At 50.3% G+C, this 57,671-nt stretch carries 41 protein-coding genes (2 of these 41 cut by a window edge); 32 read left to right on the top strand and 9 right to left on the bottom strand.

Annotated features, from left to right (window positions below; genetic code table 11):
* A protein-coding gene (locus ACN0YR_RS13680) for a PQQ-binding-like beta-propeller repeat protein (protein ID WP_417849796.1) crosses the window boundary here: on the top strand, positions 1–3,719 show its 3' portion. 883 nt of this gene lie to the left of the window's left edge; the window shows 3,719 of its 4,602 coding nt (coding positions 884–4,602); its start codon lies beyond the left edge, outside the window; the stop codon is at positions 3,717–3,719.
* The gene (locus ACN0YR_RS13675; RefSeq protein ID WP_417849795.1) at positions 3,716–4,942 is read left to right on the top strand and encodes an amidohydrolase family protein; all 1,227 of its coding nucleotides are present in this window, start codon (positions 3,716–3,718) and stop codon (positions 4,940–4,942) included. Before ACN0YR_RS13680 ends, ACN0YR_RS13675 begins: the two co-directional genes overlap by 4 nt.
* A gap of 76 nt (positions 4,943–5,018) precedes the next feature.
* Here ACN0YR_RS13675 and ribD read toward each other — a convergent pair whose 3' ends face one another.
* Together ribD and ACN0YR_RS13665 are read right to left on the bottom strand one after the other, a co-directional pair.
* Positions 5,019–6,134, bottom strand: coding sequence for a bifunctional diaminohydroxyphosphoribosylaminopyrimidine deaminase/5-amino-6-(5-phosphoribosylamino)uracil reductase RibD (ribD, locus tag ACN0YR_RS13670; protein WP_417849794.1), 1,116 nt, complete (start codon positions 6,132–6,134; stop codon positions 5,019–5,021).
* A 335-nt stretch (positions 6,135–6,469) separates the two neighbouring features.
* Positions 6,470–8,608, bottom strand: coding sequence for a hypothetical protein (locus ACN0YR_RS13665; RefSeq protein ID WP_417849793.1), 2,139 nt, complete (start codon positions 8,606–8,608; stop codon positions 6,470–6,472).
* 713 nt (positions 8,609–9,321) lie between these two features.
* Here ACN0YR_RS13665 and ACN0YR_RS13660 point away from each other — a divergent pair.
* Entirely contained in the window at positions 9,322–9,861 is a 540-nt protein-coding gene (locus tag ACN0YR_RS13660) for a hypothetical protein (RefSeq protein ID WP_417849792.1), read from the top strand.
* A gap of 240 nt (positions 9,862–10,101) precedes the next feature.
* Here the strand turns inward: ACN0YR_RS13660 and ACN0YR_RS13655 are convergent, their stop codons facing one another.
* From ACN0YR_RS13655 to ACN0YR_RS13645, 3 genes are all read right to left on the bottom strand, one after another.
* Positions 10,102–11,106, bottom strand: a complete 1,005-nt coding sequence (locus ACN0YR_RS13655; protein WP_417849791.1) for a mevalonate kinase — start codon at positions 11,104–11,106, stop codon at positions 10,102–10,104.
* On the bottom strand, positions 11,106–12,011 hold the full coding sequence (locus ACN0YR_RS13650; RefSeq protein ID WP_417849790.1) for a UTP--glucose-1-phosphate uridylyltransferase: 906 nt from the start codon (positions 12,009–12,011) through the stop codon (positions 11,106–11,108). The genes ACN0YR_RS13655 and ACN0YR_RS13650 overlap by 1 nt, the downstream gene beginning before the upstream one ends.
* Before the next feature lie 377 nt (positions 12,012–12,388).
* Positions 12,389–13,873, bottom strand: coding sequence for a leucyl aminopeptidase (locus tag ACN0YR_RS13645; protein ID WP_417849789.1), 1,485 nt, complete (start codon positions 13,871–13,873; stop codon positions 12,389–12,391).
* A gap of 293 nt (positions 13,874–14,166) precedes the next feature.
* On the opposite strand from ACN0YR_RS13645, the gene ACN0YR_RS13640 reads away from it, so the two are divergent.
* Positions 14,167–15,492, top strand: a complete 1,326-nt coding sequence (locus ACN0YR_RS13640; protein WP_417849788.1) for a DUF1501 domain-containing protein — start codon at positions 14,167–14,169, stop codon at positions 15,490–15,492.
* 324 nt (positions 15,493–15,816) lie between these two features.
* Here the strand turns inward: ACN0YR_RS13640 and ACN0YR_RS13635 are convergent, their stop codons facing one another.
* On the bottom strand, positions 15,817–17,022 hold the full coding sequence (locus ACN0YR_RS13635) for a M14-type cytosolic carboxypeptidase (RefSeq protein WP_417849787.1): 1,206 nt from the start codon (positions 17,020–17,022) through the stop codon (positions 15,817–15,819).
* Positions 17,023–17,362: 340 nt separating this feature from the next.
* On the opposite strand from ACN0YR_RS13635, the gene ACN0YR_RS13630 reads away from it, so the two are divergent.
* The 3 genes from ACN0YR_RS13630 (at position 17,363) to ACN0YR_RS13620 (ending at position 22,985) form a co-directional block, all read left to right on the top strand.
* The gene (locus ACN0YR_RS13630) at positions 17,363–19,969 is read left to right on the top strand and encodes a PSD1 and planctomycete cytochrome C domain-containing protein (RefSeq protein ID WP_417849786.1); all 2,607 of its coding nucleotides are present in this window, start codon (positions 17,363–17,365) and stop codon (positions 19,967–19,969) included.
* A gap of 17 nt (positions 19,970–19,986) precedes the next feature.
* Positions 19,987–21,435 (top strand): DUF1501 domain-containing protein, encoded by a 1,449-nt coding sequence (locus tag ACN0YR_RS13625; protein ID WP_417849785.1) that lies wholly within the window; start codon positions 19,987–19,989, stop codon positions 21,433–21,435.
* A 239-nt stretch (positions 21,436–21,674) separates the two neighbouring features.
* Positions 21,675–22,985 (top strand): Gfo/Idh/MocA family protein, encoded by a 1,311-nt coding sequence (locus tag ACN0YR_RS13620; protein WP_417849784.1) that lies wholly within the window; start codon positions 21,675–21,677, stop codon positions 22,983–22,985.
* A gap of 195 nt (positions 22,986–23,180) precedes the next feature.
* Here the strand turns inward: ACN0YR_RS13620 and ACN0YR_RS13615 are convergent, their stop codons facing one another.
* Positions 23,181–23,837 carry a hypothetical protein gene (locus tag ACN0YR_RS13615; protein ID WP_417849783.1) on the bottom strand — a complete coding sequence of 219 codons (657 nt, stop codon included), beginning with the start codon at positions 23,835–23,837 and terminating at the stop codon, positions 23,181–23,183.
* A gap of 188 nt (positions 23,838–24,025) precedes the next feature.
* Between ACN0YR_RS13615 and ACN0YR_RS13610 the strand changes: the two genes are divergently transcribed.
* The 7 genes from ACN0YR_RS13610 (at position 24,026) to ACN0YR_RS13580 (ending at position 31,071) form a co-directional block, all read left to right on the top strand.
* Positions 24,026–24,643, top strand: coding sequence for an A24 family peptidase (locus ACN0YR_RS13610; protein ID WP_417849782.1), 618 nt, complete (start codon positions 24,026–24,028; stop codon positions 24,641–24,643).
* Positions 24,640–25,047, top strand: a complete 408-nt coding sequence (locus ACN0YR_RS13605) for a TadE/TadG family type IV pilus assembly protein (RefSeq protein ID WP_417849781.1) — start codon at positions 24,640–24,642, stop codon at positions 25,045–25,047. Before ACN0YR_RS13610 ends, ACN0YR_RS13605 begins: the two co-directional genes overlap by 4 nt.
* A gap of 40 nt (positions 25,048–25,087) precedes the next feature.
* Complete coding sequence (gene cpaB / locus ACN0YR_RS13600) at positions 25,088–26,122, top strand: Flp pilus assembly protein CpaB (RefSeq protein ID WP_417849780.1); 1,035 nt, start codon at positions 25,088–25,090, stop codon at positions 26,120–26,122.
* Between the two features lie 127 nt (positions 26,123–26,249).
* Entirely contained in the window at positions 26,250–27,425 is a 1,176-nt protein-coding gene (locus ACN0YR_RS13595) for a pilus assembly protein TadG-related protein (RefSeq protein ID WP_417849779.1), read from the top strand.
* A gap of 35 nt (positions 27,426–27,460) precedes the next feature.
* Positions 27,461–28,786 carry a CpaF family protein gene (locus ACN0YR_RS13590; RefSeq protein WP_417849778.1) on the top strand — a complete coding sequence of 442 codons (1,326 nt, stop codon included), beginning with the start codon at positions 27,461–27,463 and terminating at the stop codon, positions 28,784–28,786.
* A 68-nt stretch (positions 28,787–28,854) separates the two neighbouring features.
* The gene (locus ACN0YR_RS13585) at positions 28,855–29,703 is read left to right on the top strand and encodes a type II secretion system F family protein (protein WP_417849777.1); all 849 of its coding nucleotides are present in this window, start codon (positions 28,855–28,857) and stop codon (positions 29,701–29,703) included.
* A 156-nt stretch (positions 29,704–29,859) separates the two neighbouring features.
* The gene (locus ACN0YR_RS13580) at positions 29,860–31,071 is read left to right on the top strand and encodes a type II secretion system F family protein (protein WP_417849776.1); all 1,212 of its coding nucleotides are present in this window, start codon (positions 29,860–29,862) and stop codon (positions 31,069–31,071) included.
* Between the two features lie 141 nt (positions 31,072–31,212).
* Here the strand turns inward: ACN0YR_RS13580 and ACN0YR_RS13575 are convergent, their stop codons facing one another.
* Positions 31,213–32,280: an NAD(P)/FAD-dependent oxidoreductase gene (locus ACN0YR_RS13575; RefSeq protein ID WP_417849775.1), complete on the bottom strand. Its 1,068-nt coding sequence runs from the start codon at positions 32,278–32,280 to the stop codon at positions 31,213–31,215.
* A 436-nt stretch (positions 32,281–32,716) separates the two neighbouring features.
* Between ACN0YR_RS13575 and ACN0YR_RS13570 the strand changes: the two genes are divergently transcribed.
* The 3 genes from ACN0YR_RS13570 (at position 32,717) to ACN0YR_RS13560 (ending at position 36,053) form a co-directional block, all read left to right on the top strand.
* Complete coding sequence (locus ACN0YR_RS13570) at positions 32,717–33,973, top strand: tetratricopeptide repeat protein (protein ID WP_417849774.1); 1,257 nt, start codon at positions 32,717–32,719, stop codon at positions 33,971–33,973.
* A 417-nt stretch (positions 33,974–34,390) separates the two neighbouring features.
* The gene (gene ispE / locus ACN0YR_RS13565; RefSeq protein WP_417849773.1) at positions 34,391–35,287 is read left to right on the top strand and encodes a 4-(cytidine 5'-diphospho)-2-C-methyl-D-erythritol kinase; all 897 of its coding nucleotides are present in this window, start codon (positions 34,391–34,393) and stop codon (positions 35,285–35,287) included.
* 202 nt (positions 35,288–35,489) lie between these two features.
* The gene (locus tag ACN0YR_RS13560) at positions 35,490–36,053 is read left to right on the top strand and encodes a septation protein SpoVG family protein (RefSeq protein WP_417849772.1); all 564 of its coding nucleotides are present in this window, start codon (positions 35,490–35,492) and stop codon (positions 36,051–36,053) included.
* A 145-nt stretch (positions 36,054–36,198) separates the two neighbouring features.
* Here the strand turns inward: ACN0YR_RS13560 and ACN0YR_RS13555 are convergent, their stop codons facing one another.
* Positions 36,199–37,026: a ParA family protein gene (locus tag ACN0YR_RS13555; protein ID WP_417849771.1), complete on the bottom strand. Its 828-nt coding sequence runs from the start codon at positions 37,024–37,026 to the stop codon at positions 36,199–36,201.
* 454 nt (positions 37,027–37,480) lie between these two features.
* On the opposite strand from ACN0YR_RS13555, the gene ligA reads away from it, so the two are divergent.
* The 15 genes from ligA to ACN0YR_RS13480 form a co-directional block, all read left to right on the top strand.
* A complete protein-coding gene (gene ligA, locus ACN0YR_RS13550; protein ID WP_417849770.1) occupies positions 37,481–39,511 on the top strand; it encodes an NAD-dependent DNA ligase LigA in 2,031 nt (676 codons plus the stop codon).
* Between the two features lie 313 nt (positions 39,512–39,824).
* Positions 39,825–40,580 (top strand): ATP-binding cassette domain-containing protein, encoded by a 756-nt coding sequence (locus ACN0YR_RS13545; protein WP_417849769.1) that lies wholly within the window; start codon positions 39,825–39,827, stop codon positions 40,578–40,580.
* Between the two features lie 215 nt (positions 40,581–40,795).
* On the top strand, positions 40,796–43,186 hold the full coding sequence (locus ACN0YR_RS13540) for an ABC transporter permease subunit/CPBP intramembrane protease (RefSeq protein WP_417849768.1): 2,391 nt from the start codon (positions 40,796–40,798) through the stop codon (positions 43,184–43,186).
* Positions 43,187–43,316: 130 nt separating this feature from the next.
* Positions 43,317–44,528 carry a hypothetical protein gene (locus tag ACN0YR_RS13535; RefSeq protein ID WP_417849767.1) on the top strand — a complete coding sequence of 404 codons (1,212 nt, stop codon included), beginning with the start codon at positions 43,317–43,319 and terminating at the stop codon, positions 44,526–44,528.
* Positions 44,529–45,186: 658 nt separating this feature from the next.
* Positions 45,187–46,395 carry an ATP-binding protein gene (locus ACN0YR_RS13530; RefSeq protein WP_417849766.1) on the top strand — a complete coding sequence of 403 codons (1,209 nt, stop codon included), beginning with the start codon at positions 45,187–45,189 and terminating at the stop codon, positions 46,393–46,395.
* On the top strand, positions 46,388–47,788 hold the full coding sequence (locus ACN0YR_RS13525) for a sigma-54-dependent transcriptional regulator (RefSeq protein ID WP_417849765.1): 1,401 nt from the start codon (positions 46,388–46,390) through the stop codon (positions 47,786–47,788). The genes ACN0YR_RS13530 and ACN0YR_RS13525 overlap by 8 nt, the downstream gene beginning before the upstream one ends.
* Positions 47,789–47,895: 107 nt before the next feature.
* Positions 47,896–48,258 (top strand): hypothetical protein, encoded by a 363-nt coding sequence (locus ACN0YR_RS13520; protein ID WP_417849764.1) that lies wholly within the window; start codon positions 47,896–47,898, stop codon positions 48,256–48,258.
* 443 nt (positions 48,259–48,701) lie between these two features.
* Positions 48,702–49,118, top strand: a complete 417-nt coding sequence (gene rnk / locus ACN0YR_RS13515) for a nucleoside diphosphate kinase regulator (protein WP_417849763.1) — start codon at positions 48,702–48,704, stop codon at positions 49,116–49,118.
* Between the two features lie 75 nt (positions 49,119–49,193).
* Positions 49,194–49,556, top strand: a complete 363-nt coding sequence (locus tag ACN0YR_RS13510) for an HPF/RaiA family ribosome-associated protein (RefSeq protein WP_417849762.1) — start codon at positions 49,194–49,196, stop codon at positions 49,554–49,556.
* A gap of 563 nt (positions 49,557–50,119) precedes the next feature.
* Entirely contained in the window at positions 50,120–51,046 is a 927-nt protein-coding gene (locus tag ACN0YR_RS13505) for a universal stress protein (protein ID WP_417849761.1), read from the top strand.
* A 323-nt stretch (positions 51,047–51,369) separates the two neighbouring features.
* The gene (locus ACN0YR_RS13500; protein WP_417849760.1) at positions 51,370–52,059 is read left to right on the top strand and encodes a hypothetical protein; all 690 of its coding nucleotides are present in this window, start codon (positions 51,370–51,372) and stop codon (positions 52,057–52,059) included.
* A gap of 261 nt (positions 52,060–52,320) precedes the next feature.
* Positions 52,321–54,057: an HAD hydrolase family protein gene (locus ACN0YR_RS13495; protein ID WP_417849759.1), complete on the top strand. Its 1,737-nt coding sequence runs from the start codon at positions 52,321–52,323 to the stop codon at positions 54,055–54,057.
* Positions 54,058–54,697: 640 nt separating this feature from the next.
* Complete coding sequence (gene dps / locus ACN0YR_RS13490; RefSeq protein WP_145203219.1) at positions 54,698–55,198, top strand: DNA starvation/stationary phase protection protein Dps; 501 nt, start codon at positions 54,698–54,700, stop codon at positions 55,196–55,198.
* A 217-nt stretch (positions 55,199–55,415) separates the two neighbouring features.
* A complete protein-coding gene (locus tag ACN0YR_RS13485; RefSeq protein ID WP_417849758.1) occupies positions 55,416–56,363 on the top strand; it encodes a heme-binding protein in 948 nt (315 codons plus the stop codon).
* A 141-nt stretch (positions 56,364–56,504) separates the two neighbouring features.
* A protein-coding gene (locus tag ACN0YR_RS13480; protein ID WP_417849757.1) for an RNA polymerase sigma factor crosses the window boundary here: on the top strand, positions 56,505–57,671 show its 5' portion. It continues 105 nt past the right edge of the window; 1,167 of the gene's 1,272 nt are visible here — the first part of the coding sequence; the start codon lies at positions 56,505–56,507; its stop codon lies off the right edge, out of view.

Raw genomic sequence — 57,671 nt, 5'->3', positions numbered from 1 at the left:
GTTACGACGTTGAACATCAAGTCAAAAAATTGTTTTCTGATCTGAAAGAAACGAATCGTGCGATCGTGAGCACAAGTCAAGCCGTTTTGAGCGGCAACATTATTGCCTACAGGACGCTCCGGGCTTTGGAAGTTCGCAATCTTCAAACGGGTGAACTTCTCTGGGAAAACAGAGCGGCGTCAAATATTGAAACGCAGTTTTCGCAATCCGCCTCGGATGATGAGATTGAGTTACGCTATCGTGGACGGGTTCCTGAACATCATCCAGTGACCAGTCTGATGTTGCGAGATGCGATCTCACGAAGTCTAACGACTGATGGGAGGCATCTCTTTGCCATCGAAGGACATGAAGTGATCTCAAGCACTTCGCGGGGGTATGCGTGGCAAAGACGTACAACTCAGAAGGATCCAGAGGATGAGAAATTCAGTACGAATGAAATTGTCGCATACGATTTCAAGACTGGACGCGTACGATGGCGGCTGGGCGGGAAACTGATCGAAGATCCTTTCTCGCGACCACTTGCAGGAACATTTTTCTTTGGACCGCCAGTCAGCGACGGTTCAGACCTGTTTGTCATTGGGGAGCGTGACGGCCTGATCTCATTGTTTTCGCTCAATCCTCAGACTGGCGAGGTCCTCTGGAGCCAGGAGCTTGCGACCCCGTCGAGAAGCCTCGTCGACGATCAGGTGCGACGTTTTTGGCCCTGTTACCCTTCGATTCAAGATGGGATCATCGTTTGCCCGACAACTTGTGGCTGGCTGGTCGCTGTGGATCGTTCAAGCCATCAACTCCTTTGGGCATCTCGGTTCTCGACACGTTCAGATAAACGGCAACGTTCTCGTGGTGGGTTCGCTGTCCAATCTGTTCAGAACTTAAATCATCGCTGGATGACTGCTCCACCCGTCATCGTTGGGAATTCCGTCCTCGTTACTCCTCACGAACTTCCAAATGAATATGGAAGCGGGGAGCTGGCATCGATTTGTTTTGACCTCCGGACTGGTGAAGAACTCTGGAGGCAAGCCAAAGGAGACGGCCTCTATCTTGCTGGTGTCGACGGGGAGAATGCAATTTTCGTAGGCGGGACATCTGTCATCGCGAGAAACATTGAAGAGTCCGGGAGGCTGGTTTGGAAAACACAATTTTCGGTCACCTCCAGTAGACCCTCGGGACGGAGCATCATCCTTGATCGACATCTCTTCATCCCCGTCGAAGGTGATCAACTTGTCGAGATCAGCTTGGAAAAGGGAGAGTTAGTTTCTACGAAAAAACTGGCGTCATCTGAGATTCAATTGGGACACCTCTATTACGGAGAGGATCAGCTAATCTCGCTGTCTGCGTTTGATCTTTCCGCGTTCCCGGTGCGAAAGCTTTCAGACGAAGAGCAAATGGAACTCGAACGGACTTTCGTCTCCGAAGTCGTCGCGATCGAGTTTCTCCTCTCCAACAATAAATACGTGGAAGCGCGACATGCCATTCAGGAGTTGCGCTCTCTTCGACTCTTTCAGGAAGTCTCTGCACAACAACAAATTGTGGTTGACCAACTTGAATGGGACTCGATCGAACAAATTATTCTGAATCACGAGGATCTCGCTGAGGAAACTCTTTTGGAGATGCAAACACTTGCCAACACTCCTACAGAGTTAATGCGTTACAAACGTTTGGCAGCTGATTATCAGCTGAAAATGGGAGAATGGAAGACTGCACTGCAACTGTATCTTTCATTGCTCGATCATGCCGAGATCCTCAATCACTACGTCCAGACTGGGACTCGCAAAGTCCGTTACGATGTGTGGGCTGGAGGGCGTATCCAGGACTTACTTGAGGCGAGGACGGACGAGCAAAGGGCTGAGGCTGTCCAGCAAATTGCTTCGCAAATTTCGTCTATTGAAGGCTCTCTCGGTCGCAGCCGAACGGCGCGCGTCTTCCACTTTCTTTCGCTGGGTCAACAACTTGAGCTCGAGCTTGCGCTGGATGCCAGAAAGAACTCCCGGATTTCGGAGTCACTCATCCGACTTCAACGTGTCACAAACTCTCCCGCTCCAGAGCTTGCCAGTGTTGGCTGGTCCGAGATGGCAGACATTTTGACTGAGTTGAAATCGTTCTCGGATGCAAAATCTTGCTGGGAACAGGTTCTGAATCGACCGGATGTTCCACTTAGCGCTGCCGGGACAAGTCACGCGGTCGCGGTCGAGCGACTTGCTCAGCTGAAAGCTCATTCATCTCAGCCAAGCCGGTCGACTTCATGGGGTGACGAATGGGAAACCGTTCGCACGGGGACTCAAGGTCGAGAGGACAACCTTGCTGTGATTGAACCTGTTGGTCAGGGTTTTGAGTTTGTGAATCAGTTCCGCTGGTTATTTCAAAACCAGCATCAACGGCTGCGGATTGAAAATGCTCACTCAGGCGAGTTCGTTGGATCGTTCCCGCTTCGCTCGATGTCGAACAGTTCACATCGTTCGAATGTCGGTCTGCGATACGCTGGATCGATGAGTTATGCCGTTCACCGTGGTGCCATTCACGCCTTACACTTTCCTGATCAGCAAGTCGCCTGGACTTACACACCGAGCGTCAGTGGGTTGGCCATGAGCCGTCTGCGGTCGCCTTCGCAACGTGTCACAAACCTCTTGTCAAATGTCAGTACCTTTCGTGGTACGAGCAATCTGAACTCCTACACGACCCCGACTGGAATTTTGCTGACAGCGAACGAATATTGCGCACTTGCGATCGACGAGGAAATTCATGCTCTGGACGCCTTGACTGGTGAACTTCTCTGGACGGAAGAAGACGCCTCAAGACGGGCGATTGTGGAACCATACGCGGATCGATTCATTCTTACCGCGGACGCAAAATCACACTTTGTTCGAATGCTCGATGGGAAGCAGTCAACTCAACCACTTCCGGACAACTTCCCCGTTCAGTGCTTACAGATCGATGGAACAGAGTCTGTACAGCTGATTCGAAGTGACGATGAGAAACGCTGGGATCTTCAACGAGGTGCGATCGAAGATGCTAATCCGAAGTGGAGCATCGAGATTCCCTCTGATGTCTCGATGATTCAGTTCGATGAGCAGGCTCTCGGTTACCTGACGCCTGAGGGTGAACTTTCGCTGATTGACCTGCGAGATGGGACAAAAAAACTGATCGGAGAAATTCCCGCAAAGTTGATGAAAATTCAGAAGCGAGTCTATTCCTATTCTGATGATGAGTTCATTTTTCTCATTGTCTCTCATGGGACTGCGAAGTCGACTTATGTGAATTTGCCCTCTTTAAAAGCTGCTGGGACGTTGCTGACCTTCTCGAAAGAAGGGGGACTATTGTGGTCTCAATCAACCCAAGAGCTGAGCGAGTTCTTTGATTCGCAGGCTGAAAAAGAGAATCCTCCCGACAAGGAAGAAGAGGAACAGGAGAACGAAAACAGCACTGTTTGGGGAATGAACTTGATTGTCAAAGAAATTCGACAGTCCCCTGTGCTGATCTTTATCAGTAGTCGACCAGAGAACCGGGACAAAGTCTATTTTCGCAGACTCACAATGATCGGTTTCGACAAGCGAACCGGAAAGCGAGTCTTTGACTGGAGTCGCATCTCGAATTCTGGAGGTTTCTCGTACCTGCATGTGAACACTCACGATCGTTACATCGACATGCGAACCTACAACGAACGGCTCAAAATTCAGCCAGTCCAACCCGTAGATCGACTCGCAGATGGGGCTGGAAAGTGAGACGCTACCGAGCCCGCTGGCTCTTTCCGGGAGATGGGCCACCGATTCAGAATGCAACAATCGAAGTCTGCAACAACGACATTATCAATCTGTCTGATGAAGATTCCGATGCAGTTGACCTTGGGAATGTTGCCCTCATTCCGGGGTTGATCAATGCACATACGCACCTTGAGTTCTCATCCATATCAGCGCCGCTTCAACCCCTGAAAGACTTCACAAGTTGGATTCCCTCAGTCATTGCCTGGAGGCAGGAGCACCCCGACGGAGTTTCAGCAGCGATTCAGAAAGGTCTCGACGAAACCATTCATTCCGGAGTCACCACTGCCGCTGAAATTGCCACGACAGACTGGCGAAGCGATAGTGGAGTTTCATCGAGTCCGCTAAACGTGCTGATGTTTCGAGAGTACCTTGGTCTCTCAGATGAAGCGGTCGATTTTCAGCTAAGCAGCGCTCGCGAATTCTTACAGCAGCCGGGCTCAGAGCAGATCAAGATCGGGCTGAGTCCGCACTCTCCGTATTCGCTGCACCCTGATCTCTTCGAGGGCCTCTGCCAGCTTGCGGAACAGCATCAGGTTCCGTTGGCGATGCACCTGGCAGAGTCACCAGAAGAGTTGGAGTTACTGGAAACCGGAGGCGGAAAGCTGGCAGCGATGCTACAACAGCTGGGCGTTGCCCGCCCTGAACTCTTTAAAGAAACTCGAAGCCCGCTCGATTATTTACATCGACTCGATTGCGGCGTTCCTGTACTGGTTGTTCATGGAAACTATCTTGGTCGACGAGAGATCGAATTTCTACAGTCTCGGCCAAATATGGCTGTCGTGTATTGCCCACGAACGCAGGCAGCGATGCAGTCTATCGATCATCCCTGGAAGGAGCTTCTGGCGGTCGGTATCAACGTTGCTCTTGGAACGGATAGTCGTGCTTCAAATCCAGATCTTTCAATCTGGAAAGAACTCCAATTTCTGCAGAGGCGCCATCAAGAGATTCCCGCCAGCGAGCTTCTGAAACTGGCTACAATCAATGGAGCGCACGCACTGCAATTGGACAGAGTTGGCTTACTGAAGCAGGGGCACATCGCTGATTTGTGCGTTGTTTCGCTTCAAGGAGCTTCTCTTGAGGATCCGGAATCGAGTCTTTTCGACTCAGGGAATCAACCTGCAGGAGTCATGAAGCACGGAGAATGGGTGGTCACTCCACAAGCATTGAAAATTCTTGAGCAATAGAGCAGCTTTAGAATTGCTGTTCGCCTCGAGGCAGAACCTGCAAACCAATTCAAAAGATGCACCAGTTTTGTTCAGATCAATGAACACGTCCGTGGATGTAAAGATCTCCATCAAGAACTTCGATGTTGTGTTGTCGGAGTTGGACCGCGTTTTCCATCGACTCTAACCCGAATCCCCCGAATGGCGAGAGGGCGTTCGCTCCTCCGATGAGTTTGGGGGCAATGAAACAATGAACTTCGTCGACCTGCTGAGCGTCGAGGAATGCACCCAGAACGCCACTGCCAGCTTCGATTAAAACATTGGTCAGTTGTCGCCGTCCAAGTTCTTCAAGAAGACTTATGATGTCCAGTAAACCCGTTTCAAGGGTTCGTTGAATCTGGATCACTTCGACACCATATTTTTTCAGATCAGCGACTCTGGCTGGGTTGGCTTGATCACTGACAAACAATAAGACCGGGGATTCATGTGCTGTCTTCACTAGGTTGGAGTCCAGTGGAAGTCGAGCTTGCGAATCTAAGATGACTCGCAACGGAACTCGTCTTCCAGCGGGTCTCGCGGTGAGTAAAGGGTCGTCGGCGAGGACTGTTCCAATTCCTGAAAGAATCGCATCCATTCGTCCACGAAGTTGATGGACGATTGCTCGTGATTTCTTATTCGAAATCCATTTTGAGGACCCCGTGTGTGTCGCAATTTTTCCGTCTAAAGTCATCGCCCACTTCGCATGAACAAATGGAAGATTCTGCGTGAACAGTTTGCGAAATGGAGCAATTAAGTTTTGAGCTTCTGCTTCACAGACACCAACATCAACCTGAATTCCGGCCTCTCGAAGTTTCGTGATTCCAGTTCCGGCGACATGTGGAGCAGGGTCAACGGTCCCGATCACCACACGAGAAACACCTGCAGCGATCAGCGCATCTGCACAGGGAGGAGTTTTCCCAAGATGGGAGCAAGGTTCGAGCGTGACATAGATTGTCGCTCCTCTTGCTTGTGTTCCGGCAGCTTGCAGAGCCACGACTTCCGCATGCGGACCACCGAATTCTGCGTGGAAGCCCTCTGCAATGAACTTGCCATCTGCAGTCGTGATGACAGACCCAACTGCGGGGTTCGGTTCCACAGATCCTATCGCGGAGCGAGCAAGTTCAAGTGCTCGCTCCATGAAGGATTCGTCGTTCAATACCGGTTGCGAACTCATTCCGAAAGATCCGAACCTGAAGGAGAGTCGTCAGCGATCCTTGAGCGCGGCCAGTGAGGCCGCAACTCGTCAGGAAGGCCAATTCAGATGATCTCTTTGCTCTCACAATATCTGAAACGTTGAGCAGGTTGCTCTACTTTGTGCTCATGCCGAACACAGGTCTTCATTCGATAAAATCTCTGAAACTGATCCTGAAACCTGAGTTGGCACTCTCAAACCCTATGGAGAGTGTGCATTGCACAAGTTTCCGGACCGGTTCTAAGTAGCCTGGATATTAAATCCTTATTCGCATCCCATGATGAACAGAAAATCCGTGACTGTTCATCAACGATTCTTTAATCAGGCAGCCAGAGTTTCTTTTCGCCAGACTCTGATTCCTGGGGTTGAGCCGTCCACCCTGCCCCTCCATCTCCAGAGGTCTGCGGAGTGATAATTGCGTTCTCCCAAGGTGGATCGATTTCCAATGTTTGAACGAACTGTTCCAGTCGCTCGCGAACGACCGGGAGCTTTGCTCCGTAGTAGTTCCAAAGTTCAAGCAACAGATGATTGAGTTCGGGATCGTTGAGGTAACGTGAACGGAACTGCAGCTCTCGCATTTTCCACATCAGCTGAGCTTCGAATGGTCCCCCTTGGGACTTTGTTTGCTCGAATCCAAGCTGAATCCATTCCAGTGCTTCGTCTTCTTTTAAAGAACGGCTGCAAATGTCTGCGAGATTTGCGTAAGCCTGTTGCGTTTCTTGTTCGTTTTCCTTGACCAGGTGAGGTCGATTTTTGAGAAACTCAGTTAGAGTTCGATAACCGAATCCACAGTGCTTCACGACCAAAGCACGCTGCATTACAAGATCAAACAGTTTGTCCGACATCCCTTCGAAAGAAATGTCTTGAAGTTGAGTGACCGTCAGCGTGTTGAGATCCAAGTCATCTGATGGCTGGATCGGCGTCGGATGCGGGATGTTCAACTTGTCGCGAAGTTCTGCCTGATCGAGGATGATATCGCGACGATCCAGGAAGGAATCGAAAACTCGAACTGATGCGGCGAGCGCAACTTTTAAGTCTTCGTCCTTGCTGGCTTCCAGCGGTGTCTTTCCGTTTAAGGCTTTCTGAGGAGAGTTTGCCCAGGTCTCATGAATGCATCTATCGATGAACTCTTTTCGGAGCTTCTGCCGAATCTCAGACGGAGTCTTCGGAGGGAAGAACGCCGATTCTGTGAGTACTAAATCGTCTTCGGCATACCAGGAGATAATGTCGGAATCTTCGAGCTCTTCTTCATCCTTCTTCGCGGGGCTGACAAGCTCTCCAGCAGCCGCCTCGAAGATTTGGATCGATTGATCCAGACGTTTTCCTTCAATGGCTGTTACATGAGCCGCTGCCGGTGTCGAAGGATCGGCCTGATCCACCAGCATCAGTCGGCCGATGGAACGTGGAGCGGATTCTAGCGAAAGCTCTTCAAGTTCTTTTTCAGTGGGAAGGTTTCGGTCGAGAATATCATACGAGGCTGAAATCCCGGTCTGCTCTTCCATTACAGGGACGCGACAGAGTTGGTCGTCGTTGTCGAGCCGAGTCAGCAATTTCGAGAGTGACTCTGTTTCATAGCTGACCATACGTGAAGGGATCGAGTTCTCTTTCTGTCGCCGGTCTAGCAATTGAGCCAGCGCTTCCAGATCGACTGCCTGATCAAAATTCTCGTACAATCCGGCAGCTTTGTGAAACGCCTTGGCTGCGTTCAGTTCATCGCCATCCCAGGCCCGCATCAGTCCGATGGTGTGCCACAATTGTGGGCTTGCGGGATCGACTTCCGCGATCTTGTCGAGAATGTCTGCCGCTTCGGAAAAGCATCCATGAATGTAGAGTCGCTGCGATTTTTTCTGCTGCGCTTCCATCTCTTGAGGAGCTTCATAAGTCGGCAATGGGTGACCGCCTCGAAGTGGATACGGCACAGTCGTGTCGGCATCAAGTTCGAGCATCGCCATCAAGGTGCGCTGGCGATCTTCTTCAGACCCCAGTCGCAATACAATTGCCATGTGCTGCCGGGCAGCCATGTCACACTCGATCTCAAGGAAATGGGAGACCAGCTTTCCAGCAAGAATCGCAACCAATTGATGTTCATCAGCCATGCTCTTCAAGAAGGCACGATGAATCACCTTTTTGCTTTTCTCCATGGTGTCGGACTGAACCACAGCCAACGCCAGCATCGCATTCGCGAGCGGATGTTCAGGGTTTTTACGCAAAAACGGAATCAGGCCATCACGAGCTTCTTCAAAAGCCTCTCGGTTGAATAAGGCCATTGCTCGCTGCGTGACTAACCAACCATTGTCAGGATGCTCTTTAAGCACCTTGTCGATGAGTTGGATCGCCATGTGTGGCTGGTTGTTTTCTTGGAGCCGTTCGATTTTCGCCATTTCCGGGAGAATCGCCTGGCAGCAGAATTTGACTTTCTTTCCACTGCCGCACGGGCAGGGTGCATAAGAATCCATGAGTAATGTTTCTCCTATGGATGACTTTGATCCACGGTGATTTTTGAATGGCAGTCATCACCGTTTCTCGACGTCAAAATTTTTTCACAGCCTTCAATTTTCTTCGCAATCTTCAGTTGTTCACACTTTTCAATAATATCGCTGTTTCCAGTGAGGCCCGGTTTCGCACGATTGCTCTCGTCCAATTCACCTGAATTGGACTCTCAAGCACCGAGAAGGCTCAGCATGGATTTATTTCTGGAGATGTTCTTTCTGCGCGAGTCGGTCTGAATTTCCCCGGTCTCTGTGCAGTCTCTTCGTAGTTTTTATCAACATCGCTCCTACAAACTCTAATCAAACCACTGACGAATTCCTAGCGCGGTCTCTCTGTGAGCAGCCAATTTCGGGTATCCAACAGATGCGTCTCCCTGCACAGCAACTGTATTCAGGCCATGGATTTAGGGTTTTTGGGCATCTGTCAATCACCCACCGGAACAGCTCCTGCATTCTCAGAAACTCTTGCTGTGGCTTAGAGAGTCGGCAACCTGAGCTGACGAAAAGTTTTTGCCATCAAACCAGAAAACGATGCGAGGACGGTTTTTCTCAGGCTTTGAGAGGCCATTTTGAGTTTCTTGGCCAGTTTGCTTTTCCGTCTGTCTGTTTAGAACGCGAACACCAATTTGGAAAATGCTATAGTTTTGCGTGAAAATCAGTTCTCCGATTGAGAAGTTGCAATGTTAGCTGACGACGTTCAATCTCACTTTCCAGCTGGCGTCACTTTGCCTGAGCCGATACGTGCTCTTTGCGAATTTCTGGAAGCAAATGGATACCCGCTGAGTGGTTGCTTTGAAATAAGCACCATCGGTGGTAGCGACTTGCAGGCCTGGTTCCCAAATGACACTACGATGCAGAATCGATTTGCCGTCTTTGGGCGTGGTTCTACCGGTTCGGTGTATGCGATCTGGCTTCAAGATCATGGGGATGCTGACGCCTCTCCTGTTGTTGTCCTTGGCTCCGAGGGGGAACTACTCGTCCTCGCAACTGACACAATGCAATTTTGTCGGCTGCTGGGCTGCGGATACGACGAACTTGAGTGGGACAATCTTTCCCAACCTTCATCCGGGTGGGACGACACAAAACCGCTTCGTGAGTGGCTGGCTTCCCGCTTTGACATCGACTTTCCGACGACCGGCAAGCAGATCGTCGATGTAGCTCGAGATCGCTATCCTGATTTCTCCGGGTTCGTTCAGTCGTGGTGGGACGCCAACGCCTGACTCAGGAAAGTGGATCGCTTTCACATACAGAATAGAGAGGCAGCCCTGAATGTGGGGAGTCTTTCGTTATCGCCCGTTTGATGCGTCACGTTTTACAGCATCTTTCAAATTGGTTGGCAGGTTCTGCCTCACAATCTTCCGTCTCGCGATAGGCTGTCTGTGAAGTCATGAAAGTGACTTGCAGGGACACGACAAGCATTGAAATGCTCGAGTTGTCTCATTGATTGTGTCATTGGCAGGTCAGATCATCGGTTTGATGACCTTGCAGTGTATCTTTTCGAGAGCGGTTTTGAGTTGTTGGTACATCGTCTCGTCTTTGTAAGTTCCGACGATCGCTCCTCCTGAACCAGCGAATTTTGCACTGGCACCAACGGCGCGGGCTGCTTCAATCATGTTGATGTGTGACTGAGAGATCGAGCAGATGCTTGCGCGAATGTTGAAGTTTTGGTCAATCGCTTGATGAAGAACCTCAGCTTGGCCTGTCTCAATCGCAGATCGTGCGGTGTCGGTCAGGAGAGCAAGTTCCTTCATGGCATTCACGACATCCGGGTCACCAGAATTGTATCTGGCGCGAAGCGGATTGTGGACAACATAGGTCGGCTCGCCAACTTCTATACTGTAGGCGATGTAAACAGGAGGGAGCATACTCGAGTCGAGGCGTTCGTATTTGCCACATTCCATTCCATCTTCAATGGACATGGAAGACTCTGCGAAGTCCATCGCGACCAAGCCTTCATAAATCTGAACAACTCTGTCTTGCAGGCCGGCGGGGATTCCGAGTTCGATCGTTTCCACACTGAGAGCGAGCGATGGCTGCACATGTAGCGGAACACTCACATGGTAGAAGTCCATGAGTGATCTCAACGTTGCGACAATGATAGCGCTCGAACCAGCCATCCCGACCGCTCTGGGGATTGAGGTCGAGTAACGAATGGAAAAATTTCGATCGTGCAGCGTGATGTTTTTCGCTTTGCAGTATTCGTAGAAGCGCTTGATCGTCGCCTTGATCAGACGGACTCCTCCGTAATATCCATGCAATTCGACATCTTCAGCGAGTTCGCCGATGGACTGGAAACTACTCTGGTCATTGTCTGACCAGACGATCTCAACTTTCGGCCAATCGTACAGAGTGACCTCAGCGAAGAACTGCTTGATTGTCATCGCAATGGTTTTTCCGTGGTATCCGTCAGAAGGATTTCCTACGAAACCTGCGCGAGCATAGGCTCGTCGGCGAATGATTTCCATTATTCTACCTCTGACTTCAAGCTGAGCTTCTCCCGGAGATAGATCTCCAATCCTTCACCATACTGAGGATCGGAAAGTGCAAAATCCACGAATGCCTGGAAGTAGCTTCCGAAGTTTCCGATATCGAATCGGGGCTCATCTTTTGGCAGGCGGATCCCGATTCCTTTTCCACCTTTCTTGAGAACCTGCTGCATCGCATCGGTCAGTTGAATCTCTCCCCCTTTTCCACGTTCTGTTTTTTGCAGTTCCTCAAAAATTGCGGGGCTGAAGACATACCGGGCAGCGACGGCGAGATTACTTGGGGCTTCATCGACAGCAGGTTTTTCGATGAGACTTTCAAGTTCGAAGACGTCTCCGGTAATCGCTCCTTTGGGTTTTGCGATACCGTAGTTAACAACGTCTTTGGGGTTATCAAGTTCCTCAAAGCAGACGATGACATCAGCTTTGGTTTTTTCGTATTCATTGATCATCCGTTCCACGATATGGGATTTGGCGTGCATTCCGATGATGGAATCTCCCAGTGCCACAACGAACGGTTGCTTGCCGACGAACGGTTCGCCAATCAACACGGCGTGCCCCAGTCCAAGTTGCTCGCGTTGGCGAGTGTACGCGTACTGCACTTGGCTTCGTTCGAAGGCGAGTTCTGCGAGCTGTTCTTCCTTTCCGGTTTGCCGGAGATGGCTGGTCAGTTGCTGATTGACATCAAAGAAATCTTCGATGGATGATTTCCCGTAGCCAGTCACGAACAGAATGCGTTTGATCCCCGATTCACGAAGTTCTTCGACAACATACTGAACGACCGGGCGTCGTCCGACTGGAAGCATCTCTTTGGGTTGGCTCTTCGTTGCTGGTAAAAGTCGAGTGCCTAACCCAGCGACTGGGACAACGGCAAGATCGAGAGCCATGAATTTTCTCCTGAAACGGTGAATTGCGATCAGATCAGCGAGTCGTGACCTGCTAAATAGTGACTTTGAGAACAGACCCAAAACCAGGATTTGGCTTCTCTAGAGCCGTTTGCTCTACCGTTCGCCCGTGAAGAACGCATTTCTCCAGGAAAAATGCAGTTCGCCACGAGGCAGAACCTGCAAACCAATTCGAAAGATGCTCTAAAAGAGAATGGATTCCGCCTCGCTGATGCTTCTGAATAGGTTCTGAATGTCGATCTTGATCGATTTGGGAGATCAAGAAAAGAGGAACCATCGAAAGAAATAGCCCCGAAAGCGACATCTTGGGACATCTCTGCGATCACTGCGAAGATCATCAACAGATTCTGATCAAAAAACTATAAATTTGCCTCCGCAAGCCGCACAAGCGCTCGAACCATGACCCCTGTCCCTCCGGCATCCCGTTGAGCGGAGCTTGATTCGACATACGACGGACCAGCGATATCGAGGTGGACCCACGGGGTCTCTCCAACAAATTGTTCGAGAAACTTGGCTGCGGTGATTGCTCCTCCCCAGCGGCTGCCGATGTTTTTGCAGTCCGCAAATTCGGATTTCAGCTGTTCAGCGAAGTAGTCATACATTGGCATTTGCCAGATGTCTTCTCCCTGCTCGCGGGCAGATTTGAGGACCGAATCGCACCAGGGTTGATCGTTTGAAAATGCACCAACGATGTCGTTTCCCAATGCGATGACACAGGCTCCGGTGAGTGTTGCCAGGTCCACGAGCTTGTCGACTTTATCGTCGACCGCAAAGGCCAGTGCATCGGCCAGAACAAGTCGGCCTTCGGCGTCGGTGTTATGGATTTCGATCGTCTTGCCGTTGCGAGCAGTCAGGACACTTCCCAGTTTGTATGCAGCTCCGCCGGTCATGTTTTCGACCAGCCCCATGTAACCGACTACGTTGACCGGCAGCTTCAGTTTTGCAATCGCGAGGACTGCACCAAGCACGGTTGCCGCTCCAGCCATGTCTGACTTCATCGTGATCATGCCCGCTGACGTTTTCAGCGAAAGCCCACCACTGTCGAAGGTCACCCCTTTTCCAACAAGCCCTAATGTGGGAGCCTCTTTACCTCCCCCGTTGTACTTCAAAACAACCATACGCGGGGGACGTTCACTCCCTTGAGAGACAGCCAGCATCGCTCCCATCTTTTCGTCTTTCAGCATCTCCTCGTCAAAGATTTCGCCACGAATTCCCAAGTCAGCGGCTTCGTCCGCAGCTCGTTGTGCAAAAGTGTCAGGATAAATGTCGTCAGGGTGGCGATTGACCAGCTCGCGTGTCAGGTTGACGGCCTCACCGAGAATGACTCCTCGTCGGACCGCAGCTTTGTTTTCCTTGTTCGCTTCGATCTCTGTGATGAGAACTTCTTTGAACGGGTAGCGGCTTTTCTCATCCTGATACAGTCCCTGCCCTGAGCAGCTGACAGTGACGGTGTCAGAGAGGAATTCGAGTGCGACAGGTTCTCCGAGGGCAGTAACGATAACCTCTGGCGTACAGAGTCCGAGACTCTGTTTTTCTTTGGTGGCAATTTTTCGAATCGCTGTGGAATAGGCTTTTCGTAACTCCTGAAGCGACTGCTTCTCTGCCGGTCCGAGACCGACGATCAGCAGGCGATCTGCTTCGAGCCCCGGAGCGTCTCCTAATATTGAAATCTCACCTGCTTTCCCGGTGAGATCTTCCCGTTCACGCATCCGTGACAGGCTGCCTCCTAAGGCTTCGTCGAGACGTTGTAGGCTGGGGCTGAATTCGTCATTTTCGGAGATCCCTGCGACAAGCCAGTTGACTTTGACTTCAGTGGAAGAGGTTGTTGTGATGGAAAATTTCATGTGATGAACCCGCGCGGTAGATATGAGAAAATAAAGAAGCAAGAAAGATGACGTAAACGGTTTTTCAGATTAAGGCTCCGATCGTATCAACTCACTCGGCAATCTCTCCACCCCAACCGTTGCAATCCTTACAGACAAAAGGTTGTTGATCTGTTGCAGCGAGTCTTGCCGATGGCATAAGATACCGAGCGAGACTTTCGTGCAAACATTTTGAGTCTCCACGGACTTGCCTACTTCTCCTACATTCATTGCTTCAACTCAGCCCTCCCTGAAGCAAAATGGAGTTCCTGCCCATGTTGAGTTTCCTGCCATCAGTCAATCGAAATTGTGAATCCATCTCCCGCCGGCACGCTTTACAGATCGGGAGTCTGGCTGGATTGGGATTGTCGCTTCCGAATTTTCTCTCAACCAAAGCAGCCAATGCAGCGACCGCGCTCTCCCCGAAAGATACGAACTGTATTTTGATTTGGACCCGCGGAGGAACTAGTCATCACGATACGTTCGATCCAAAGCCGAATGCCCCGGTCAGCGTGCGAGGTGAGTTTGGTGTGATCGATACAGCGATCCCGGGAGTGCAGTTCACTGAGATCGTTCCGACGATGGCGAAGGAGTTGAATCGCTTTGCCCTGTTGCGAAGTTGGAATCCTCAAAATGGTTCTCACGGACACGCCGATCAGTTTGTGATGTCGGGACGGAAATTCAACGCGGGTGTCTCTTATCCAACATTCGGTTCAGTCGTTGGTTGGCAAAAGGGCTTCAAAACGGCATTGCCTCCGTTTGTGCAACTTGGCAATAACGTCGATCAGCGTTTTGGTGGAGGAATGGCGGGCATCCTCGGTTTGGAGCACAATGCGTTCGAAGTTCTAGCTGATCCGAACGCCAAAAAATTCGATGTGCGAGACATCACTCCACCACAAGGTGTGGACGCGAAGCGGATTGACCGTCGACAAAGAATGCTCTCGAAAATTGATTCTCTGCAAGCTTACGCAGAAAACCAACCAGCGGCATTCGAAGCGATTGACGAACACTATCAGGCAGCGATCAACATGATTACCGCTCCTGAAACGAAGAAGGCATTTCAAATTGATGAAGAGAGTCCCGAACTCCGGGACAAATATGGCCGACACAAATTCGGTCAAAGTTGTCTACTGGCGCGGAGAATGATTCAGTCCGGAGTTCGGTTCGTGACAGTGACTGACGGAGGCTGGGACACTCACGCGAATAATTTCAAATCTCTGAAGGCGAATCGAATCCCTCCTGTCGATCAGGGATTGCCTGCTCTTTTAGAAGATCTTGAAGACCGTGGCATGCTCGATTCGACATTGGTCGTCTGGCTGACAGACTTCGGAAGAACACCCAACATCAACTCTGCAAGTGGTCGCGATCACTGGGCCAGTTCCGGCTTTGCGATCATGGCTGGCGCGGGCGTTCCCGGAGGTTCCGTTCTCGGTGCGACCGATGAGGAAGGGGGCAAACCGATTCGAAATGAATACACTTCCGCGGACATCGCTGCCACAATCTATTCCAAGCTCGGGCTTCCGACTGACCTCATCGCTCACGCTCCCGACGGACGTCCCATCCGTCTCATCGAGGGCGATCCAATCAGAGAGTGGATGTAGGGCTTTCGAGTTGGTGTGGCACTTGGAGAGTGTGTAGACTGATCCCCTGTCACTAGATCATCTTTCGAATTGGTTTGCAGGATCTGCCTCGTGGCGAACAGCATTTTTACTGGAGAAATACGTTCTTCACGGGCACACGGTAGAGCAAACTGCTCTAGAGCATCTTTCGAATTGGTTTGCAGGTTCTGCCTCGTAGTGAACAGCAATTTTACTGGTAGAACGCATTCTTCATGAACGTAGCACGGGACCATTGTCCCGTCAGCTTCGTTCGCAACGACAGTCTCCGCCGAAGCCCAGTCCGGAGTTCGGGCTCTGCGACTCACTCTACTTTTGGGAGCGTCGATCCTGCTCGAAATACTTACTGATCGTGAGACCAAGTTCCCGGCCGACTTGCTCGTAGTTGGAGACTGTACTCTCGGGAGTGTTCCAGGCAGTCTCCAAAGTCACAGCGACAACATGATCTTGAGTGTGGCTCGCGACCCAGTTCTTACTGATGAACATCCACGCGTTACGATCATATTTGGGGCCGGATTCAATCGCTCTTCCTTTGAATGAAAGCGGTCCTGTGATTTGCTCCTTTGATGTCTTAAGGAACGTTTCCAGGTTTTGCCGTCCGATCGGTGGGAATTGGTCTTTCGGTGGAATGAAATAGAACGGATTTTTGTCACCGGCCGCCGGGTTATGCAGATCAACAAAAAGATCGAAGTTGCCGCTTTTGTCCTGGTCTCGGATCGCAACCTGAGCAGTTGCAACCGCTTTCCAGTGGGGCTCATCTGACCAGTCGCGATTATGGTCTTGAGGCTTTTGATTTTTCCCACCGGCTCCGATCTGCACATTGTCAACGTCCATGATTGGAACAACCGTGATGAGTGCTTTCTTGCGAAGTTTCTGAGCCGCTGGGTCATCAGAAACGACCCACTTCACGAATCCATTGCAAACCCAGCTAGAGCCGGATTCCCACGCATGTTGTCTCGCCTGAATCCAGATTCCAATACGCTCCGGAGACTCGGGAGCTTCGGTGATGACCAACGCTGGAGTTGGATTTCCGCCACGCGTTTGGCAAAGCTCGACCGCCTCAACATAGGGATGCTTCGCTGCAAGATCGGCAGCCTTCTGGGCATGTTCCAGGAGAAAAGGTGCTCCCCAGGCAATCCAGATTTCCGCAGCAGGAACTTTGATTTCATAACGAATTCGTTTTCCGGTTCGTACACCCGGTTTTGTTTGCTGCCATGATTGGTTGTCATGGCTGAAGACTGCCTGATCTGGCGTGGCCCAAGGTGCGTTGCCGACGTCGAGAGTCAGTGTCTCTCCAGTTTGTAGCCCACTGATTCTGGCGTACCACCAGCAGACGAAACCTTTCCCCTGATGTGGCGTCGGAGAAAGTGTTACGACACGTTTTTCCTGATCAATTGACTCAACCTTCGCGGAGCCGCCAGGAAAGTCGACATCGACCTGAATCACTCCTGCACTTGCGAAGGTTGATCCAAAGGTGCAGCAAGACAGAAGTGCGAAAAATCGAATTCGGGTCAAAAGTCACCTCTTTAGGCTTGTTGAGATCTCTTCAGGAAATCATTGGGGTAATAAAGCAGTTTGCTCTATCGTGTGCCCGTGAATAACGCGTTTCGTCAATAAAATTGCTTCTCGCCACGAGGCCGAACCTGTATACCAACTTGAAAGATGTTCTAACTTGTGAATGGCTTCAAAGTCGCACAACAGGACCGCCTGCAGGGGCTTTTCATCGTAAAACTGAAATCAGTCTTGCGGAAGGTTTTTTTCTGGTCGATGAGGAAATATGTACCAATTCCTGCTTTGGCGTGGTACAATTCACTCCCCCACTTATTTAATTTTCCCACCTACACCACTGCCCTCCATGTTACGATCCACCGCATTATTGCTGGTTCTCTTTATTGGTCGTGCCACAGTTGCGGACCAGGCTCCAGCTGTCTCATTTGAAAAAGACATTCGTCCCATCCTCAAAGCAGCCTGTTTTCACTGTCATGGTGAAGAGGGTGTGAAAGAAGGAGGGCTCGATGTTCGTTTATCGCGATTCCTTTTAGAAGGGGGAGATTCTGGTCCCGCATTTGTAAAAGGAAACGGCGAGGAGAGCTATCTCTATCAGCGAGTCCGTGATGGTGAGATGCCTCCGGAAGAATCGCATCAGTTGTCGCCGGAAGAGATTGAAACGATCCGCAAGTGGATCGACGCTGGCGCACCCACTCTACGAGAAGAACCAGAAACCCTTGAAGGGCCGCTGATTACACCCGAAGAACTCGCTCACTGGTCGTATCAACCGATTCAGGCTCCGGAAATTCCAAAGGTGCAGGGATCTGAACTTGTCAGCAATCCCATCGACGCATTTATTCTCCAGCAGCTCGAAGCGGAGGGGTTTTCGTTCACGACACCTGCTGAGCGGAATACTTTAATTCGAAGATTGAAGTTTAACTTAACGGGACTGCCTCCCACTCCCGAGGAAATCGAAAAATTTGTCAAGAATGAATCTCCCGATGCGTATTCGCAACTGGTTGATCATTGGCTGGCATCTCCGCACTATGGAGAACGTTGGGGGCGGCACTGGCTTGATGTTGCAGGGTATTCAGACTCAGAAGGTTACAACACTGCCGACAAAGTGCGTCCGGATGCCTGGCGGTATCGCGACTACGTCATACGGTCATTCAACGAAGATAAACCGTTTGATCGCTTTATTCTCGAACAACTCGCCGGGGATGAACTCATTACGTCAAAGATCAACAACCTCACTCCTGAAGATGCTGAGTTGTTAGCAGCAACAGGATTTTTGCGGATGGCTCCCGATGGAACCGGTGGAGCCGTGGACGACAAAGACCTCGCACGCAATGAGGTCGTCGCCGAGACACTGAAGATTGTGACCTCTTCCTTAATGGGAATGACGGTTGGATGTGCCCAATGCCACGACCATCGCTACGATCCCATTCCGCAAGCGGATTACTATCAATTACGAGCGGTCTTCGATCCCGCGCTCGATTGGAAGAAATGGCGTACACCAGCGCAGCGCCGTGTCTCTCTCTATACTGACGAAGATCGAAAACTCGCTGCCGAAATTGAAGAGGAAGCCAAGAAGATCCTGGCAGAACGAGCCAAAAAGCAGGACGAGTTCATCCAGGCGACTTTTGAAAAGCAATTAGCGAAGCTTCCTGAAGAACTTCACGAGTTGGGACGTGCCGCACACGCAACCGCTGCGAAGAAACGGACTCCTGAACAGAAGGATCTGATCAAGAAGCATCCCACGCTCAATGTGACTGCGGGGTCCCTTTACCTGTACGACAGAAAGGCTGCCGACGAATTAAAAGCTCTGGCTGACAAAGCCAACGAAATTCGTAAGAAGAAACCGCAGCAGAATTACGTCCGGGCAACGATGGAACTCAATGGAGTGGTTCCAGACAGCTATCTGTTTGCACGAGGTGATCATGAACAGCCAAAACAGAAAGTGTTACCAAGTGGACTGACCGTAGTCTCACTCACTTCAGATGTTCCTGAAATTCCGGAGAACGATCCGAAATTCAGCACCACTGGCCGTCGGACTGCACTTGCGAAACGTTTGACGCATCCGAATCATCCTTTGACTGCCCGTGTGATCGTGAATCGAATCTGGTTGCATCACTTCGGCCAGGGGCTGGTTGCCACGCCGACCGATTTCGGCAAGCTTGGATCGAAGCCAACGCATCCGGAATTGCTCGACTGGCTCGCCTTGGAATTCATCAACTCGGGGTGGAGTGTCAAACATCTTCACCGCTTGATTCTCAATTCGACGACGTGGCAGCAGGCCGCTCATCGTTCACAAGACCTGACAGCAGCCGACCCGGAAAATCTGCTGTACGGGGCCGCCAATCTACGTCGAATCGATGCCGAAACTGTCAGGGACTCGATCCTGTTTGTCGCTGGAGTCTTGAATGAGGATGTCTACGGCGAGCCCGTTCCTGTGATGGCGGATAAGGTGGGGCGCTGGGTACTGGGAATTGAAAACTTAAACGCCGGTCGACCAGGAAAAGTGATCCCTTTGAGAGGGGAAGAACACCGCCGTAGTGTTTATGTGCAATCACGTCGCAGCCGACCACTTTCAGTCATGGAAGCCTTTGACTTACCTCAAATGTCACCGAACTGCGAAGTTCGTCGAGCCTCGACAGCAACTCCTCAATCGTTAATGCTTCTGAACAGTGAGTTTGCTTTGAACTATTCCAAAGTGCTCGCGGAGCGGATTCAAAAAGAACACCCAGACAATCTGGAGTCGCAGATTCAGGCGGCTTGGAATCTTTCATACGGTCGGAATGCCGAAAGCTCAGAAGTTGTTGAAGCTCAAGCGTTCGTTGGAGAACAAGTCAAGTTGCTGGAAGGCCGCATCTCTCTGAAAAAAGATGATGATGCTCAGCCCATTCAACTGGAAGCTTTGGCGAATTTGTGCCAAATGCTGTTTAGCTCCAACGAGTTCCTCTACATCAACTAAAACCAAGAGAAGTCAGAATGCAATTCGAGAACCATCAAACTCGACGTCATTTCCTCGCGCAAAGCTCGCTGAGCGTTAGCTCACTGGCGTTGGCTTGGCTCCTGGAAAAAGAAGCGAACGCAGCTCCTAAAAAACCACCGTTTGTGCAACCGGTCTACGATGCCAAGCCGAAGGAAACGGAGCATCCCGCTCAAGCCAAGGCGATGATTTCGTTATGGATGCAAGGTGGACCAAGTCATCATGACATGTTCGATCCCAAACCGGAGATGGCAAAATACGATGGCAAAGCGTTTCCGGGGGAGATCAAATACGACAATGCCGCACAGGCGAGTTCGAAGGTGTTTCACAGCCCATGGAAATTCGCTCCTCGTGGTGAGTGTGGGATGGAACTCTCGGAGTTGATTCCGTACACCAGTGCTATCGCTGACGATATTTGTCTGATCCGGTCGATGCGGACGACTGTCAATAATCACGGTCAGTCGATCCGGGCTTTGCAAACCGGTCGGATTCTTGAAGGACGTCCGACTCTTGGAAGTTGGCTAACCTACGGTCTGGGCTGTGAAGCAGATAACCTGCCCGCCTTTATGGCGCTGATCGATCCGGGGCAACTACCCGTTCTGGGGGTTGAGAATTGGCAGAATGGATTCCTCCCTTCGACTTATCAGGGGACTGTTGTGCGACCTCAGGAGCCGAGAATTCTCGATCTCGTTCCACCTCCACATTTGAAGGGGGCACCTCAACAAAACGCACTGAATTTCCTCGACAGCCTCAATCGCCGGCATCAGGAGCGTTTTCCGGGACAGCACGATTTAGAAGCTCGAATAGCGACGTATGAACTGGCAGCCAAGATGCAAGTCGCGGCGACCGAAGCTCTCGATTTGTCAAAGGAGACGAAGGCGACCCAAGAGATGTACGGGATTCACAGTGAGAACAAAACGACAAGTGAATACGGAACACGTTGCCTGATTGCTCGCCGACTGATTGAACGTGGCGTCCGCTTCGTTCAGGTTTATACACAAAACCAGCTCTGGGATAGCCACAACGGAATTATCGGTTCGCTTCCTAAAGCCTGTGCAAAAGTTGACCAACCTTCCGCTGCATTGGTCACCGACTTGAAAGCTCGTGGACTCCTCGATTCTACCGTCGTCCATTGGGGTGGAGAGATGGGGCGTTTACCAGTCATTCAAAATGATGGCGGTCGAGCTAAAATCGGTCGCGATCACAACACACATGGATTCAGTTCCTGGGTTGCCGGAGGTGGATTCAAGGCTGGTCACGTTCACGGAAAAACCGATGAGTGGGGGCACAAAGCTGTCGAGGATGTCGTCAATCACTATGACTACCATGCCACATTGATGCACTTGTTCGGACTCAAACACGACGAACTCAAATATGAATACGCCAAGCGAGAGCAAACTCTCACGGATAATCAGCCAGCCAAAGTGATCGAAGGCTTGCTGGCATAATCCGGGACGCCCGAAAAATCAATTAATTTCAACACATTTCACATCAACTCATTTTACGGTGAATCAGAACAATCTCAGTCAGTTCCATTGACCCGAGACTCGTTGTGGCTTTATCAATTACTTAAGAAAAGGTCCGGAACCCCAAAATTGACCTCTCAAATACTGAGGAATGTCTTCATTATCGAGGTGATCGGATAGGTCCCAACTTCACGTAGCACTTCAATAAAACGGAATCGAATATGACCAAACAATACCAAACAAATCGACGTGATTTCCTGAAGACCACAACGATGGCCGGTGCGGGAGCCATCGCAGCTGGTGTCTGGACTGGAGCACAAGCACAGGATTCGAAGTCACCAAATGAGAAGCTGAACATCGCCTGCATCGGAACTGCAAACCGTGCTGCCGCTGACATTCAGGGTGTCTTAGGAGAAAATATTGTCGCTCTTGTTGATGTCGACAAAAATTATCTCGATCGGAAGCTGAAGGAAATTCCCGGCGCACGCCCTTATGCCGATTATCGAGAAATGCTCGATGCCGAAAAAGGCAAAATTGATGCAGTCGTGATCGGAACGACCGATCATCATCATGCACCAGCGACGATTCGTGCGATCCGTGCTGGTTTGCATGTTTACTGTGAAAAGCCGCTGACACACACCGTTCAGGAAGCTCGCATTATCGCTGAAGCTGCCAAAGAAGCGGGTGTTGCCACTCAGTTGGGAACGCAAATTCATGCTGGAAACAACTATCGTCGAGTTGTCGAAATCATTCAATCGGGAGCGATTGGTGATGTGACCGAAGCTCATGTTTGGGTTGGAAAAGGTTGGGGCGGTGGAGAGCGTCCGGAAAAAGCAGAACAGCCACCTGCTCACTTGAACTGGGATCTCTGGTTGGGACCGGCTCCTGAACGTCCTTACGCTGCTGGACGTTACCACCCAGCTCAATGGCGTCGCTGGTGGGATTTCGGTCAAGGAACTTTGGGCGACATGGGTTGCCATTACATGGACCTTCCATTCTGGGCACTCAAGCTGCGTCACCCGACCAGTTGTGTCGCCACCGGTCCAGAAGTCCATCCGGAAACTTGCCCACTCGGTTTAACCGTCGAGTATCAGTTCCCGAAACGTGGGGACCTTGCTCCTTGTAAACTGACCTGGTACGACGGCAACATGACTCCGAAGAAAATTGCTGGCGAACGCGTCCCCGGAAGCGGTGTGATGTTCGTTGGGACTGAAGGTCACATGTTTGCTGACTACGGCAACTACCGATTGTTCCCACGCGAAAAATTCGCTGATTTCACAGCTCCTGCAGAATCGATTCCGAACTCCATTGGCCACCACGCAGAGTGGATCAAAGCCTGCAAAGATGGGTCACCGACCACTTGCAACTTTGATTATTCCGGCGCACTGTCCGAAACTGTTCTGCTCGGAAACGTTGCCTACCGAACCGGTGAAAAACTGGAATGGGACGCTGCAAATCTGAAAGCGACAAACACTTCAGCCGCAGATCAGTACATCAGCAAGCAGTACCGTACCGGTTGGGAAGTTTCGTAGCACAGCGTATGCGGCATTCTTTGAATGCGGCTGGACGCGAAAGTCAAACACCCTCGGCACAGCACATTGTGTCGAGGGTGTTTTTTTGTGCACATCGTCATGAGAGCATTTCGCTATACCGTTTACCCGTGAAGGGCGCGATTCAATAGTAAAACCGCTGTTCATTACGAAGCAGAATGCGATTTGAGAAATTCTTTACGCAGCAGTGGTTTCGTCGAGTTCGAGCGCCGGCAAGCGGGTGGTCAGTTTGACTTTGAGGTTGCGCTCACCACGGGCGTTATAGAAGTAGATGACGTTGGTGTCGGCAGCCCAGATAGCGGCGAGCTTCAAGCTGCGGGGGCCGCGCAATCGGTATTCGATTGCGCAGACGCGGTCTTTAATGACTAGCGGGGACTTTCTGGTTTCAAATTGTTCGGAAAGAAGATTCTCAGACTCACAGAGGGTCTGATGAACAAAAGAGTGAAGTTCATCGAAAGATTCCAGAGTTCGATCGATTTCTTGCATATCCCTCGCCTGTCTCTGTTGAGTGTTTAGAGCATCTTTCGAATTGGTTTGCAGGATCTGCCTTGTGGCGAACAGCATTTTCACTAGCGAAATGCGTTCTTCACGGGCACACGGTAGAGCAAACTGCTCTAGACATCCTTGTCCGGGGTAAGTCATCGGCAGGCGGGGAGGGTTCACTTCGAAAACGCTTTGCTTGCTGCTGCATCTGGTGTGGAAGGCATGATTGGTCAAATCGTTACGATCCGCATCATCGCTGGGGGAGACTCGCGATGTCTTGATGAGAAGCTTTTGAATCGTCTTCTGAGGTTCAATTTGTAGCGAATGTGCAGGTTTGTGTGACGTTTTCACTTGCTCTTGGGATCAGTTCGTCAGGAATGCAGCACCAGAGCTACCGTTACAGTTAATAATTGAGCAAGTAAAAATGTGAGTTTCAGGCAACATAGGCGACCTTTTCTGGAAACATGTCGTAGTGTTGCAACATTATTGGGATTCCCGTGAGTTTTCCCGATTCGATTTGACCACCGTGGAAAAGAGACATGTCTCCAAGTGCCATTATTGTTGTTGTTGCAGTCAGCCTGTTTACCGTGGCTGCCATGGTTTGGGATGTTCGATTCAAAAAGATTCCGAACAAGCTGACAATTCCGATGTTCTTCGCTGGCTGGGTTTTTCAGATTGGAATGTCGCTCATGTATGGCTGGCATCATCTTGGCTCAGCTGTCTTGGGATTCATGGTCGGATTTGGAATCCTGTTCGTGCTGTGGTTCATCGGCGGTGGCGGCGGTGGAGACGTCAAGTTGATGGGAGCACTGAGTGTTTGGCTTGGTTTTAAGCTGACTTTATGGGTGATGCTCACCAGTACGGTCATCGTGCTCTTGCTGACCATTGGCGTCATCGTGTGGAGTCTGACCTCTCGGGGATTGAAAAGTACCAAGAAGAAATATCTCGGAACGGGAAAAACTCCTGCCGGGAAAAAGCCAGTTACAGAGACATCTGATGACAAACTCAAACGACGCGTCATGACTTACGCCGGTCCTGTCGGTCTGGCTACGTGGCTGGTATTGGCCTGGAACTATCCACAACTCAATCCGCAAGTCGGAGCAGATGAGAAGGCTCCTCAGGATGTCATCTCTCAACCAGTGGAAGCGGTGGAATGAGACGGTACCCAATCAAGCAAAGTCGTTCGCGTCGTGGATTCGTGAGCCTGGAAGTGATTCTGGTGCTGCCGATGTTCATCGTTCTGCTTCTGGGACTCTGTGAGTTCTCCCTGCTGTTTACGGCACGAGGGGAGATCGTTGAATCAGCCCGCGCTGGAGCAAGAATGGCCACGCTTCATGGTGTGGATGATGTGATCGTGGAAGAAGAAGTCCGGAAGACCTTGAGTCGGAATCTGGGAACGTACGCGAAAGTCAATTCACAATTGGGAAAGTATTCCGGGGACGAAGTTGTTGTCCAGGTTCGAGTCCCGATGGCCTCAGTGACTCCAGATTTGCTCTGGCCTATTGGCTATAGCGTGAGAGGTCGTGAAGTGATTGCGGTCGCTCGGATGCGAAAAGAATAACGAAACAAATTCAATCTATTTTGATAGCGGAGAGAGTACCGTGCGACGATTGTCACCTGCTTTACTGACGATGGTTATGCTGGGAGTCGTTGGACTTCTAGTCGCCATGTATTTTGCTAAAAATATGTTCGCGACTGAGGACCCTGTCGATCCTGATCCGATTCGGAACATCCCGATGGCGCTCACCGACTTGCCCCCCGGGACGAAGATTACTTCTGAGCATATCGGGACCGGTCGCGCACGTAGCTCTTCAGTGACTCCTGAAACAGTCATTTCAGATCGGATCCTGCTTGGGAGAATTGTGAAAGATGCGATTTCTGCTGCCAAGCCGATTTCTTCCTCATCGCTCTACCCACCAAACGAAGGCCCCCCACTTGAGTTGGCTCCCGGGACACGTGCCGTGACCGTCAACTTTGATGGCTCGTCATCAGGCACGATTGATTTACTCAAAGCAGGTCAATACGTCGACGTTCTGTTCTCACCCTCCGATTTGCCGAACTTTGATCAATCTGGCGGGTTGATCATGACGTTGTTCAAGGGCGTTAAAATTATTGCCATTAACGGCGTGACCATTGGCTCCTCCCGCGGTGGACGTGGTGGCGAAAAAGTGACACTCGAATTGACTCCGGAGCAGGCCAATATTCTGTTGCTGACAGAAGAAAAAGGAAAACTTGACCTCACCTATACCGGAGAAGGAAAAGGGAGCGGCGTTGTCGGTGTCGACGATGAAAACCGTGCGACTCTCAATCAAATTCTGGGACTGACCCCTCCTGAAGACCCCGAAAAACAGACAGCCTTCACGACAGAAGTCTTCAACGGAACTGGTCGCCAGTTACGTTCGTTTGTTGATGGAAAGCTGACAGATCGATATCTGATCGAGCAGCAAGACTTCAATTCAGACGACCTTAGAAACAACCGTCAAGGACAGTGGTCAAGAGGCAGAGCAACAGCGGACGCCTCAAGCGTGAATGACGCTGACAATCGACAAGACAACAACGATCGTTCTCAAGGATTAAACGGAGATTCCGTTGACTCCGCGAATCGCGGGCAAGATGTCAGTGGACGCTCGTTCTAATTTTGGAAGTCTTCCTGCGATTGGAATTGGCTTCGATCGCAACCGTTTTGAGAAGTCCGCAGTACGGACCTGGGCAAACACAGAACAAGCAAGTTCAGTTCACAGCGAACTCTAATTTTCAACGACAATGCAAATCAGAACCCCACAATCTGAGACTCTCAAGCGACGCGGCACCTTAATGCCGGCGTTAGCGATTGCGATTCTGGTTGCTGGTGGAGCGGTTGCTTTTGCTCTGGATGCTCTTTGGTTATCGACTGCTCAACGCGAGTTGAAAACAGCTGCGGATGCCGCAGCCCTGGCAGCAGGTCAACGAATGGCCAGCGACGATCTTCTTCGAGTCGATCTTGATAGTCCGAAGAAAGCAGATTTCGTTCGTGAAATTGCTCGCAATTCAGCATTATTGAATCGTGCCGTCGGTCGTGAAGTTGCTGTCAGTCTTGATCCTCATGTCGATATTCGCTTCGGTCGACCGGTCGTCAATTTGAATACCGGCTCGACAACATTTATTGAAACCGATTACTTCCCAACAACGGTCATTGTCGCGACACATTGCGATCGAAAGAATGGAAACCCGGTTTCGCTGTTCATGCCATATCTCACGGGAATGGCGACTGCCGACGTCACCGCGATTTCCGAAGCGTCGATCAGCAATCAGGTTTCTGCTGTCCGTCCGATGGAGAATGCTAACGTTCCTGCCTGGCCGCTGGCGATTCTGGAACTTGACGGGGGCGAGCAGGATGACTGGGCGAGCACCATCGAAGGCCGGTCCGGGCAAGACCTGTTCGGTTGGGATCACGAGGGAAAACGAATCATCAATGCTCCCGATGGCATTCCTGAAATTGTCTTGCGAAGCGGTAACAGCCAACGACTTGGAAACGTTCGCATTGTTGATATCAACACCTCTCTGCGAGACGAAGCTCTCAGAAATCAGTTCTTAAACGGGTGGTCGGAAGACGATCTCAAAGAATTCGGAAACGAGCTTGGATTCGAAAGCGGTCCCCTGACACTCAATGCGACTGATGACTTCTCAGGAATGCCCTACAAAGAATTGAGGCAGCAAATCGGTCAAGAGCGTGTCGTGCTTTTGTATCGGGAGTCTCCTTCAACGGAATACACCTCAACTCCTTCGGTCTTAACGACTCGACTTGTTTCGATTCGTCTCTTAGAGATCACGGAGCTTGGTGATGAAATTGAATTGATCGTTCAGCCGACTGTCATTGCAACACGGACAGCAGTCTTGAGCGAACAACGACCGGACGCACCAAAGAATCCATACCTTTATCGCCTCGCGATTACACAGTAGCCAAATCCCGTACAGGGAAGCAGAAGGACAAACTTATGGTTGCCGTTGCAGAAAATACAGTTGAGAAGACAGCTGAGACAGCTTTGAGCTTTCAGGAAATGAAAACTCGATTGCATCGACAAATCGTTGATTCAATAGACATGTCCAAAGCTGGGGAATTGGGTGAAGCTGAGTTTCGCTCGCAACTCACAGCTTTGGCTAATCATTTGTGCGGACGTCCCGACTTGTCGCTGACAGAACAGCAGCAACAGCAGATGGTCCGTGAGTTGATGGACGAAATCTACGGGTTTGGTCCATTGCAATCATTGATGAATGATCCAGAAGTGAGTGACGTTCTGGTAAACGGTGCCAACTCTGTCTTCATTGAACGAAACGGACTTCTGGAACGGACTGATGTTCGTTTTGCCAATGACGATCACCTGCTTCATTTCATTCAGCGACTGGTCGGACAAGCTGGTCGTCGTATCGATGAAGTCTCGCCGATGGTCGATGCCAAACTTGCGGACGGTTCACGTTTGCATGCTGTGATCCCTCCGTTGGCGTTACGTGGGCCAACGCTTTCCATTCGTCGATTCAAAACACAAATTGTGCGAATCGAAGACATGATTAAGATGGATACACTCGCTCCGGAAATGGCAGAGTTTCTCATTACCGCAGTCAAAGCTCGAGCAAACATTCTCTTCTCTGGAGGAACCGGTGCCGGGAAAACGACCATGCTCAATAATATGAGTCGTTTCATTCCTTCGTCACAACGTGTAATCACGATTGAAGAAACCGCCGAGCTTCAATTGCAGCAAAGCGATGTGGTCGGACTGGAAACTCGCCTGCCAAACATTGAAGGAAAAGGGACAGTTTCACCACGTGACCTGTTGAGAAACTCACTGCGAATGCGGCCTGACCGCATTATCGTCGGGGAAGCACGCGGTGGAGAAGTGCTCGATATGCTGCAGGCGATGAACACCGGTCATGATGGATCGATGAGTACAGTTCACGCCAACGATACTCGTGATGCTCTGTCTCGGCTGGAACTGATGATCGCTCTTTCAGGAGCGGAACTTCCGACCAAGGTGACACGTCAATACATCGCATCGGCAATCCAGTTGTTCGTTCACATCGCTCGTCTGAGCAGCGGGGAACGAAAGGTATTGCGAATCTCGGAACTCTCCGGAGTCAAAGATGGAGAATTCGTGATCAACGACATTTTTGTCTATCGCATGGCTGGTAAGAATCCAGCTGGGCAAGTTGTTGGGTCGTTTTACGCAACCGGATATGAGCCACAAGTTGTCCGTAAAATGGCAGCCGCAGGACATGATATTAAAACGTCACTCTTCGCTCCTCGCGAATTGACTTCCGGGAAGTAACGACGCAAGCCACAAACGAACAGAGATTCCTTTTCGCCCCTTCGGGGGCAGCGCCAGAGACCAATCCCATGGCAACCACAACAGTTCTTCGACAACCAGAATTCGCGGGAATCCTTCGCGATGAAGAAGTCTTCGCGATCGAGAACGACAATTCGCTCGGGAACCGTATTAACGGTTGGTTCGACGATCTGATGCTGCAATCAGGACTCGGAGTCACACCGGGGATGATTCTGGCACTCTCGTTGTGTTCAGCATTCACGGTCGGCGGATTCATTTTCGTCTTGCAGGAAAACTTGCTGACAACAGCCTTCGGAGCAGCTTTCGGTTCGATGTTGCCCATTTTGTTCACGATCTTCACCCGATCACGACGACAATCAAAAATTACCAGCCAACTTCCACCGATGATTGATGAACTCGCCCGAGCTGCAAAGACGGGTCGGTCGCTCGAAAAATCACTCGCATTGGTTGCACACGATACCCCTTCTCCTTTGGGTGACGAACTTTTGTATTGCACTCGCAAACTGGAAATGGGGTTGAGCGTCGAAAATTCGTTGAAAGAACTTCCCTCGCGAACCGGTGTGGTCGCGACCAGTGTCCTTGTGACAGCCCTGTCGGTGCACATGCAGACCGGTGGTGACCTCGTCAAAGTTCTCGAACGATTGTCTCAAACATTGCGAGACCGAATTCAATTTCTCGGACGCCTCAAAGCTGCGACTGCGGCCAGTCGGGCGACTGCTGTTTTGATGATTGTGCTTCCGCCGGCGATCGTTGGATTCTTTGTTCTGCGAGACGGTGAGTATCTGACGACCTTACTGGAGTCGACTTGGGGTATGCGGATTACGGTGACTGCCGTCGTTCTGGAACTTATCGGAGCAATGTGGGTTCTCAGAATTTTGAAAACAAGCGAAAAAGTTTAACTCCGATTATTGATCAGCTGGGATGCGATGGCACCCACCTGGTTCCAGGTCATAATGAGATCCTACTGACGATCCAGCATCCACTTCACATGCGTGTTGGAAAATGAGAGTTGACTGCGGCGAAGATCGCGACAGGATTCACGAAGGAATCAACCCATGAATTCATCTGAAATGATATTTTTTGCTATCGCCGTCGGAGCAACGATGGCGATCTATGCAATCTACAAGTTCTGGAAGCGTGGCAAAAAGTCAGTGGATGCCAATCGCTCTGAACCGAAGATGCGGCCCAAGGGGACTTCCAGGCTGCGGGAGGATTCGCTCGAACCTGTAGCGAAGCAAGAGCCTTCATCTCCGTCGGTTCCGGCCATTAAAGACGAACCTCAACATGCCGAGGAAGTTGAGCAGCCTGCCATTGCTCAAATCGAGGAATCATCACCGCAGCGAGACAACGTCCCAGCTGCGACTCTCTTTTCGACTGAAGGAACAAAAGTAAAACCGGGCAGAATTAACGAAGTCAAAGTTGAAGGAGTCGAAGAGGAGTATCCCTATTTTGATCAAAGCGACTACAAGTTTGGAAAGTTGACTCCCTTGTTGGCTGCAATGATGCCAACTTCAAAAGAGGGACGTGAGACGATCAAGCGTGCTTTGCGTAATGCGGGTTACTATTCACCGCATGCTTGGCATAACCTGACAGCCGTGCGCTACCTCTGCATGGTTGCTCCGATTCTCTTTTTCGGATTCTTGCTGGTAATTGTTCCAACGCAATTGGAAACATCTGTCATCATCGCCCTGCTCGTTTGCACTGGGTTGGGATGGGCGTTACCGAGTTTGTATGTTCGTGCAAAAGCGAAAGACCGTCTGCGAGAAATCGGAAACGGAATGCCGGACATGCTCGATTTGCTGAACATGTGTGTGTCGCAGGGGATGACTGTAATTAGTGCACTGGGCCGTGTGGGGCGAGATATCGCCCCGGTCTATCCCGCACTTTCTAAAGAACTCAAAATCGTCACTGACCAGGCCCACGTCGGCACGCTTTCTCAATCGTTATCCAACCTGAGTGACCGCGTCGATCTTCCGGAAGTTCATTCGTTTTCATCGCTACTGGTTCAGACAGACCAAATGGGAACGAGCGTCTCGGAAGCGTTGTCAGAATATTCCGACAACATGCGGGAAAGCATGAAGCAACGTGCAGATGAAAAAGCGAACTCTGCCACCTTCAAGCTTCTTTTCCCGACTGTCCTCTGTCTGATGCCCGCCGTTTACTTGTTCCTCCTCGGTCCCGCCGTGGTGGAACTCAACCGCTTCTACGAAGACGGCGGCTCCGATGCACTAAGCACCGAAATTCCAGACCAGTTTACTGGTGGATAAACGTAAATAGTATCAACGCTCAACTTGGTTCCCCGGCGAAGAGGGCGGAGCTTGTCGTTGATTTTGGCTTACGATTCTTATTTAGAACCAGTCCGAAACCCTCTGGAGTAGCCGCTTTCCTCAACATTTGAGAGAGCAATTTCAATTTTCAGGATCAGTTCTAAACCATCTTTCCACACTGAGATTCCTTGGGAGCGGAGTTTGGTGAAGCATTTGGTTGGTCAGCATTTGAGCCAGTCGCGGCGCCATGAGTGACCCTTTCGAACCGAGGCCGTTGAAAATTAGAACGTTATTCATCTTCGGATGGGCTCCCAGCACTGGATGGAAGTCTTTCATTGTTGGACGAATAGCTGCCTGGTGTTGAACGATTTCATACTCGCTGGACAGCAGATTGTTGAGCCGGGATGTCAGCCAGTTCCGCCCATTCTCGGTGACTTCATTTGAGAGATCACTCCAGTCGTAGGTTGCTCCGATTCGAATCTGTTTTCCTCTGGGAGACATCCAGATTCCGCGATGGATAACGCGATCGATGTTGGAATTGTGAGTCTTGATGTCAAGGATCTCTCCTTTGGCTGGGTTGAATTTGACCGGATCGAAATGAGGAAACATCGTCGATTGAAATCCCTGACAGGTGACAAAGTGCTTACTCGTCAAATTGAGTTTTGGAATGACGATCCCGTTCGGTTGAATTTCTATTTCTGTTTGGACATCGACGGAGCACTCGGAATACGACTCCATGGATTGAAACATCTTCCGCGAAGCTTTCAGGTATTCTTCAACATGTAATCTCCCCCCAATCATTTCAAAACCACCCTCAGCAGCTGCATGTTGGAACGTCTTGAAATCAGGGCGGGTTGAAGAGACGAGGTCTGTGAGTCTGCTCAGCTTCCCTTCAAATGTCTGACGTTCTTCAGCAGTTTGGAACAACCGCAGCATTGGGAGTTCGTCGAAAAATTGCGTCTCGGTCTTTGTTTCGATTTCGCGATAAAACTGAGCGGCTGCGGAATAAAAGTCTTCCCAGTCCCAGGAGATTGCAAAGCGTTTGCCGGTGATCGGCGTCATGAGCCCGGCTGCAATTTTGGAAGCTGTGATTCGATCTCCACGGTCGAGCACCATCACAGTGCAGCCCGCCGAGAGGAGCCTCCAGGCCAGGGTTGTTCCTGCGATTCCTTGACCAAGGATAATCACGTCGACACGGTTGCGTATCATCCTAATTCACTCAATCAGGCGAGACCATAGGGTTCGCAAACAAACAGGAATGCTGATTCAAGCTTAAGCAGTCTGCTTGACCATGTGCCTGCCAAGAACACGTTTTACCAGTAAATTTGCAGTTCTTTAAGAGGCATAACGCGAACACGAATTCGAAAAAAGCTGGAGTGCCCCAAAATCCAGAATTTGAGGCTGAGAACTGGAATTGTGGTGTCATTTTCAGATCAATGGCAGTTTCTAACACCAAATTCCTCAATCCTTGATGAATTACGAAAACATGCGTTTGCCGTTCGCGCATGTTGCTCCGTCAGTCTCTAATATAATTCTCAGTATACAAAATTTCGCTCTCGACCGTTTGCCGTGTCCGGTAATCTCGGGTATGTTCGAGATCAGAAAAAGTTTCCGATCGCTCCCTTCACATTCGCCCCTTCCGGAAATGACGCAGCCTGTATTTTCTTCTGATTCTTCGCATTTGAACAGTTCACCCTGTCTTCAGGGGGAGCGGGTGACGTTCACGGGAATACTTGCATCGACCACGCATGCCGAAGCCGCCAAGCTTGTTGAAGAAAATGGCGGGACAGCGACAGATCATGTCAGCCGACAGCTGACGATGATCGTGATCGGTGAAGAAGGTTGGCCGCTTGAGGATAACGGACAGCCATCGGTGAAGCTCCAGCAGGTTGAACGCTGGATTCAGTCTGGAGCTGACATTCAAATTTTGAATGAATCGCAATGGCTGACGTTGTTGGGATTGAATGATCATCGAGAAGAAGTTCATCGGCTGTATACCCCTGCGATGCTCTCTTCGATTCTTGGAATTTCGACACACGTGATTCGCGGGTGGGAGCGAAGCGGACTGATTCAACCGATTCGAAAAGTTCATCGGCTTCCCTATTTCGATTTCCGAGAAGTCAGTTCAGCTCGTCGACTCAGTGAATTGCTCGGCTCAGGGATTCCACGACAAGAGATTGAAAAGAGTCTAAAGAGTCTTCCCAGCGTTCGCCGTGGCGATGAGCGTCCGCTCGAACAATTGCAAATTCTTGCTCACAGTCTGGGCGTAATGATTCGTGATCATCATGGCCTCGTTATGCCTGCAACAGGTCAACGGGTTTTCGAGTTCGAAACCGAAGTGACGCCGAGCGAAGTCTTCGAGGATCATGAAGACGACCCGCAATCGATCTCCATAGCAAGTGTGGCAGGGGCACCGACTGACTTCAGAGCCAATCCGAATCGGGACTGGCTTGTTGAGGGATGCCGGCTTTATGACGCCGGCCAAATTCAGGATGCACTGGAAGCATTTCGTTTGGCAGCGATGTCCTCTCCTCAAAGCTCTGACGTTCACTTTCAACTTGGTGAATGTCTTTACCGATTGGGTTCCACGGAAGGAGCTTTGGAACGTTACTATGTCGCTGCCGAACATGATCAAGACTTTCTGGAAGCCTGGACTCAGATCGGCTGTTTACACAACGAACTTGGTGAAAACTCTGCGGCAGCCAACGCTTTTCAGGTTGCGTTGACAATTTTGCCCGAGTATCCCGATGCGCACTATCATCTCGCTGAAACCCTCAACCAGATGGGCAAAACAGACGTCGCCCGGTTACACTGGGAAGAGTACCTGAAGCACGACCATCGTGGACCTTGGGCAGATGTGGCACGTCAGCGAATCGAGCAACTCGGTGAGCTTGACGACTGAGGCCGACCAATCTTCACATGTTTTTTGTAAGAGAAAGCCACCTGGTAACACTTCGGCAGCTGTCCAGCATCGATGTGGATTCATCCGATCTATATTGACAGCGGACTCCTCGTTTCTACCATCAATAGAATGATCCGTTGTGTACTGAGTCGATTTCTTTACGTTTCTCTCAATGAATTGTAGTAGAAGAATCGACCAACCTTTGTAGCGATGTCCGAATCACCAAAGAGGCAAGCGACACAAAAGACGAGCTGAGACAAGTCGACTTAGAGCATCTTTCGAATTGGTTTGCAGGTTCTGCCTCGTGGCGAACAGCATTTTTCCTAGAGAAATGCGTTCTTCACGGGCAAACGGTAGAGCAAACTGCTCTAGGCGAGGTCTGACAAGATTGGCACCATCAATGGAGAGGTGGCTGGAATGCGAACCCGTAGAGACAATTCTTCTTTGATTGTGCAAGTTCCCGCGAAGATCAATCTCTCTTTACGCATTTTGGGTCGTCGAGATGATGGCTTTCACGATCTCGAAACGTTGATGGTTTCTGTCCGAATGTACGATACGATTCGGTTTGAGATTCAGGAATCACCGCTGGTTCAGATGACTTCGACTTCTCTTCTGCCCAATGAAAAGCCGCTTCCGAATGATGATCGCAACCTGATTATTCAGGCTGCCCAATTACTTCAAAGAACAACATGGACTCACTCCGGAGCAATCATCAAGCTTCTCAAACGGATTCCAAGTGAAGCAGGAATGGGAGGTGGTTCGAGCGATGCAGCGGCGACATTGGTGGCGTTGAATCAGCTTTGGGGGTTGAACCTCAGCCAGGAAAAGCTTCATCAGTTGGCAGCGAGTCTTGGAAGCGATTTGAATTTCTTTCTGGATTCAAACGTCGCTGCGATTTGCACCGGTCGAGGAGAAATTGTGACACCAGTGAGTGTGAAGCGTCCGCTGCACTTTGTGATTGTCAAACCTCAATCTGGTCTTTCTACAGCCGACGTGTTCAAGCATTGGACCGCACACTCCTCACCGGAAACTCCTCATCAAGATGAGATTTTGAAAGCAATTGAATCGGGAGGATTGAGTCAAATTTCAAGGCTCGTTACGAATTCACTTCAGGGGTCAGCCCGAAATTTAAGTCGTGAGATCGAGAAATCTTTGGAGCTTCTTGATCAACATGATATCGTTGTAAGTGGAATGACCGGTAGTGGCTCTGCCTGTTTTGGGTTGTGTCGGTCTCGAAAATCGGCGAACCGTCTCGCCAGGAAAATCCAAAGCCTGGGAGGCATACAAAGTTGGGCAGTCACGTCGGGAGTCTAAGGCATTTTCAATGTTGCTGCCCGTGCAGATCACTTTTGCAACTTAAGAACTGAATCTGAATTTGCTCTCTCAACGATAGAGAAAAGTGATGAATTCAGAGATTTTCAGGCAGGTTCACAAGCTTGCTCACCATGCGCCAGAATGTAAAACCAATGTTGGATTTGCTCTAGATTATTGACGATGCCGATCAAAGGAGATCGAGATGGACATCACGGAAGTTCGCATCAAATTGATGGAATGTGACCATGAAGAACGTTTACTCGGATTCTGTTCGATCACATTTGAAAATGCCTTTGTGATTCGGGATCTCAAAATCATCCGTGGCGGGAAGGGGCCATTTGTTGCAATGCCGAGTCGGAAATTGACTGACCGTTGCAACGGTTGCGGATTCAAGAATCAACTCCGGGCTGCGTACTGTAACGCTTGCGGGTCTCCGCTTGATGATGACCGATCACACAAGCAGGCAGATGGGAAGGCGAAGTTGTACGCCGATATCGCTCACCCAATCAACTCGGAGTGCCGAGACCTGATTCAGGAGCGGGTGCTGGAAGCATTTGAGAAGGAGCTGATTCTCGCTCAACAGTCTGATTACGTCTGCCGGTATGAAGACTACGGCGAAAACGAATCGAAGCAGAGCGCAGTCACTCAATCCGGAAACAACATGCGTCTCGACAAAGCTCAGGCAGGGAAAAAACCGCACATCTCGCACGAGTCGAATCGCGTCTCCGCGAAAAAAGTCGATGAGTTCGGTTCCGGACTTTTTTGAATTACGAGAGTTTCATTTTCGCCGAAAACTCCAGGTCTCCACTTACAGCTGTTTTGAAATAAACGTACGCGATCCTACTCGTGGATAACGTGATTTCATTCAGGAAACCGGTTCTTCACGGGCACACGGTAGAGCAAACTGCTCTCTAAGCTGCCTTGCGCTGTTCGTCCAGAAGTTGCTGCCTTTGAGCAGAGAGGACTTCTAAGACAAGGTTCTGATAATCCTGTGCTCCGGAGGAAGACGGGGCATACTGAAAAATCGAGGTGCCGTGGCTGGGGGCTTCTGCCAGCTTAATATTTCTACGGATCTTTGTGTTAAACACAGTTGCATCAGCCCAGGGTGCCTGCGGGTCACTTTGTTCAAGAAACATCATCAGATCGTCAGTCACATCGCTCGCCAGCCGGGTTCCGGTGTCGTACAGACAGAGTACGATCCCGGAAACTCGTAACTCGCGATTAAGTCGTCGAGTGACCAGAGCTGTCGTCTCAAAGAGTTTGGACAAACCCTGAAGTGCAAAAAAGTGTGGCTGCAACGGGATGAAAACTTCAGTTGCGGAAGTGAGTGCGTTGATCGTTAATACGCCCAGCGATGGAGGGCAGTCCATCACGATGTAATCAAACTTCTGTTCGACCCCAGCTTGAGCGAGCGATTGCTTCAGGACGAATTCTCGTCCGGGGGCGTCGACGAGTTCCAGTTCAGTTGCTGCCAGATCGATGTCCGCAGGTGCGAGCCAAAGATTTTCGGCGACAAGTTGGGCCACTTCGGTGAATCCCTTCGCACCCGCGAAGACTTGATAGACCGAATTCGTTCCACCCTGGACTTCGACACCGAGGTGTATTGATGAGTGGGCCTGTGGGTCCAAGTCAATCAAACAGACGCGCTGGCCATGTTGGGCGAGACCGGCAGCGAGATTGACACTGGTGGTGGTTTTTCCAACTCCACCTTTTTGATTCATAACAGCGATGATCCGCATCCGTGCGCCTCGTGACTGTGTTGGTGTATATCGTGTTGTATATGGGGTCAAAAGTCTGGCGAAGTCAAATCGAATGAAAATCGATCCAAATCGGCAGTCGAAAGGGTCGGGATTTCGTATGATCCTTAATCTTGAACTGAACACCTCAATCGTTGAGGTGATTCATCATTGCATCAGATTTTGGATCGGGACTAAACTCGTCAACTTCGATGATCGTTCTAAATCTTACAAATCAACATGCGCGCATGTTTTGGGAAGGGTTTCGGAGTCAGTATCTTCGGGGACAATATGATTGCTCAATCTCATGGGTTTTCACCCGTGACCCGCTATCCTTTGCCTCAATGATTTTTTCAAGCTGACCAGCAACTTGAAAAATTGCCACCTTTTGGTTGCGGCCGCAAAGGCTGCGCTAGTATACCGTTGCTCGAATCTCCCGGAAATACGAGTTCTCACTATGACCCGTTCTGTTGAGCAAGAAGTTGCAGAGTTACGACGAAAAATCAACCGTCATAACCGCCTGTATTACGTTGAATCTGCTCCGGAAATTTCTGATCTGGAATTCGATAAACTCCTGAAAACGTTGGAGATACTGGAAAAAGAGCACCCCGAACTGGACTCTCCAGACAGCCCAACTCACAAGGTCGGTGGCGAGCCGATCGCCGGTTTTGAAACCGTCCAGCATAGATTGCCGATGCTCTCGATCGACAACGTTTACGACGAAGAGGCTGTTCGGGAGTTTGATCAGCGATTGAAGAAATTGGCTGCTGTTGATGAGTTGGAGTATACCGTTGAATACAAAATAGATGGCGTCGCTTTAGCATTGGTCTACGAGCAGGGTCTCTTGACGCAGGCACTCACTCGCGGAGATGGCCAGCGGGGGGACGACATCACTCAGAATGCCCGGACTGTTGGCGGAGTTCCTTTGCGGTTGGAATCTGAAAATCCGCCTGAACTGATTGAAGTCCGCGGCGAAGCTTACATTTCCAATTCGGATTTCGCTCAACTCAATAGTGAGCAGCGAGCGAAAGGTCAGGAGGCCTATAAAAATCCACGAAATACAACTTCGGGCGCATTGAAGCTTCTCGATCCAAAGTTGTGTTCAGCCAGAAAAGTCCGGTTCCTCGCCCACGGAATCGGGGCTGCCGCAGGGTTGGGCATTTCAACACACCTCGATTTTCTGGAGGAACTAAAAGTCTGGGGGATTCCTCCGACTCCGCACGTCCGCGTCTGTTCCGGGATAGATGCTGCGATCGAGCTTTGTAATGAGATGATGGAAAATATCCATGCCCTCAACTTCGAGGTCGATGGTCTCGTCATCAAAGTCAATCAGTTTGAGGTGCGGGAAGAACTCGGCAGTACTTCCAAAAGCCCTCGATGGCTGATCGCCTACAAATGGGAACGCTACGAAGCGACCACGACCGTCGAATCGATTGAGATTCAAGTCGGAAAAACGGGTACACTCACTCCTGTCGCTAATTTGGCTCCTGTTGAAATCGCAGGGACAACCGTTTCGCGGTCGAGCTTACACAACCGTGATGAAATCGAACGGCTGGAGGTGATGATCGGAGATACAGTTGTCGTCGAGAAAGCGGGAAAGATTATCCCCCATGTCGTGCGTGTCGAAAAACATGAAAGGACCGGATCTGAAATCACCTTTCACTTTCCGGAAGTTTGCCCGGCGTGTGGTGCTGATGTCGCCAGAGACGAAGGTGGGGTCTACATCCGTTGCCTGAACCCGACCTGTCCCGCCCAACTTCGCGAAGGACTCCGCTTCTTTGTTTCTCGCCAAGCGATGGATATCGATGGGCTGGGAATCAAAGTGATCGAACAACTGATCGATGCCAAGCTTCTCAATAGCTTCGCCGACTTGTACCGGCTTCACAATCATCGTGAGGAACTTCTCGAACTCGAAAGAATGGGAACGCGGTCTGTCGAAAAACTGCTCGACGGTGTTGAAGCGTCGAAGTCCCGTCCGATCTGGAGGCTCTTGACCGCTCTGAATATTCGCTTTGTCGGGAGGACGAACTCCAGAATTCTCGAAAAGCATTTTGGTACCATCGATGCCATCGCCAGTCAGACCGAAGAATCACTTGCCGAGGTCGATGAAATTGGTCCGGTCACAGCGAAGTCCGTCTACGAATTTTTTCACTCTGATTTCGGCAACCAGATCATCGAGGATCTTCGCCACTGTGGACTCAACTTCGGAACTCCGGTTACTGAGAAGCCTCAAGCCAATGAAGCGGAACAGATCTTCAGCGGGAAAACTTTCGTCGTGACTGGGACGCTGGAACAATTCACACGTGATGAGATTAAAGAGTTGATCATTCAAAACGGCGGGAAAGCTTCTGGCAGTGTCTCGAGCAAGACGGACTATCTCGTCGCTGGCGACAAGGCAGGCAGCAAGCTGGAGAAGGCAAGAACTCTGGGAGTACCAGTACTGAGCGAGCAGGAGTTTTTGGACAAGATTGCGGCAAAAGATTCGTGAAGTTTGCTCTATCGTCTGCCCATGTAGAACACGAACCCCAACTCCAAAGATCCTCAGAGTAGAGGGGGAGAATGGCATGCTAGGGAGATAGCTGTGGTTGCTTTGCAGGGGTTGTGCGGAGTGTAGGGGCTCTGCGTGATCTGCGGGTCTCGTGCAGAGGGTGCAGGTCGCTCGGTTCGAATTTTCGGTTCCTTCCAAGTCGAAACCTGCTTGGCAACGTTTCAGGGTGTATGAGATACTGTCGGAATCGGTTTGGAAGTGAAATGGTTCCGATACAGCATTTCGGTAGTCCTCTCGCAACAATGAAGTAGACATGATTCTTGTTCAAGATCTGACAAAGGAGTTCACTGATCTCAAACGAGGTCCCGTTGCGGCGGTGAAGAATGTCTCCTTTGAAGTGAAGCCGGGAGAAATTTTCGGACTGCTCGGTCCGAACGGTGCTGGCAAAACGACGTGCCTGCGAATCTTGAGTACAGTTCTGAAGCCGACAACTGGTCAAGCATTGGTCGCTGGCTACGATGTAGCTCGCTTTCCAGAGTCGGTCCGGGCGAACATTGGCTTTATGTCGTGCAACACCGGTATCTATGACCGCATGACAGCTCGCGAAATGGTGGAATACTACGGTCGCTTATACGGTATTGAAGAGGAGCGGCTCCAGGTTCGCATTGATGACATTTTCAATACGCTGCAGATGAATGAAATTCGGGATGTTCTAGGGTCGAAGATGTCGACTGGAATGAAACAGAAAGTTTCGATCGCCCGTACGATTGTTCACGATCCACCAGTTCTGATTTTCGATGAACCGACATCTGGCCTGGACGTGTTAGTGGCGCGGGCCGTTCTCGAAGCAGTCGCAAACCTGCGTGATGCTGGTAAGTGCATTATCTTTTCGACCCACATCATGAGAGAAGTTGAGAAGCTGTGCGACCGCGTTGCCATCATCCATAAAGGTGAAATTCTTGATACAGGGACCGTTCAGGAACTGATCGACGAATATAATCAACCCGACATCGAGGAGGTCTTCTTCGAACTGATCCGTGAGCACAAAGAAAAACTTTCACTGGCCTGACTGAAGCAGAATAAATTCATCGCGGAGATACAGAAGGTCTGAAAACTCCTGAACGGATTTCCAACTCGAACACAAAACATTGATGAGCGATTGCACCGACAGTGTCTCTCAGACGCTGTGCCTGAACACCATCATCGTTGCATGCACTTCACATCGACCCGACAAATTGCCAATCGCAACTCTTTCTGAAAAATCAAAGAGCGAATACATTTTCCATGAACTGGACGAACATCAAACTGATTTTCCTGCGTGAAGTTCGCGATCAATTGCGAGATCGTCGAACCTTGTTCATGGTCGCTGTGCTCCCATTGCTGCTGTATCCCGCATTGGGAATCGGAATGGTGCAGATGACGGTGACGTTCACCGAACAGACGCGAAATGTTGTGATCATCGGGGCTGACGAAATCCCGCCGCCAGATCTGGTCAAAGACCACCGCATCGTTTCCGACTTCTTTAACTATTCGGAAGATGCCGACAAGCTCCGCGTGATCACCGATGCTCCCGATTCATTGAGCACCGCGAATCTCGATGAGAAGACGCGCAATGCATTTCGCGATTTCATGAAGCGAATAGAAATCGAACGTGCCACTCTTCTTGAGTTGGCTGATGTTCAGGATGAAATCTACTCGCTGGTAGAATCGAAAGAGCGGCAGAAGGAATTGACAGAGCGGGAAATCGCTCTGCGTAAGAAAGTGACCTCCTGGTTTTCGAAGAGCCCTGCTCAGGTTCTCGTGATTTTCCCTAAAGGGTTTCGCGAACATTATGAATCCGGTAACAAAAAACTGGCAGCTGGCGACTTTGATTTAGAGCCAGGACCACGCACGATTATCTTGCATAACAGCGCCGATGAAAAATCGGAGATCGCCTATCAGCGAGTCAAGCAGGCGCTGCGAGAGTGGGAAGCAGCCTTGCTGGCACAACGGTTGGACTCTGCTTCGCTGCCTGCAAGTCTGCCAGATCCAGTGCAGTCGACATTAGTGGATCTCGTCGAGGCGGATGAAATCGCAGCTAACGTCTGGAGTAAGATTTTCCCGGCATTGCTGGTGATTATGTCTGTCACCGGAGCGTTTTATCCGGCGATTGATTTGGGTGCAGGGGAAAAAGAACGTGGCACAATGGAAACGTTGTTGATCTCGCCAGCCACCCGAACAGAGATCGTACTCGGGAAGTTTCTGACGGTCATGCTGTTTAGTATTTCGACAGCCTTGTTGAACCTTGCCAGTATGGGGTTCACGGGGCAGCACATGCTGACAGCCATCGGCAGTACGAATGCCTCGGCTATCGGGGATCTTTCGTTCCCTCCAATGCTCTCATTGATGTGGGTTGTCCTGCTGGCGGTTCCTCTCTCTGCATTGTTCAGCGCCATGAGTCTCTCGTTGGCGATGTTTGCGAAGAGTAGCAAAGAAGGTCAGTACTATCTGACTCCGTTGCTGATGGTGACGATGGGACTGACGATGTTCTGTCTGAATCCGTCAATTGAATTGACTCCTTACTACAGCGTCTTGCCGGTTGTCGGCCCGGCGTTGTTGCTGAAAGCGTTGCTGCTTGGTGGCGCAACTTCGAGTGTCGTCTGGATGTATGCTGTCCCGGTGCTCGTAACCAGCTTTGCATATAGCGCTCTTGCGCTGTGGTGGGCGATTGAACAGTTTCAAAGTGAAGGAATTCTGTTTCGCGAAGCAGAGCGATTCGAACTCGGATTGTGGATCAAGCACTTACTTCGTGATAAAGAAGAGACACCCAGTTTTACGGAAGCAGGCGTTTGCTTCGTAATGATTGCGATGTTGCAATTTGTCTTTCTCACTTCGATGCAATCGAATCCGAATTTGCTCGGTGATGCCAATGGCATGGTGGTTGTTCAGTTAATTTACTTGATTGCAACCGTTGGGGTTCCGCCAGTGATAATGGCGATCCTGCTGACGAAATTGCCGTTGCGAAGCTTGAAGCTCAAACTTCCAAGTTGGAAAATGCTCGGTGTGGCAGTGGTTCTTCCACTCTCGTTACAACCGCTCGCGATGGAGTTGCTCTCGAGGCTTGACCCATTTTTTCCGCCCATTCCTCCTGGCGCAGAACAGATGATGTCAGCGATGTCCGAGGTCCCCTTGTGGTTGTCGTTCGTCACGTTCGCTATTGCTCCGGCGGTGTGTGAAGAGTTGGCGTTCCGCGGATTCATCCTCAGTGGGTTTCAGCGTTCACGACATAAATGGCTGCCAATTGTCATTTCAGCGATTCTGTTTGGTGTCATCCATATGATTCCGAAACAGCAATTCAATGCTTCTCTGTTAGGACTGGCGTTGGGATTGCTGGCAGTTCGCAGTAAGAGTTTGATTCCCTGTATCATTTTCCATGCAATTTTTAACGGGACGCAAGTCTTTGCTTCACAATTGGAAATTGAGACGCTGCAAGACGGTTTCACACGTCATCTTGTGACATTCTCCAAGACGGCGGAAGGTCTCGACACGATGGCATTTAACCCTGTGTTCCTCGCTGTTTGTGGTGTTGTCTCGGCGGGCATACTGTATTGGCTTGTGAAGCTGGGTGATGAATCGCCGGAGGCTCCTGAGTTGACTCCGTCAGCGAATTCGCATGTTGCAGAAGCCTCAAATTGACTTCACTCTCACCGCATCAAAGGTTTCAATTTGGTGACAGGCGACTAACAGGGTTGTTGAATCGGTTCTTCAAACAATAATCGGCTGCGTTGGGGTTGTCAGAGAATGGATAGCTTTCGATGATGGAACTGTGAACACTTCTTTATCGATCTCTGCGACGCGATTCTGTCCGAGACCCAGCCTGAACTGGGGCGGGCTGTTTTGCGCAGTCGTTTTATTTCATCAGAACGCTGCATTCGCGGATGTCGCGAAAACTCCCAAGCGGCTCGTCAATCAACTTGGGAACTCCAGTTTCCTTTCGCGACTTCAGGCCGAGCAGGAACTTCTGGATTTAGGGTATCGATCTTATTCGGCAATCGTCGAAGGAACGAAATCGCCTGATCCAGAGATTCGATACCGAACGCTTCGATTGATGAAACTCCTCAGGCGGGGGGCCTTTGCAGATCGGCAGCAGGAACTGCGTGCAAATCCGTGGATCGTCCCAGAGGGGTTGGCTCCTGGTTGGGAGGAATTCCATCAAATGCTGGGCGACGGCGAGGACGCGCGCGAGTTGTATGTTCAAATTTTAAATAGTGAAACTGACTTGATGCTCGCTGTCTCAGCACCAGGCTGGCAAAGCCAGTTTGAAAAGCGTTGCAGTGACCTTCAGGCGATTTCCCATCAACGACAGAGTCTTGAAATCCAACCCGGTTCGATTGCTGCTTTGCTTTTTCTCGCCTGTCACCCGGATAACAGACCGAGCGGGAATGCCAGTTCTATCATTACGATGTTGATCAGCGACTCGACTTTTCGCGACGCAGCGTTACGTTCCCGCAGTAGTGAGGTTCTGAAAGCGTTGATTGGAATCTGGATTCGCAAGAACCGTCACACTTCTCCCATTCAACTGCTCAGCGATGCTGTGACCTTCGATCTCGATGCGGGGATGGAAGCTGCGCGAGACGGAATTGCACGTCGGCATCAGTTACGGGCATCTGCGATTCATACCGGAAATTCGATTTTCTATCTCGCGAAGTATGGCGGGAAGGATGTCATCGAAGAGTTGGAGAAGTTACTCACGGATAGTGCGCAACTTCCTGGAAGTTTCAAGAATTCAGCGACGACTGTTCAAATCCGTGACGTCGCGCTCGCCGCATTGCTGTATGTGACAAAGCAAGATCCCAAAACGTACGGCTTCAATGAGCTTCGCCCCAAAAGCGGGTATCTCTATTATGCCAACTCTGCCCGGTTCGCTTCCGATCAGGATAGAGAAAAGGCACTTCTTCTCTGGCAAAACTGGCGAGCAAAGCACGTCCGTGATCCATTTCGCGGCAATTTAGACGCCAGTGAAGGTGATGCACTTTAAGGCATCTTCATCTTGAAGTTTTTCGTACCGGTTACGATCGCTTTTGACTTCATAGATTGCGCGCCACGAAGCAGAGCGTCGGATCAATGCTGCCTGTTCTTAAAGTCTTTCGCTTTCGATTCTTGAGCAGTGATGGTGTGAGTTTTTGCTGGAGATGCAGTTTCGTTCAACGATTGTCGCGGATGAGTTCAATAAATTTGAACGCTTCGCCAACCAAGACGGGTAAAACTGCCGTCGCCAGAAAGCGACACCTGTCGCCTGCTGGGGACCGATTTTCGGATTTGTGACAGGAATCCAATTCGTTCATGTTGCGGCACAAACATTGCTTCTCATCTTAGAAGTCCCTGAAGAAAGTTTCTCATTGTCTTACGAGAGAGGTCTCATCGTCGCTGCAAAGTTTTGCAGGGCGTGCACCAGTCGGTTGCACTAACTTTTTTCAGAGCACGTTCAAGCTTCTGCGACCTCAGAGAAGCGGTCCAAATATCTAAGTTTTCACTTTTCACGCTAACAAAATCCTTCATTCCAAAGGTTTTTGAAGAGGTGCTTTGTCCGAAGGAAGAGTTGCCTGATGTACTCGACGTAGTGCTGCCAAATTTTCTTTCGATCCTGTCCCGTTCCCTAAGAGAAAAAACGATTTATCTGTGATATGATGCAGCGTATGCCACCACTGCCTCCATATGATCCACTCGGGAACGAACAGCTCGATTACCTCGTGTTTCGAGCGATCGCGGATTACACATATGATTGGGAGAGTTGGCACCAGCCCGATGGTAAGTTGTTGTGGGTGAATACCTCAGTGGAAAGGATCTCCGGGTATTCTCCAGATGAATGTCTGGCAATGAAAAATTATCCATTGCCGCTCATAGCTGTTGAAGATCGCGACAAGATTGCTGAGGTGCAGCGAGATGCAATCGCTGGCGGAAGTGGCAACGATGTCGAATTTCAGGTGGCTCACCGTGACGGTTCCAGTCGCTGGGCAAGTGTGTCGTGGCAGCCGATGTATGATCAGTCGCACCGGCATCTTGGTTATCGTGCCAGTGTCAGGGATGTCACTGAGCGTCACCGCTTGCGCGAAGAGTTGCGACTCTATAATCAACATCTGGAGCAGCTTGTTCAAGAGCGGACAGTCAAAATCGCTCAATTGGAAGAGCAACGGCTGAAAATGGAAAAACTCGCTGCTCTGGGGCAGATGGCAGCCGGGGTTGCTCATGAGGTGAACAATCCGCTGGCTGGGATCCGCAATGCGTTTGCGTTGTTCAAAAGTCATCTTTCGTCTGATGACGAGGACTATGAGCTGCTCGAATTGATTGATGGAGAAATTGAAAGAATCAGTTCAATTACGCATCAAATGTATCAGCTTTACCGCCCGAGCCAGCAGTCGCCCAGGCGGTTCGATTTGCGTCGCACTGTGGCAGACGTTGTCGTCCTCGTGCAGCCATTGGCAAAGAAGGGGGACGTACAGGTGACGTCCACAACCCAGGATTGCATCAAATCCGGAGAACTGGAATCGACTGAGGTAATCCTGCGAGAAGGTGAACTGAAGCAAATCCTGTTGAACGTCGTTCGAAATGCAATTCAGGCAACGCCGCGCGGCGGTTCCGTTCAAGTCGAAGTCTCCACATCGCTCACCGGTGCACTTGTGACTGTCAAGGACGAAGGCGAAGGGGTTTCGAGTGAAGTCATCGCAAAAATGTTTGAGCCGTTCTACAGCACCAAAACAGGGACGCGTGAAGGGATGGGGCTGGGACTGTCAGTGTCCCGAAGCCTGGCTGAGGCGATGGGGGGCACAATTACAATCTGTAATAACAATAATAGTGGCGCTTGTGTGACGGTCGCAGTGCCACGTCGGGTGTTAAGCAATGAATGATCAACAGACGGTGAAGCGAATTCTTATCGCTGACGACGAACCACTCTATTTGCGAACAACTGGCCAGCTGTTGAGTCAGGCGGGTTATGAATGTGTCTGTGTGCCAGACGGAAACGCGGCCATGGAGAGGCTTCGCCGCGAGTCGTTTGATCTGATTCTTTCTGATCTGAACATGCCCGGCAACTTAAAGCTCGAACTGTTGCAGCAGGGACGGATGCAATGGCCGGACATTCCACTCATCGTGATTACAGGCGTTCCATCATTGCCGACAGCGATTGAGAGTGTACGGCTTGGCATCGCTGATTATCTTCTGAAGCCAGTGAAGTATGAAGACCTGTTGGCGAGCGTTCGTCGCGTGCTTGCTCAGCCTGTGGTAGAGACTCCCTCAACGCCGATGTCTGAATCTGGTCACGAGGATTTATCAGCCAAGTTCCCAGAGATCATCGGTCGCAGTGAACCGATGCAGGAAGTCTTGGAGATTGTTGATCGTGTTGCCCAGACTGACACCAATGTCTTGATTACCGGAGAGAGCGGCACAGGCAAAGAAGTAATCGCTAAAGCGATTCATGATCACAGTCGGCGAGGCGCTCATAACTTCCAGATTATTGATTGTACCGCCATTCCAGAGTCGCTCTTTGAGTCCGTCTTGTTTGGTCACGCCAAAGGGGCGTTTACTGGTGCGGTGAAAGATCAGGAAGGTTTGCTCAGCCGAAGTGATCGCGGTACCGCGTTTTTCGATGAACTCGGCGAGTTGCCAATGGCCTCGCAGGCCAAACTCTTACGTGCTGTGCAGGAGCAAGCGTTTACGCCTGTCGGGAAAAACGAATTGCGAAGAGTGAATACCCGCTACATCAGTGCGACGAATCGTGATTTACTTGAAGAAGTCAACGCGGGGCGATTTCGGCAAGATCTCTTCTATCGGCTGGGTGTACTCCACCTTGATTTACCGCCACTACGGGACCGTGGTGACGACGTTATGCTGTTGGCGGACCGCTTTTTAAAGGACTTCCAGGAAGGTGAGAGACGGATTACAGGTTTCTCTGATGAGGTCGTGGCCTGTTTTCTTCGCTATGAATGGCCGGGCAACATTCGGGAGCTTCGCAATGTTCTCGAACGGGCAGTCGCTTTGACCCGAACAGAAACAGTTCAGCTGACAGACTTACCGAAACAGGTCCGCGAGACTACAGGCAGCGCATTCAGGTCTGTTTCCGTTCTGGCGGAAATTTCCCGCGAAGAAGCACTCGACAACGCTGACCATACTTACTTGACCGTTCTACTTGAAAAGCATGGCGGCAATGTTTCACAAGCAGCACGTCAGGCAGGGTTGTCGCGTCAGGGAATGCACAAATTACTGAGCCGACACGGACTTGACGCTGCGACTTTTCGAAAATGAAAACCTGATCGGACGATTTAATTTGAAATCGGTGCCAAGCGGCATCGAGTTTGCCTAGTCAGAAGGTTGTGATGATAACACAATTTTTTCTGACAAGGATGGAAAACATGTCTCTCGATCAATGGAGCGACCGCAACGAACTGCTCAATTCTTTTAGTTCAACGATTCTACACGAGACAAACGGGCTGATTCGTGGAGTGACGCTCGACCTGGCTGATGACTGCATGATTGTTCGGGGCAATGCTCGCAGCTACCACGGCATTCAACTGGCGATCCAAGCGTTAAAACAGCTCGGTGGCAAGCAACGACTCTTTTCTAGAACGCAACTTCAACTGCAGGTTGAGGGAAACCCCGTCAGCTTCTCGATTGCTCATCCTCAGCCTGAAAAAGTTGGCGAGCCAGCGTCAACTGCGGGCGACAGGAGTCGTGCTGAGTTGACCGATGCGACTTCCGGGGCTCGGGCATCCTGACGGTTTTCATGCGGAAAACTGTGGTTTCCTTGGAAATTTGCCTGTTTCGACCCTCTTGAATGAATTTTCATCGGCGTCGAGTCATTTGGTCCACTTGTTGCATTATGAAGTGGTATGACAACCAGCAGCGAGGAAAACCATGTCTTCAATACTACATGTTTTCAAGCCTGATTCGCACACTGTGTCTTTTCAGATCGAAGCAAGTCCGTTCTGCGAAACTTCTTCCGAGCCAACATAGCCCTGAAGAAGAAGTCAGACCAGGAGACCTTCGTCTGCGACAGATGACTGTGAAGTCACATTTGCATTCAGGGTGTTGAGTTCAAGTCATTGATGTGGGTGCTCTTGCTCGGGTTGGCTCTTTTGGCCCTGTGCTTTCACTATCACATTTCTTATTTCAGAGTTCTTTTGATTCCAATTACAACAATGTAGGCAGGAGTATTCGCATGGCTGCCAAACGAAAAATCATTATCAGCAAAGAAGATCACGAACGATTGAGGAATCTTTTCTTCAGTAAGTTCGCAGCCGCATTCAGTGATAAGCCCTACCTTCAATCGTTGAAAGACGAATTGAATGTCGCGGAGATTGTTGCACCGGAGGAGATTCCTCCCGATGTGGTCACGATGAATTCGACTGTGCGATTGCGTGATACGCGGACCAAAGAAGTTGACACTTACACTCTAGTCTATCCCAAAGAAGCGAATATCGCAGAGGACAAACTTTCAGTACTTGCCCCGATCGGAACCGCAATTCTTGGTTATCGAGTAGGCGATCTTGTTCGATGGCAGGTCCCCAGTGGAACGATCTCTGTTCGTATCGATGAATTAGTTTTTCAACCCGAACGCGACGGAGTGACCGCTTAAGCAATTCAATGGTCCGACCCGGAATCATTAACGGGTCGCGATCAAATTTTTCCCTTCTCATCAAAGGAGAGTTTAATGAAGATTAACGTCAATGCTCCAATCGAAGCAAAACGTCATCACTTCCAAGACTCAGCTCTTAACCATATCGCCAAAACACTGGATCGATTTTCGAATCGAATTACCAGTGTGACGGTCACGCTCACCGATGAGAATGGCCCTCGTGGAGGGGTCGATCAGCAATGTCGTATCAGTTTAGTGATGCCTCGTTTTGGAGAGGTTGTCGCAACTGCGACGCATGAAAATCGATGGACAGCCTTCACACAGGCAGCAGATAAAGTACGCCGCATCGTCGTGACGAAACTGAAACGTCCAAAGGCTTTGCGTATGCGTCAAACGAAAGATCGCCGTGAGCCTGAGTTAGAACTCTCGTCGAGTTAACGACCTCTGCTCATGTTGAGTCTTGCTTTTGGGAGTATCTCAAAAGTTGAAAGCAAGTGACACGAGTGGGTCACGGTATAGAACCCGTGACCCACTTCATTTAGAGCAGTTTGCTCTAACGTGTTCCCGTGAAGAACGCGTTTCATCAATAAAATTGTTGTTCGCCACGAGGCGGAACCTGTACACCAATTCGAAAGATGCTCTGTTGCACACTCGGTTTTCCTAAGGCGGAGTGTCAGCTCAAGTGGCGTGAAAGCAATGGCGTTAAAAAAATCACTGCGGAAGTGGTTGATTTTCATCGCCGTGAAGCTTGAGCCGTCATGAATTTGCAGGAAGTCACATCCGTAATTCAAGGAGCAAAGAAACGTTCAAGTAGCAAACTGATCCAAAGACGTTCAGCCAGTTGCCGAAATGGAATCCCCTGTCGGCAAGTCTGGGAGAAGAGTTGCTTCGGGAACGAATCCTCAATGAAATTAACTGTTCTGTGCTGGCTATCAAACCAGCTAGTAATACATCACCAATTCGGGCCGGTGAGTACATCGACTACTCGAAGAAAGTGATCCATGAACCTTAATCAGATTCTACTGACGACCGACTTTTCGGATCATGCTCGCAAAGCTTACCGGTGTGCTGCTGAGATGGCAGAAAAACATCAGGCGACTCTCCACCTCGTCCATTTCTCCGGTTCGATCCCCAGCGTGCTTTCACAGGCTTCGCAGGAGACATTGTTCGACACGCTCGAAGCGGCGCTGAACGAAGAGGTTCGGGACCATTCTGAATTTTCGAAGATTGATGTTCGTACGAACTTGCAGCGAAGCCGTTGGACACGGACAGGTCAAAGAGCAATTGAGGAGGAGCTCAACATTGATTTAGTAGTGATCTCTCCTCAAGGGCGGACGGGGCTTTCTAAAATGTTTCTTGGAAGCTTCGCTGATCGAATCGTCCGGGACTCATCGGTCCCGGTTTTGTTGTTCCGACCGACTACAGAGAGCGAATCATACAGGCCACAGACAGTATTGGTTCCGCATGACTTTTTCGATCATTCGCTTGCCATTGCCCCTGCGATGAAGTGGTTGGACGAAGACTGTCGTCCTTCATACCGTTTACTTCATGTTTATGAGTCATCGCACAACTTCTCTGAATCTGCTTTGGGGAAGAGGCCTCATTTTGAAAAAATACTGAAAAATCTTCAGTCACTCTCCGTTGAGTCTCGGTTTGTGGAGTTGATCGAGGACGAACTCAGTGGGCTCGATGTGACCTTGGAAACTGCGCAAGGGATACCTTCGGAGCAAGTTGTTCAGCGTGCAAATTATTTAGAAACAGATTTGGTAATGCTCGGAAAACGAGACAGCCTGGGCAGCGTGAGCCGAAGTGTAATTCGGGAAGCACGCTGCAGCGTCCTCACTGTGCCAGTCAGTGAGGTTGAAGACTCGAAATTGTTCCGAGAACAAGAGCCTCAGGTTGGACAGTACTCGGCACAAAGCGAGTGAGTTGTGCCGAAGAGGAATAAACCTTAGAGCATTTTCATGATTGGGCTTCAGCCATATCGCTGTATTTTTGGCTGTCATTCAGCCCCGGTGTGAGTCACCGGAGGGGCTAGAGCATCTTTCGAATTGGTTTGCAGGTTCTGCTTCGTGGCGGGAAGTTTGAAAATTCTTGAAAGCGATTTTCACCGGCACGACAGGCATGAAAAATGTTTTTAAAACAGAATGATCTTTCTTGTTTTCGTGTAGAATGTTTTCCACCAGGACGTACTCCGTCCATCACGAGAAAGATTCTGTTCATCTTTGCATAGATATGCTTTGTGACCGTCATGACGAAACTATCGCACAATTCAAATTATGACCGCGTTCAGCGGCGTCTGACGATCCTGTTGCGTCTGTTCCTTGTCGTTGGCATCGGAATGGAAGCGACCGAACAGCTATGGGGCAATGTAGTCATTGCCTCTGGAATTCTGCTTTTAACGTACTTGCCCGCAATCCTGGCTCGTCGAGCGGATGTGCATGTCCCGCCTGAGTTCGAAGTCTTGACGATTGCATTCATTATTGCGTCACTCTTCCTTGGTGAAGTTCGTGATTACTATAATACGTTTTGGTGGTGGGACATCGCGCTCCACGGCACTTCTGGCGGGCTGCTGGGGGTGTTGGGAGTATTGCTGATTTATGTTTTAAATGAGACACCACAAATTGATCTGCAGATGCGACCCGGTTTTGTCGCTTTCTTTGCATTCTGTTTTGCGCTGTCGGTCGGGGCCCTTTGGGAGATTTTTGAATTTACGATGGATCAATACTTCGGAATGAACATGCAAAAACCGATGTGGGGTGATCCGTCAGGGCTGACTGACACAATGATTGATTTAATCGTCGACGCAATCGGAGCGTTGATCGTCTCGGTGGTTGGCTACATCTATATGGTTCGCGGTTATGAATCAGTAATCGACCGGGGAATACAACGATTCATTGCCCGCAATCCACGTCTGTTTTCGCGTGGGCAATCGGAATGATACCCGAGATGTTCGCATAGACTGATAAAGAGGAGATTTCGATCAATCCAATATTAGAGCAGTTTGCTCTACCGTTTGCCCGTGAAGAACGCATTTCTCCAGTAAAAATGCTGTTCACCACGAGGCAGAACCTGCAAACCAATTCGAAAGATGCTCTAGGCTTCGCATTCTGCCTGGTGGCAGGCAGGTCATGAATAGTGAATGTGATCTTTGCGGGCACAGCAAGCATTGAAAATGCTTTAATCGTCTAAGGAGCCTGTAGTGAGACTTCGAGTGATTGCGACCGACTATGACGGAACAGTTGCTAAAGACGGTGTGTTGAGCCCGGCTGTCCGAACTGCAATTGCGAAGGCTCGGAAACGAGGTCTGCTCGTTGTGATCGTCACTGGACGGATTCTGTCTGAGTTGCGAAGCGTTGCAGGCTGTCTTGATTTTGTCGATGGAGTCGTTGCCGAGAACGGTGCAGTCGTCGCACTCCCAAGTGGACACATCACGCTGCTTGGTGCTCCTCCTCCAATGTGTCTAATTGAAAAATTGACGAAGCGAGGAATCGACTTCAAAGTGGGGCGTTGCGTCGTAGAGATGGAGGCTGAATTTGCGAATGTTGCGATTTCGCTCATTCGTGAACTGGAACTTCCATTGGCGATTACTTTCAATCGAGGGCGGATGATGCTTTTGCCTGCGTCGATCAGTAAGTCGAGCGGGTTGCGTCATCTTCTGGACACTTTGGGAGTCTCACTTCACAACGCTGTCGGGATTGGGGATGCAGAAAACGATCACGAATTACTGGCAGTTTGTGAACATGGAGTTGCGGTCTCATGGGGATCGTCTCGGCTTAAGGAAGCTGCCGACTTCGTAATTGTTGGCAATGGCCCGGATGCCGTCGCGGATTATCTCGAACAGATCTCTGTAGACATTCGAATTCCGGCTGATTCGTCCAGTCATCGCAAAGTGGTGCTGGAAGAAATTGAGGGTCAGCCTCCGTTTGAGATCGAGGTTCGAAGCCGCAACATCCTGGTCGCTGGCGACTCTAGCAGTGGCAAGTCGTGGCTTGCTGGAATGCTGGTCGAACAACAGATACTTCAGGGTTACACAGTTCACGTCTTTGACCCTGAAGGTGATTACAGCAGCCTGGCATTGCTGCCGAATACGGTTGTTCTTGGTGGTGGCCGTATGCTGCCACACGGGGACGATTTGAAAATGTTACTGCAACAGGGGATCAGCGTGGTTTTGAATTTGTCCCATCTGGATCATGGGGCAAAGTGTGAGTACATCGAGCATCATCTTCCACTGGTTGCCCAACACCGGCGGGAACGCGGGTTCCCCCATCGAATCATGCTCGATGAGTGTCACTACTTTCTCGGTGGTGCGCTCGGGCGGCGTTTGTTGGACTTTCAGCTTGATGGTTACATGTTGGTGACATACCGACCATCGCAATTACCGATTGAGGTGCTCAAAGAAATTGATGTGATCGCAGTGACGCGTCTTGCAGAACAGGATGAAGTCGATGTCCTGCGTGATCTTCTGGATCAAAAGAGTGATCACTATGTCGACTCGCACGACTGGTACGAGGAACTCGCCAGTCTGAATATCAGCGAAGCTGCGTTACTCCCTCCGACAGAGGAGACAAACGGACAACTGCGTCGCTTCATTGTGGCTCCTCGGCTGACCGCTCATGTGCGTCATCGTACAAAGTACTACGAAATTCCTGTCTCAAAGGAAGAGGAATTCGTCTTTACAAACCAGGGAGAGCCTGTGGGACATTCAGCGGCAACTTTGCAAGAACTGGCTGTCGCTGCCAAGCATGTCCCATCGGATGTTCTACTTGGTCATTGTTGCCACCATGATTTTTCACGTTGGATCGCCACCGTGTTTGGTGATCACAGTCTTGCCAACGACATTCGGCAACTCGAATCAGAATTGAAAGCAGATGGGTTAGTAGAACGATTCATGAACCGTTTTAGTGAGACGGTTGAGAAGCGGTACGAGAGTCGTTGAAAGTAGCGAAATGGATGATGCCATCAATTGCATGATGCAGCAAACGTTGATGTGAAAAATATTGATGCTGCCAACTCGTGTTGATGCTTGCGGTTCTAGAGCATCTTTCGAATTGGTTTGCAGGATCTGCCTCGTGGCGAACAGCATTTTTGCTAGAGAGATGTGTTCTTCACGGGCACACGGTAGAGCAAACAGCTCTAGCATTGTGCGAAACCGAAGGACGCTCAATAAACTTTGACCTGAAGGAGTATTCAGATGGAAAAGGGAAAATTGAAGGAAGCTGCCTTGATGGAATTGGAACGCTGGGAAAACGAAGGGGGCCGTTGCTTCGACTCAGATGACTTGGAAGATGAACAACTCGAAGAGACTCGCGTTTCTCGAGTTCGTAGAGAGGGCGTTCGACGAGAGCCTCTGAATTCTCGAAGGAGATCTCGATTATTAATCGGGGAATTTTCGTAGTGCGTATTCGTGCTTTCCGTCCCGGTGAAGAAATGGTGCTGACATAAAAAAGTCAGAGCCTGACGCGGCAAAACAGAAACCCCTTTTGAGAATTCGCGGATAGAAGCGGATTTGACGGCACGGAAATTGCGATCGTTAGTAGGAGAGACATTTCAAACCATTTACTGAAGGAGACTTATTGATGAGTACCGTAACCAGCTTGAATTACCAAACACATAATGACATCTCGGAAGAGACCCGCGAGTCGATGATCGAACTGCTGAATCAGCATCTGGCTGACACTTTCGATCTTTACACCCAAGTCAAGCAGTCTCACTGGAACGTGAAGGGCATGAACTTCATGCAGCTGCACTTGCTCTTCGATGACCTCGCTGAAAACTTTATCCGTTATGCCGATATGATCGCCGAGCGAGCAACAGCATTAGGCGGGCGTGCAGAAGGAACCGCGAGGATGGCAGCGAATAATTCACGAATTGAGGAGTTGCCAATTGAGTTGACTGACGGCAAAGACTTCTTAATCGCAATGGCAAACCGCTTCGGTGAGTATGCCGCTCTGTCACGAATAGCGATTGATAAATCAGAGAACCTAAACGACGCCGTCACCTGTGACCTGTTCACCGAGATCACTCGCGAAGTTGATAAGAGCCTCTACTTCCTCGAATCACACTTGCAATCCATGTGAGAGATTCACATGTGAGAATTCGATAAGAAAGCTGCCCAGCCTGTCCGAGACGCCTCGATAGAGTAAATTCAGGATGATTCTTGATGCTCTGCCTGGTCTCCTCCAAGACAGGCTGGAAGCATATCGCACAACCGATGACCGGAGTGGATGTCACGACTGAATCTGATAAATTGGTAATCACAAACGACTGAAAATTACCTCATAAAAGGAACTTCAAGTGTTGGTGTCAAAGACAAGCGGCGCACTTTCGATGATGGCGATGACATGCCTGATCGGAATCTCAAGCCTCTCTGCGCAGGATGCTCCGGTGTCCAACAGTTTTCAAGTTGAGTCTCAAGTGGAGACTCAACAACTCGTGCGAACGAACCGGGTGCAATTGACATTGATGGGCGCTGAAAAGGCCATCGTTGCAGGTCGGAAAAAAGCTGAGGAGATGGGAATCCTCGTGAATATTGCTGTCGTTGATGAGGGGGGACACCTGTTGGCGTTTGCCCGCATGGATGGTGCTCGACCAGCCAGCGTTTATACCTCGATCACTAAGGCGACATCGGCTGCGACAAAACGAGGACCAACCGGTCCGTTACCTAACGCGGATGCCATCAACACTCATTTGAGTCTGGCGGTTGAAAGAGCGGCGAGGGCCAGCGGCGGGAAGTTTACGACGCTCAAAGGAGGCGTACCGATTCTTTATGGTGATCAAGTGATCGGTGCGATCGGAGTCGGCGGAGCGACTGGTGAACAGGATGCGGAAGTCGCATCGGCGGGTGTCTCGACACTCACGTCCGCATTCAAGAACTCCAGTGATGAATCGCGTTCGAGCAATTCCAGGTCGCTCTACCAAAAATGGCTTGTCGAAGATCTCAATGGGGCTGGCGTCATCGACAATGCTCAGACAACAATTCAGGTCAACCAGAATGGATCGATAACCGGAAGTACGGGAGTGAATCGCTACATGGGTAAGGCAAAAATTGATGGTCAAAAGTTGAAAATTGAACCGGGGCCAGCCACAACCCGTGCCGCAGGGCCACCAGCCTTAATGGATCAAGAGGCCAGATTCCTCGCACTGTTGCCCAAAGTGAAGCAGTACCGAATTGATGAAAATGGCCTCCTGAGATTGCTTGACAGTCAAGGGAAACAGCTCTTGCGGGCGTCACCAATGGATTAGAGAATTCAGTGCGAATTGTGCCTGTGAAGGTGACTTGCATGACTCCATAGGCTGCTCGCAACGAGGCAGGTATAAAAACTAACAATAGAGTTGCTCTGAGTCATTTCAGAAATGGTGAGCAGCCTGTGAAGTCAGAGGACGATGGAAGAAGACTCTCAGGAGAATTTTGAGGAACTGATCAGCGAGGTCTATCGTGCAGAGTCACGTCAGGCATTCGCGACACTTGTTCGATTGCTAGGCGACTTTGATCTTGCCGAAGAGATGTTGCACGAAGCGTTTGCGGTTGCAATGTCTCAATGGCCACGTGATGGAGTTCCTCAAAATCGGCGGGCGTGGCTGATTTCGACCGCGAGATTTAAAGCGATTGATGCGATTCGAAGACGCCAGCGATTCGCGGGACAACTCCCCGAGATCATGGCACGCCTGCAAGAAATTGGCGATGAGAACGAAGCGAACGCAGTCAGCGAAATTCAAGACGACAGGTTGCGATTGATCTTCACGTGTTGTCATCCAGCTATCGATCGGAGTGTGCAAATCCCCCTGACTTTGCGGGAAGTTTGTGGTCTGACAACTGAAGAAATCGCCAGCGCTTTTCTCGTTACGCCGCCGACAATGGCACAGCGGATCGTCCGTGGAAAAGCCAAGATTCGCGATGCCAGGATACCCTATGTCGTCCCTTCACTGACTGAACTTCCCGAACGTCTTGATGCAGTTTTATCGGTCGTCTATCTCATTTTCAACGAAGCCTACTCAGCTTCAGCTGGCGATAATCTCACCCGAGCGGACCTCTCCGAAGAAGCGATTCGTCTGGCCCGGTTGATTCTCGAATTGCTTCCCGATGCAGAAGTGATGGGCTTGTTGGCGTTGATGTTGTTGCATGAATCGCGTCGACCAGCACGTACGACGGCAGAAGGCGATATCGTACTACTCGAAGATCAGAACCGTAGCCTATGGAATCGTGAATTGATCGATGAAGGGCTGCAGCTTGTAGAGCAAGCCATGGCGACAGGTCGGATAGGCGCCTACACAATTCAGGCAGCAATCTCAGGAGTTCACGCCAGTTCTAAAACATCTGAATCGACGGACTGGGCACAAGTTGTCTCTCTCTACGACGTGCTGTTCAGGGCGGCTCCAACTCCAATTGTCGAGTTGAATCGAGCGGTTGCCATGGCCATGCGAGACGGTCCCGAAGTTGGCGTCCAGCTGATTGATACAATTCTGGCTCGTGGCGATTTAACAGACTACCATCTCGCCCACTCTGCTCGCGGCGAATTGCTACGCCGCTCTGGGAGAATCGCCGACGCAAGA

The organism is Thalassoglobus sp. (assembly GCF_048270125.1).
Lineage (GTDB): Bacteria > Planctomycetota > Planctomycetia > Planctomycetales > Planctomycetaceae > Thalassoglobus.
The sequence above is the reverse complement of the archived record's forward strand: the minus strand, read 5'-3'. Positions and strand labels throughout refer to the sequence as shown.

Bases quoted from the DNA above. Each gene is read 5' to 3' on its own strand.
- ACN0YR_RS13500 (WP_417849760.1), top strand. From the start codon at position 51,370: ATGACGAAACTATCGCACAATTCAAATTATGACCGCGTTCAGCGGCGT.
- rnk (WP_417849763.1), top strand. From the start codon at position 48,702: ATGGCTGCCAAACGAAAAATCATTATCAGCAAAGAAGATCACGAACGA.
- ACN0YR_RS13630 (WP_417849786.1), top strand. From the start codon at position 17,363: ATGTTACGATCCACCGCATTATTGCTGGTTCTCTTTATTGGTCGTGCC.
- ribD (WP_417849794.1), bottom strand. From the start codon at position 6,134: ATGAGTTCGCAACCGGTATTGAACGACGAATCCTTCATGGAGCGAGCA.
- ACN0YR_RS13575 (WP_417849775.1), bottom strand. From the start codon at position 32,280: ATGATACGCAACCGTGTCGACGTGATTATCCTTGGTCAAGGAATCGCA.
- ACN0YR_RS13555 (WP_417849771.1), bottom strand. From the start codon at position 37,026: ATGCGGATCATCGCTGTTATGAATCAAAAAGGTGGAGTTGGAAAAACC.
- ACN0YR_RS13605 (WP_417849781.1), top strand. From the start codon at position 24,640: ATGAGACGGTACCCAATCAAGCAAAGTCGTTCGCGTCGTGGATTCGTG.
- ACN0YR_RS13525 (WP_417849765.1), top strand. From the start codon at position 46,388: ATGAATGATCAACAGACGGTGAAGCGAATTCTTATCGCTGACGACGAA.
- dps (WP_145203219.1), top strand. From the start codon at position 54,698: ATGAGTACCGTAACCAGCTTGAATTACCAAACACATAATGACATCTCG.
- ACN0YR_RS13510 (WP_417849762.1), top strand. From the start codon at position 49,194: ATGAAGATTAACGTCAATGCTCCAATCGAAGCAAAACGTCATCACTTC.
- ACN0YR_RS13530 (WP_417849766.1), top strand. From the start codon at position 45,187: ATGCCACCACTGCCTCCATATGATCCACTCGGGAACGAACAGCTCGAT.
- ligA (WP_417849770.1), top strand. From the start codon at position 37,481: ATGACCCGTTCTGTTGAGCAAGAAGTTGCAGAGTTACGACGAAAAATC.
- ispE (WP_417849773.1), top strand. From the start codon at position 34,391: ATGCGAACCCGTAGAGACAATTCTTCTTTGATTGTGCAAGTTCCCGCG.
- ACN0YR_RS13595 (WP_417849779.1), top strand. From the start codon at position 26,250: ATGCAAATCAGAACCCCACAATCTGAGACTCTCAAGCGACGCGGCACC.
- ACN0YR_RS13570 (WP_417849774.1), top strand. From the start codon at position 32,717: ATGACGCAGCCTGTATTTTCTTCTGATTCTTCGCATTTGAACAGTTCA.
- ACN0YR_RS13540 (WP_417849768.1), top strand. From the start codon at position 40,796: ATGAACTGGACGAACATCAAACTGATTTTCCTGCGTGAAGTTCGCGAT.
- ACN0YR_RS13660 (WP_417849792.1), top strand. From the start codon at position 9,322: ATGTTAGCTGACGACGTTCAATCTCACTTTCCAGCTGGCGTCACTTTG.
- ACN0YR_RS13655 (WP_417849791.1), bottom strand. From the start codon at position 11,106: ATGGAAATCATTCGCCGACGAGCCTATGCTCGCGCAGGTTTCGTAGGA.
- ACN0YR_RS13580 (WP_417849776.1), top strand. From the start codon at position 29,860: ATGAATTCATCTGAAATGATATTTTTTGCTATCGCCGTCGGAGCAACG.
- ACN0YR_RS13560 (WP_417849772.1), top strand. From the start codon at position 35,490: ATGGACATCACGGAAGTTCGCATCAAATTGATGGAATGTGACCATGAA.
- ACN0YR_RS13520 (WP_417849764.1), top strand. From the start codon at position 47,896: ATGTCTCTCGATCAATGGAGCGACCGCAACGAACTGCTCAATTCTTTT.
- ACN0YR_RS13590 (WP_417849778.1), top strand. From the start codon at position 27,461: ATGGTTGCCGTTGCAGAAAATACAGTTGAGAAGACAGCTGAGACAGCT.
- ACN0YR_RS13545 (WP_417849769.1), top strand. From the start codon at position 39,825: ATGATTCTTGTTCAAGATCTGACAAAGGAGTTCACTGATCTCAAACGA.
- ACN0YR_RS13505 (WP_417849761.1), top strand. From the start codon at position 50,120: ATGAACCTTAATCAGATTCTACTGACGACCGACTTTTCGGATCATGCT.
- ACN0YR_RS13620 (WP_417849784.1), top strand. From the start codon at position 21,675: ATGACCAAACAATACCAAACAAATCGACGTGATTTCCTGAAGACCACA.
- ACN0YR_RS13610 (WP_417849782.1), top strand. From the start codon at position 24,026: ATGTCTCCAAGTGCCATTATTGTTGTTGTTGCAGTCAGCCTGTTTACC.
- ACN0YR_RS13650 (WP_417849790.1), bottom strand. From the start codon at position 12,011: ATGGCTCTCGATCTTGCCGTTGTCCCAGTCGCTGGGTTAGGCACTCGA.
- ACN0YR_RS13665 (WP_417849793.1), bottom strand. From the start codon at position 8,608: ATGGATTCTTATGCACCCTGCCCGTGCGGCAGTGGAAAGAAAGTCAAA.
- ACN0YR_RS13645 (WP_417849789.1), bottom strand. From the start codon at position 13,873: ATGAAATTTTCCATCACAACAACCTCTTCCACTGAAGTCAAAGTCAAC.
- ACN0YR_RS13625 (WP_417849785.1), top strand. From the start codon at position 19,987: ATGCAATTCGAGAACCATCAAACTCGACGTCATTTCCTCGCGCAAAGC.
- ACN0YR_RS13640 (WP_417849788.1), top strand. From the start codon at position 14,167: ATGTTGAGTTTCCTGCCATCAGTCAATCGAAATTGTGAATCCATCTCC.
- ACN0YR_RS13585 (WP_417849777.1), top strand. From the start codon at position 28,855: ATGGCAACCACAACAGTTCTTCGACAACCAGAATTCGCGGGAATCCTT.